This is a genomic window from Streptomyces niveiscabiei, assembly GCF_033794345.1.
Classification (GTDB): domain Bacteria; phylum Actinomycetota; class Actinomycetes; order Streptomycetales; family Streptomycetaceae; genus Streptomyces; species Streptomyces niveiscabiei.
Map to the genome: position 1 here is coordinate 1 of NZ_JARAYJ010000025.1, position 57,671 is coordinate 57,671.

General features: G+C 70.9%; 49 protein-coding genes (1 of these 49 running past the window's edge). 26 read left to right on the top strand and 23 right to left on the bottom strand.

Translation table 11 applies throughout. From position 1 onward, the window contains the following. The 3 genes from PV682_RS29000 to PV682_RS29010 form a co-directional block, all read left to right on the top strand. Positions 1 to 645, top strand: a 645-nt coding sequence (locus tag PV682_RS29000; protein WP_319734749.1) for an RNA-guided endonuclease TnpB family protein, incomplete at its 5' end; no start/stop codon positions are given. Positions 646 to 672: 27 nt separating this feature from the next. Further along, a complete protein-coding gene (locus PV682_RS29005) occupies positions 673 to 1,869 on the top strand; it encodes a flavin-containing monooxygenase (protein ID WP_319734750.1) in 1,197 nt (398 codons plus the stop codon). Between the two features lie 187 nt (positions 1,870 to 2,056). Next, positions 2,057 to 3,544, top strand: a complete 1,488-nt coding sequence (locus tag PV682_RS29010) for a flavin monoamine oxidase family protein (protein ID WP_319734751.1) — start codon at positions 2,057 to 2,059, stop codon at positions 3,542 to 3,544. Between the two features lies 1 nt (position 3,545). Here the strand turns inward: PV682_RS29010 and PV682_RS29015 are convergent, their stop codons facing one another. The 4 genes from PV682_RS29015 to PV682_RS29030 all read right to left on the bottom strand — a co-directional run bounded on the left by PV682_RS29015 (position 3,546) and on the right by PV682_RS29030 (position 6,381). After that, on the bottom strand, positions 3,546 to 4,214 hold the full coding sequence (locus tag PV682_RS29015) for a pyridoxine/pyridoxamine 5'-phosphate oxidase (protein ID WP_319734752.1): 669 nt from the start codon (positions 4,212 to 4,214) through the stop codon (positions 3,546 to 3,548). Positions 4,215 to 4,236: 22 nt separating this feature from the next. Beyond that, on the bottom strand, positions 4,237 to 5,238 hold the full coding sequence (locus PV682_RS29020; protein ID WP_319734753.1) for an expansin EXLX1 family cellulose-binding protein: 1,002 nt from the start codon (positions 5,236 to 5,238) through the stop codon (positions 4,237 to 4,239). 94 nt (positions 5,239 to 5,332) lie between these two features. Then, positions 5,333 to 5,527, bottom strand: a complete 195-nt coding sequence (locus PV682_RS29025) for a hypothetical protein (protein WP_319734754.1) — start codon at positions 5,525 to 5,527, stop codon at positions 5,333 to 5,335. Positions 5,528 to 5,535: 8 nt separating this feature from the next. Further along, a complete protein-coding gene (locus PV682_RS29030) occupies positions 5,536 to 6,381 on the bottom strand; it encodes a helix-turn-helix domain-containing protein (protein ID WP_319734755.1) in 846 nt (281 codons plus the stop codon). A 138-nt stretch (positions 6,382 to 6,519) separates the two neighbouring features. Between PV682_RS29030 and PV682_RS29035 the strand changes: the two genes are divergently transcribed. After that, on the top strand, positions 6,520 to 7,029 hold the full coding sequence (locus PV682_RS29035) for an ATP-binding protein (protein WP_319734756.1): 510 nt from the start codon (positions 6,520 to 6,522) through the stop codon (positions 7,027 to 7,029). A 6-nt stretch (positions 7,030 to 7,035) separates the two neighbouring features. On the opposite strand, the gene PV682_RS29040 is transcribed toward PV682_RS29035, so the two are convergent. Next, a complete protein-coding gene (locus PV682_RS29040; protein ID WP_319734757.1) occupies positions 7,036 to 8,196 on the bottom strand; it encodes a thiolase C-terminal domain-containing protein in 1,161 nt (386 codons plus the stop codon). 90 nt (positions 8,197 to 8,286) lie between these two features. On the opposite strand from PV682_RS29040, the gene PV682_RS29045 reads away from it, so the two are divergent. Both PV682_RS29045 and PV682_RS29050 read left to right on the top strand, forming a co-directional pair. Continuing rightward, positions 8,287 to 9,618, top strand: a complete 1,332-nt coding sequence (locus PV682_RS29045; protein WP_319734758.1) for an acyl-CoA dehydrogenase family protein — start codon at positions 8,287 to 8,289, stop codon at positions 9,616 to 9,618. After that, positions 9,615 to 10,106 (top strand): nitroreductase family deazaflavin-dependent oxidoreductase, encoded by a 492-nt coding sequence (locus tag PV682_RS29050; RefSeq protein ID WP_319734759.1) that lies wholly within the window; start codon positions 9,615 to 9,617, stop codon positions 10,104 to 10,106. Before PV682_RS29045 ends, PV682_RS29050 begins: the two co-directional genes overlap by 4 nt. Positions 10,107 to 10,146: 40 nt before the next feature. Here PV682_RS29050 and PV682_RS29055 read toward each other — a convergent pair whose 3' ends face one another. Continuing rightward, positions 10,147 to 10,782: a TetR family transcriptional regulator gene (locus tag PV682_RS29055; RefSeq protein WP_109362023.1), complete on the bottom strand. Its 636-nt coding sequence runs from the start codon at positions 10,780 to 10,782 to the stop codon at positions 10,147 to 10,149. Between the two features lie 133 nt (positions 10,783 to 10,915). Here PV682_RS29055 and PV682_RS29060 point away from each other — a divergent pair, with 133 nt between their 5' ends. The 3 genes from PV682_RS29060 (at position 10,916) to PV682_RS29070 (ending at position 14,980) form a co-directional block, all read left to right on the top strand. Beyond that, complete coding sequence (locus PV682_RS29060; RefSeq protein ID WP_319734760.1) at positions 10,916 to 11,719, top strand: VOC family protein; 804 nt, start codon at positions 10,916 to 10,918, stop codon at positions 11,717 to 11,719. A gap of 211 nt (positions 11,720 to 11,930) precedes the next feature. Then, the gene (locus PV682_RS29065; RefSeq protein ID WP_319734761.1) at positions 11,931 to 14,381 is read left to right on the top strand and encodes a serine/threonine-protein kinase; all 2,451 of its coding nucleotides are present in this window, start codon (positions 11,931 to 11,933) and stop codon (positions 14,379 to 14,381) included. A gap of 59 nt (positions 14,382 to 14,440) precedes the next feature. Next, positions 14,441 to 14,980 (top strand): hypothetical protein, encoded by a 540-nt coding sequence (locus tag PV682_RS29070; protein WP_319734762.1) that lies wholly within the window; start codon positions 14,441 to 14,443, stop codon positions 14,978 to 14,980. 44 nt (positions 14,981 to 15,024) lie between these two features. On the opposite strand, the gene PV682_RS29075 is transcribed toward PV682_RS29070, so the two are convergent. The 4 genes from PV682_RS29075 to PV682_RS29090 all read right to left on the bottom strand — a co-directional run bounded on the left by PV682_RS29075 (position 15,025) and on the right by PV682_RS29090 (position 18,477). Continuing rightward, positions 15,025 to 16,002: an alpha/beta fold hydrolase gene (locus tag PV682_RS29075; RefSeq protein ID WP_319734763.1), complete on the bottom strand. Its 978-nt coding sequence runs from the start codon at positions 16,000 to 16,002 to the stop codon at positions 15,025 to 15,027. Positions 16,003 to 16,077: 75 nt separating this feature from the next. Further along, on the bottom strand, positions 16,078 to 16,848 hold the full coding sequence (locus tag PV682_RS29080) for an enoyl-CoA hydratase/isomerase family protein (RefSeq protein ID WP_319734764.1): 771 nt from the start codon (positions 16,846 to 16,848) through the stop codon (positions 16,078 to 16,080). After that, complete coding sequence (locus PV682_RS29085) at positions 16,845 to 17,255, bottom strand: Zn-ribbon domain-containing OB-fold protein (protein ID WP_319734765.1); 411 nt, start codon at positions 17,253 to 17,255, stop codon at positions 16,845 to 16,847. The genes PV682_RS29080 and PV682_RS29085 overlap by 4 nt, the downstream gene beginning before the upstream one ends. A gap of 73 nt (positions 17,256 to 17,328) precedes the next feature. After that, positions 17,329 to 18,477 carry a lipid-transfer protein gene (locus PV682_RS29090; RefSeq protein ID WP_319734766.1) on the bottom strand — a complete coding sequence of 383 codons (1,149 nt, stop codon included), beginning with the start codon at positions 18,475 to 18,477 and terminating at the stop codon, positions 17,329 to 17,331. A gap of 124 nt (positions 18,478 to 18,601) precedes the next feature. Between PV682_RS29090 and PV682_RS29095 the strand changes: the two genes are divergently transcribed. The 5 genes from PV682_RS29095 to PV682_RS29115 all read left to right on the top strand — a co-directional run bounded on the left by PV682_RS29095 (position 18,602) and on the right by PV682_RS29115 (position 26,671). Continuing rightward, a complete protein-coding gene (locus PV682_RS29095; protein ID WP_319734846.1) occupies positions 18,602 to 20,326 on the top strand; it encodes a fatty acid--CoA ligase family protein in 1,725 nt (574 codons plus the stop codon). Between the two features lie 176 nt (positions 20,327 to 20,502). Next, positions 20,503 to 23,475: an AfsR/SARP family transcriptional regulator gene (locus PV682_RS29100; RefSeq protein WP_319734767.1), complete on the top strand. Its 2,973-nt coding sequence runs from the start codon at positions 20,503 to 20,505 to the stop codon at positions 23,473 to 23,475. A 297-nt stretch (positions 23,476 to 23,772) separates the two neighbouring features. Then, the gene (locus PV682_RS29105; protein ID WP_319734768.1) at positions 23,773 to 25,005 is read left to right on the top strand and encodes an amidohydrolase family protein; all 1,233 of its coding nucleotides are present in this window, start codon (positions 23,773 to 23,775) and stop codon (positions 25,003 to 25,005) included. Continuing rightward, positions 25,002 to 25,940, top strand: a complete 939-nt coding sequence (locus tag PV682_RS29110; protein WP_319734847.1) for an LLM class F420-dependent oxidoreductase — start codon at positions 25,002 to 25,004, stop codon at positions 25,938 to 25,940. Before PV682_RS29105 ends, PV682_RS29110 begins: the two co-directional genes overlap by 4 nt. Before the next feature lie 77 nt (positions 25,941 to 26,017). After that, complete coding sequence (locus tag PV682_RS29115) at positions 26,018 to 26,671, top strand: response regulator transcription factor (RefSeq protein ID WP_319734769.1); 654 nt, start codon at positions 26,018 to 26,020, stop codon at positions 26,669 to 26,671. A gap of 12 nt (positions 26,672 to 26,683) precedes the next feature. Here PV682_RS29115 and PV682_RS29120 read toward each other — a convergent pair whose 3' ends face one another. Continuing rightward, on the bottom strand, positions 26,684 to 27,469 hold the full coding sequence (locus PV682_RS29120; RefSeq protein ID WP_319734770.1) for a hypothetical protein: 786 nt from the start codon (positions 27,467 to 27,469) through the stop codon (positions 26,684 to 26,686). A gap of 38 nt (positions 27,470 to 27,507) precedes the next feature. Continuing rightward, a complete protein-coding gene (locus PV682_RS29125; RefSeq protein WP_319734771.1) occupies positions 27,508 to 28,245 on the bottom strand; it encodes a hypothetical protein in 738 nt (245 codons plus the stop codon). 193 nt (positions 28,246 to 28,438) lie between these two features. On the opposite strand from PV682_RS29125, the gene PV682_RS29130 reads away from it, so the two are divergent. The 5 genes from PV682_RS29130 to PV682_RS29150 all read left to right on the top strand — a co-directional run bounded on the left by PV682_RS29130 (position 28,439) and on the right by PV682_RS29150 (position 34,496). Beyond that, a complete protein-coding gene (locus tag PV682_RS29130) occupies positions 28,439 to 29,218 on the top strand; it encodes an SDR family NAD(P)-dependent oxidoreductase (protein ID WP_319734772.1) in 780 nt (259 codons plus the stop codon). 101 nt (positions 29,219 to 29,319) lie between these two features. Beyond that, positions 29,320 to 30,438 (top strand): LLM class flavin-dependent oxidoreductase, encoded by a 1,119-nt coding sequence (locus PV682_RS29135; RefSeq protein WP_319734773.1) that lies wholly within the window; start codon positions 29,320 to 29,322, stop codon positions 30,436 to 30,438. A gap of 6 nt (positions 30,439 to 30,444) precedes the next feature. Beyond that, entirely contained in the window at positions 30,445 to 32,175 is a 1,731-nt protein-coding gene (locus PV682_RS29140) for an N-acyl-D-amino-acid deacylase family protein (protein WP_319734774.1), read from the top strand. Then, complete coding sequence (locus PV682_RS29145; protein ID WP_319734775.1) at positions 32,172 to 33,623, top strand: aldehyde dehydrogenase family protein; 1,452 nt, start codon at positions 32,172 to 32,174, stop codon at positions 33,621 to 33,623. Before PV682_RS29140 ends, PV682_RS29145 begins: the two co-directional genes overlap by 4 nt. An 81-nt stretch (positions 33,624 to 33,704) precedes the next feature. Continuing rightward, a complete protein-coding gene (locus PV682_RS29150; RefSeq protein ID WP_319734776.1) occupies positions 33,705 to 34,496 on the top strand; it encodes an alpha/beta fold hydrolase in 792 nt (263 codons plus the stop codon). Positions 34,497 to 34,591: 95 nt separating this feature from the next. Here the strand turns inward: PV682_RS29150 and PV682_RS29155 are convergent, their stop codons facing one another. Both PV682_RS29155 and PV682_RS29160 read right to left on the bottom strand, forming a co-directional pair. Next, a complete protein-coding gene (locus PV682_RS29155) occupies positions 34,592 to 34,987 on the bottom strand; it encodes a nitroreductase/quinone reductase family protein (protein ID WP_319734777.1) in 396 nt (131 codons plus the stop codon). Between the two features lie 60 nt (positions 34,988 to 35,047). Next, positions 35,048 to 36,565 carry a CehA/McbA family metallohydrolase gene (locus tag PV682_RS29160; RefSeq protein WP_319734778.1) on the bottom strand — a complete coding sequence of 506 codons (1,518 nt, stop codon included), beginning with the start codon at positions 36,563 to 36,565 and terminating at the stop codon, positions 35,048 to 35,050. A 234-nt stretch (positions 36,566 to 36,799) separates the two neighbouring features. Between PV682_RS29160 and PV682_RS29165 the strand changes: the two genes are divergently transcribed. After that, positions 36,800 to 37,645, top strand: a complete 846-nt coding sequence (locus PV682_RS29165) for an LLM class F420-dependent oxidoreductase (RefSeq protein ID WP_319734779.1) — start codon at positions 36,800 to 36,802, stop codon at positions 37,643 to 37,645. Here the strand turns inward: PV682_RS29165 and PV682_RS29170 are convergent. Further along, entirely contained in the window at positions 37,628 to 38,332 is a 705-nt protein-coding gene (locus tag PV682_RS29170) for a hypothetical protein (protein ID WP_319734780.1), read from the bottom strand. The genes PV682_RS29165 and PV682_RS29170 overlap by 18 nt on opposite strands. Positions 38,333 to 38,548: 216 nt before the next feature. On the opposite strand from PV682_RS29170, the gene PV682_RS29175 reads away from it, so the two are divergent. Together PV682_RS29175 and PV682_RS29180 are read left to right on the top strand one after the other, a co-directional pair. Beyond that, entirely contained in the window at positions 38,549 to 41,134 is a 2,586-nt protein-coding gene (locus PV682_RS29175; RefSeq protein ID WP_319734781.1) for a bifunctional FO biosynthesis protein CofGH, read from the top strand. A 129-nt stretch (positions 41,135 to 41,263) separates the two neighbouring features. Further along, positions 41,264 to 41,842, top strand: coding sequence for a hypothetical protein (locus PV682_RS29180; protein ID WP_319734782.1), 579 nt, complete (start codon positions 41,264 to 41,266; stop codon positions 41,840 to 41,842). A gap of 63 nt (positions 41,843 to 41,905) precedes the next feature. Here the strand turns inward: PV682_RS29180 and PV682_RS29185 are convergent, their stop codons facing one another. From PV682_RS29185 to PV682_RS29195, 3 genes are all read right to left on the bottom strand, one after another. Next, the gene (locus PV682_RS29185) at positions 41,906 to 43,039 is read right to left on the bottom strand and encodes an ADP-ribosylglycohydrolase family protein (RefSeq protein ID WP_319734783.1); all 1,134 of its coding nucleotides are present in this window, start codon (positions 43,037 to 43,039) and stop codon (positions 41,906 to 41,908) included. Positions 43,040 to 43,212: 173 nt separating this feature from the next. Continuing rightward, the gene (locus tag PV682_RS29190) at positions 43,213 to 44,775 is read right to left on the bottom strand and encodes a sodium:solute symporter family protein (RefSeq protein ID WP_319734784.1); all 1,563 of its coding nucleotides are present in this window, start codon (positions 44,773 to 44,775) and stop codon (positions 43,213 to 43,215) included. A 208-nt stretch (positions 44,776 to 44,983) separates the two neighbouring features. Then, entirely contained in the window at positions 44,984 to 45,772 is a 789-nt protein-coding gene (locus tag PV682_RS29195; protein ID WP_319734785.1) for an SDR family oxidoreductase, read from the bottom strand. A 90-nt stretch (positions 45,773 to 45,862) separates the two neighbouring features. On the opposite strand from PV682_RS29195, the gene PV682_RS29200 reads away from it, so the two are divergent. Continuing rightward, positions 45,863 to 46,747: a hypothetical protein gene (locus PV682_RS29200; RefSeq protein ID WP_319734786.1), complete on the top strand. Its 885-nt coding sequence runs from the start codon at positions 45,863 to 45,865 to the stop codon at positions 46,745 to 46,747. 21 nt (positions 46,748 to 46,768) lie between these two features. Here the strand turns inward: PV682_RS29200 and PV682_RS29205 are convergent, their stop codons facing one another. Together PV682_RS29205 and PV682_RS29210 are read right to left on the bottom strand one after the other, a co-directional pair. Next, positions 46,769 to 48,691 (bottom strand): MFS transporter, encoded by a 1,923-nt coding sequence (locus PV682_RS29205; protein ID WP_319734787.1) that lies wholly within the window; start codon positions 48,689 to 48,691, stop codon positions 46,769 to 46,771. Positions 48,692 to 48,872: 181 nt separating this feature from the next. Continuing rightward, positions 48,873 to 51,338, bottom strand: a complete 2,466-nt coding sequence (locus tag PV682_RS29210; protein WP_319734848.1) for a D-alanyl-D-alanine carboxypeptidase — start codon at positions 51,336 to 51,338, stop codon at positions 48,873 to 48,875. A 1,439-nt stretch (positions 51,339 to 52,777) separates the two neighbouring features. Here PV682_RS29210 and PV682_RS29215 point away from each other — a divergent pair. From PV682_RS29215 to PV682_RS29225, 3 genes are all read left to right on the top strand, one after another. Further along, the gene (locus PV682_RS29215) at positions 52,778 to 53,536 is read left to right on the top strand and encodes a GOLPH3/VPS74 family protein (RefSeq protein WP_055722827.1); all 759 of its coding nucleotides are present in this window, start codon (positions 52,778 to 52,780) and stop codon (positions 53,534 to 53,536) included. Between the two features lie 342 nt (positions 53,537 to 53,878). Further along, positions 53,879 to 54,760 (top strand): helix-turn-helix domain-containing protein, encoded by an 882-nt coding sequence (locus tag PV682_RS29220; RefSeq protein WP_319734788.1) that lies wholly within the window; start codon positions 53,879 to 53,881, stop codon positions 54,758 to 54,760. Between the two features lie 170 nt (positions 54,761 to 54,930). Beyond that, positions 54,931 to 55,116, top strand: a complete 186-nt coding sequence (locus PV682_RS29225; RefSeq protein ID WP_055722829.1) for a DUF397 domain-containing protein — start codon at positions 54,931 to 54,933, stop codon at positions 55,114 to 55,116. 159 nt (positions 55,117 to 55,275) lie between these two features. Here the strand turns inward: PV682_RS29225 and PV682_RS29230 are convergent, their stop codons facing one another. The 3 genes from PV682_RS29230 to PV682_RS29240 form a co-directional block, all read right to left on the bottom strand. Further along, positions 55,276 to 56,151 (bottom strand): MerR family transcriptional regulator, encoded by an 876-nt coding sequence (locus PV682_RS29230; RefSeq protein ID WP_319734789.1) that lies wholly within the window; start codon positions 56,149 to 56,151, stop codon positions 55,276 to 55,278. A gap of 171 nt (positions 56,152 to 56,322) precedes the next feature. Then, positions 56,323 to 56,826: a glutathione peroxidase gene (locus PV682_RS29235; protein ID WP_319734790.1), complete on the bottom strand. Its 504-nt coding sequence runs from the start codon at positions 56,824 to 56,826 to the stop codon at positions 56,323 to 56,325. A 16-nt stretch (positions 56,827 to 56,842) separates the two neighbouring features. Continuing rightward, on the bottom strand, positions 56,843 to 57,671 hold the 3' portion of the coding sequence (locus PV682_RS29240; protein WP_319734791.1) for an ArsR/SmtB family transcription factor. It continues 137 nt past the right edge of the window; 829 of the gene's 966 nt are visible here — the last part of the coding sequence; the start codon falls outside the window, past its right edge; the stop codon is at positions 56,843 to 56,845.

The following is a 57,671-nucleotide window of genomic DNA, read 5'->3' on the forward strand; positions in this document are numbered from 1 at the left end:
GACGGGACGAAGATCGCCAGTCCGCGTTTCCTGCGCCGGGCCGAGAAGAAACTCCGGCGCCTCCAGCGGGAGCTGTCCCGCAAGGCCAAGGGGTCGAAGAACCGGGCCAAGGCCCGTGTCAAGGTCGCACGCCAGCACGCCACGGTGGCGGACCGGCGCCGGGACTTCCACCACAAGGCATCCACACAGATCATCCGCGACAACCAAGCGGTGTATGTGGAGGACCTCGCGGTGTCCAGCCTGGCCCGTACCCGGCTCGCGAAGTCCGTGCACGACGCGGGATGGTCCGCGTTCACCGGAATGCTGGAGTACAAGGCGGCCCGGCACGGCCGTGCCTTCGTCAAGGTGGGCCGCGCTTTCCCGTCCTCGCAGGTCTGCTCGGCCTGCGGGTTCCGGGACGGCCCCAAGCCGCTGCACGTCCGGGAGTGGACGTGCGGCGCGTGCGGAACTGTGCACGACCGTGACCACAACGCGGGCCGCAACGTCCTCTTCGAAGGACGCCGTATCGTCGCCGCCGGGCGGGCGGAGACGCCAAACGCCTGTGGAGCGCCGGTAAGACGGGCACACGTGCCCGCACAGCGCGGTGAAGCAGGAAGCCACCGGAACGGCCGACAAACGGCCCAGGCCGGATTCCCTGGACTTTAGGCCAGGGAGCACGTCAAGCTCGCGACTATGGCACAATCCAGCGAATCAACAGCGCCGATACAGTCCCGGCACACCGCCCCCACCCCGGCCGACCGCCCGGTTTACATCATCGGAGGCGGCCCCGGCGGTCTCGCCGCGGCGTACGCGCTGAAGCAGAGGGGCATCCGCGCGGTCGTGCTGGAGAAGGCCGACCGGGTGGGCGATTCCTGGCGCCGCCATTACGACCGTCTGCATCTGCACACGACCCGGCGCCTCTCGGCCCTGCCGGGGCTGCCGATGCCGCGCAAGTTCGGCCGCTGGGTGGCCCGCGCGGACGTCGTCCGGTATCTGGAGAAGTACGTCGAGCACCACGAGCTGGACATCGTCACGGGCGTCGAGGTCTCCGGCGTCGAGCGCGCCCCCGACGACACCGGCTGGCTCCTGAGAGCTACGGGGGGACGCGAGCTGACCGGCTCTGCGGTGATCGTCGCGACGGGCTACAACCACACCCCGTACCTCCCTGGTTGGACGGGGCGAGAGTCGTACACCGGCCCGTTGACGCACGCCGTCGAGTACCGCAACGGCGCCCGCTACAAGGGCAAGGACGTCCTCGTCGTCGGCGTCGGCAACACGGGCGCCGAGATCGCCGTGGACCTGGTGGAGAACGGCGCGGCCCGGGTGCTGCTCGCGGTCAGGACGGTCCCGCACATCGTGCGCCGCTCGACGGCCGGCTGGGCGGCGCAGTACACCGGCATCCTCGTACGCCGGCTGCCGGCCGCCGTGGTCGACCGACTCGCCCGCCCGATGGCCAAGTTGAGCATCCCCGACCTCTCGCAGCACGGCCTCCCCCGGCCCGGCACCGGCCTCTACAGCCGTGCCAAGGCGGGCGCGATCCCCGTCCAGGACGTCGGCCTGATCAGCGCGATCCGCAAGGGCAAGGTCGAAGTCGTGGGCGCCGTCGAGGGGTTCGAGGAGGACGAGGTCCTGCTCGCCGGAGGGCAGCGGGTGCGGGTCGACGCCGTCATCGCCGCGACCGGGTACTCCCGCGCGCTGGAAGGGCTCGTCGGCCACCTCGACGTCCTGGACGAGGCCGGGCGGCCGGTGGTGAACGGCGCACGGACGCCGAAGAACGCGGCGGGGCTGTACTTCACCGGGTTCGTCACGCCGATCAGCGGCACGTTCCGCGAGGTGGGGATGGACGCGGAGCGCATCGCCCGCCGGATCGCCCGGGACCTACGGGCGTAGAGAACCTCAACTCATCGCAGTAGTGCGGGTGTTGTACATGTGTCGGATGTGACGGGTGGGCGGGGCCGCAGAACTGTCGCGCGGCGCCGCGAGTCGCCAGAATGCGCGCTGGAACGTGAACAATTCTCAGCTTTCCCGTTCCGGCAAGTTGCGCAGAGTTCTGCCGACCACCCCCCGGAGGCCGCACGTGGCAAGCCAAAGACCCTTCTCCCGCCGGAAGTTGATCGGAGGCGCGGGCGCCCTCACCCTCGCCGCGACGGCTGCCGGTACGGCCTCCGCGCAGGCGGCGACCGCCACCCGTGACGTCGACGTCGCGATCGTCGGCGCCGGGCTCGCCGGGCTGACGGCGGCCCGCGACCTCGTGGCGGCCGGGAAGTCCGTCGTCGTCCTGGAGGCCCGCGACCGGGTGGGCGGCCGGGTGCTCAACCTGAAGCTCGCGAACGGCGGAGTCACCGAAGGCGGCGGGGAGTTCATCGGCCCGACGCAGACCCGCATGAAGGCGCTCGCCGACTCCCTCGGCGTCGACACCTTCGCGACCTACAACACCGGCAACAACCTCCTCTACAAGGACGGCAAGAAGACCCCGTACGCCACCGACGGCGCCCTCGGCTCGGTCCCGCCCGTCGACCTCGCCGGACTCGCCAACGCGGCCATCGTGCAAGCCTCGTTGAACGACATGGCCAAGCAGGTCCCCGTCGACGCGCCCTGGTCCGCGCCCAAGGCCGACGAATGGGACCGCCAGACCTTCGAGACCTGGCTGCGCGCCAACGCGGTCGTCCCGTCCGCCAAGTTCCTGCTGGACGTGGCCTGTACGTCGATCTTCTCGGCCGAACCCCGGGAACTCTCCCTGCTCTTCGTCCTGTACTACATCGCCGGCGCGGGCGACGCGGACCACCCCGGCACCCTGGAGCGCCTCACCGAAACCGCCAAGGGCGCCCAGGAGTTGAGGTTCGTCGGCGGCTCCCAGCAGGTCCCGATCAAGCTCGCCGCGACCCTCGGCGACCGCGTCGTCCTGAACGCGCCGGTCCGCTCGATCGCCAAGTCCGGTTCCCGGTACGTCGTTTCGGCGGACGGCACGACGGTCACCGCGTCCCGCGTGATCGTCGCCGTACCCCCGCCGCTCGCCGCGCGCATCTCGTACGACCCCCTGATGCCCGCCGCCCGCGACCAGTTGACGCAGCGCCTGCCGATGGCCTCCGTCGCCAAGGCGATCGCGATCTACGACACGCCGTTCTGGCGCGCCGACGGTCTCAACGGCCAAGTCGTCAGCGACAGCGGCGTGATCAGCTCGACGTTCGACAACTCCCCGCCGGACGCGTCCTTCGGCGCCCTCATGGGCTTCATCGAGGCCGACAAGGCACGGCAGTTGGACGCGGCGAGCGAGGCCGAGGTGCGGGCGGCGGTCCTCAAGGACTTCACCACCTACTTCGGCGCCAAGGCCGCCACCCCGACCTCCTTCGCCCTGCACCGCTGGAACAACGAGCAGTACACGCGCGGCGGCCCCGTCTCCATCGCCGCACCCGGCGTACTCACCCAGTACGGGCGGTCGTTGAGGGCGCCGGTCGGCGGCATCCACTGGGCCGGGACGGAGACGTCCGTCTACTGGATGGGGTTCATGGACGGGGCCGTACGGTCGGGGGAGCGGGTCGCGCGGGAGGTTCTGGCAGCGCTCTGAATCAGGGCCACAGCAGTGCCTTCTCCCAACTCCCCTCGCTGCGGCGGTACTCCAGCCGTACGTGCCTGCGCCGCTCGTCGCCCTGGAAGAACTCCACCGCGTCAGGGGCGAGTTGGTACAGAGTCCAGGTCGGTGAGGGGGCCTCGGGGTTCCGCACCGCCCGTTCCCACGCCTCCTCCGAGGCCGCCGCCAACTCGTCGAGCGACGGCAGGACTTGGCTCTGCCGTCCGGTGAGCGCGGCGGCCAGCGCCCCCGTCGAGCGGGCGTGCAGATCCGCCTGGGACTCCGTGTCCGGGGCCGCCGTCACCCGGCCCCGGACACGGACCTGACGGCCGAGCGAGGGCCAGTAGAAGGCGAGGGCCGCGTACGGCCGTTCGGCGAGGTGGCGGCCCTTTCGGCTGGTGGAGTGGGTGGCGAACGACCAGCCGTGCCGCTCGTCGGCGCCGTGCAGCATCACGATCCGCACGTCCGGGGTGCCGTCCGCGTCCGTCGTCGCCAGCGACATGGTGTGCGGCTCGCGCTCACCCGCCGCCACGGCCTCGGCGAACCAGTCCGTGAACAGGGGCAGCGGCGTGGCGGGCGCGGTGTCCGGGTCGAACGCCGGGAGGCGGGTGGCCTCGGGCGCCCAGACCCGGAGGGTGCGCAGGAGGTGGGGCAAGTCGCTGGTCATGGGCCGATTATGAACGCGGCCCTCAGCGTTGCCGGAACTGCGCGCCGGTCGGCTGGACGACGTTCGCCCGCACGGGGAGGCCGTCCACGACGAGCTGCTCGCCGTAGATGTCGGTGATCCGGATCGACCCGCCGCAGCCGGCGCCCTGCTCGGAGAGGAAGTAGTTGTACTCGGCGCGGGGCAGCCGGGTCCAGGCACCTCCGGCGCGAACTTCCAGGCGGGCGACGGGATTTCGGTGCCCCAGCACCTGGATCCCGCACCAGTACTGCGAGGACCCGGTCTTGTACCGCACGGACACGTTCCCGTCGACCGCCGGGCTCACCAGGCTCCACGAGATCGGGATCCGGCCCTTGACCAGAGGCGCCAGCTTTGCGAACGCCTGCTGACTCAGGTCGAGTTGACCGGGCGCGCAGGGTGCCGGGCACTCGTTGGTGATCCGTACGGTGATGCTGGCGCCGCCCGCGCTGACCCGCACGTACGCGCCGCACGCCTTGGACGTCTCGTAGTCGGCGGTGTTCATCGCGGCCGTCATCGTGTCGCCGGTCGGCCCGAAGGTGCACGCGCCGTCGCCGTTGCCGACGTCGTACGACGTGGCGACGCCCCGGTACGTCCGGCCGGGCTCGATACGGCCGGCGAGCGGGGCGTCGCCACTGCCCGCGCTGCCGCTGCCGCTGCCGCTCTGGGGCTGGGAGCGGGCGGGCGGGGCGGAGGTGGGCTTGGGGGTGGGGGTCTTGGCGGAGGGTGAGGGGGAGGGGGAACCTGAAGTACGGGGGGTAGGGGATACGGAGGTACTGGGGGACGGGCTACCTGAGGGGGACGGGGAGGACCCGCCGGACCGCTCCTCGACGACGGCCCCCGCCCCGGCCCGCGCGGCCCTGTCATCCGCGTGGGACTCGCTGCCGGGCCGGAGGGCGACGACCAGCGAGACGATCAGGGCGACGCCCGCTACGGCGATGAGGGGTATGAGTACGCCGGGGCGGAGTCGGGGCCGGGGTCGGCCGCGGCGGTGTGAAGCGGAGGTCACGGGTGAGTCCTTAGGTAGGGGTCCTCTGACTCACCAGTGGCCACTGACGCCGGAAAGGTTGCCGTGTCGGGTGGTAGTTGTGGGAGGGGAGGGTTTAGAGGAGGTGGTCGGCTTTCCCTGCCTTGATTTCGAGGATGAGGGCGCGGAGGGCTTCGCGGGTGTCGGTGAGGGGGGTGTCTTCTTGTCCGGCGACGGCGATGTAGGCGTTGCCGGAGGCGTCGGTGCCGAGTCTGAAGCAGTTGTTGCCCTCGCCGCAGAAGGGGTCTTCCCAGGTGATATCGGTGCGCATGGTGTTCCTCAGAGTTCACGGGCGACGTTGCGGATGAGGTCGCGTGAGGCCTCCGGGGTCAAGGCCGCGGCGTCCATCCAGTCCAGATGCGCACGATACTTCGTGAGTTGCGCCTCGGCGTCTGTGAATTCCGGCCCATGCGCGGAGTCCAGTTGCACAGTGTCGAGTTGAGGGACCGGACCGCTCGCGTAGAGCATGGCGTGCCCGGCGCCGGGGAAGTCGCCGGCGGTCACCGGGATGATGCGTACGTCGATGGTGTCGCGCTCGGACTGCTCGGCCAGGTGCGTCAGTTGATCCCGGGTCGCTTTGCCGTACCGCATGCGCAGGGCCGCTTCATGGACGTACGCGGTGTAGGGGAGAGGGGTGGGGCGGTCGAACACCTTCTGGCGGGCCATGCGTTGGGCGACGCGCAGTTCGACTTCCAGGGGGCTGACAGGGGGCAGTACGGCCCTGAAGATGCCCCGTGCGTATTCCTCTGTCTGGAGAAGGCCGGGCAGGTGCATGAACTGGACCGTTCGAAGCTGTGCCGCGTGCCATTCCAACTCGGCGATGTCCAGGAGTCCGGCGGGGAGGGTGCCTCGGTACTTCTCCCACCAGCCGCGTTCCTTGTTCTCGGCCATGGCGAGCAGTGCGTTGACGTAACTCTCGTCCGGGCACTCGTAGTTGCAGGCGAGGGTGCGGATGCGGTCACCGGGGAAGGCGCGGATCCCGGACTCCATGTTGGACAGGCGGGTCCGGTCGAAGCCGAGCAGTCCGGCGGCGTACTCCGTTGTGACCCCAGCTGCGAGCCGCATCTTCCGCAACTCCGCGCCCAGACGCTTCTGCCGTTGTGTCGGCGTGCTCCTCGTGCCCATGCCTCATCGTACCTAGCTCGTACTCCGGAGGTGTAATTGTTCCTCGAACCGGTGGACAACGTGGAAAAGGGGTCCCTACAGTCGGTCATGGCTCAGTCACTGAGCCCCTCAATCCCCACGCGCCCCAAGGGAGTTGCCGTGACCCTCGACCTGCCCGGAGACGGAATCTGTCGGTCCCCCCGCCTCAACCCCACCCACCTCCCCTTCACCCCCTGCCTTCCCACCGGCCTCCGCTACAGCTTCACCCTCCCCGCCGACCTCCAGACCCCCGCCGTCGCCCGCAACATCACCCGCGCGGTCCTCGACATCCACTCCCTCCCCCTCCTCACCGACGCCGCCGTCCAGACCGTCAGCGAACTCACCACCTGCGCCTGCCGTTTCACCCCCGGCAAGGACATCTACCTCTCCCTCCGCTACCGCCAGGACGCCCTCTACGTCACCCTCTTCGACGACCACCCCCAGCACACCAACACCCGCCTCAAGTCCGCCTGCGAAACCCACCGCTGCACCGCCCTCGACCTCCTCGACCGCGTCATCAACACCTGCGCCGGCGACTGGGGCATCGGCCCCAGCAGCACCTTCACGGGCGGCACGAAGATGTGGGCGGTCCTTCCGAAGGAGGGGGCGGAGGGGTACCTGAAGAGCTGACCCAGCTCACCTCCCCAGCACCACCGTCCCCGACGAGCAGAACCACCCGCCCGTCCCCGACGCCACCCCCAGCCGAGGCAAGTCCCCGTCCCGGGTGCGGACTTGCCTTTCCCCTGCCTCGCCGCGCAGTTGCCGGACCGCTTCGACGAGCAGGAACAGCCCCCGCATCCCGGGGTGTTGGGCCGACAGCCCACCCCCGTCCGTGTTGACCGGCAACTCCCCGCCCTCGACCAGGAGCCGGCCCTTCTCCACGAACGCCCCGCCCTCGCCCTTCGCGCAGAAGCCGAGGTCTTCGAGGGTCACCAGTGTCATGTAGGTGAACGCGTCGTAGATCTCGGCGAAGTCCATCTCCCCGGGGCCAACTTCCGCCCGCTCGAAGGCGATCCGTCCGCTCACCGCAGCCGGGGACACCGTGAAGTCGGCCCATTCCGACATGCTCGCGTGCGAGACGTACTCTCCGCTCCCCAGCACCCACACGGGTGCCGAGCGGCAGTCCTGGACGTACTCCTCGGCCGCCAGCAGCACAGCCGCGCCCCCGTCCGAACGGATGCAGCAGTGCAGCTTCGTGAACGGGTCCGCGATCAACTCGCCGTCCAGGACGTCCGCTTCGGTGATCGGCGTGCGGAACATCGCCTCGGGGTTCAGCGCCGCGTTCGCGCGAGCCTGTACCGCCACCGACGCCAACTGCTCGACGGTCGTGCCGAATTCGATCATGTGGCGGCGCGCGGCCATCGCGTACTTCGCGATCAGCGTGTGCCCGTACGGGACTTCGAACTGGGCCGGGCCCCGGCTGCCGAAGGACAGGGTGCCGGTGCGGCGGCCCGCCCGGATGTCCGCCCGCGCCGTCGAACCGTACGCCAGCAGGACGACGTTGGCGTGACCGGCGGCGATCGCGTCGGCCGCGTGGGACGCCATGACCTCCCACGTCGAGCCGCCCACGGACGTGGAGTCGACCCACGTCGGGCGCAGGCCCAGGTAGTCGGCGACCTCGACCGGCGCGAGCGTGCCCAGGCCCGCCGAGGCGAAGCCGTCGATCAGGGTCCGGTCCAGGCCGGCGTCCGCCAGCGCGCGGCGGGCCGCCTGGGCGTGCAGGGCGTACGGGGTCGTGTCGTCGAGGCGACCGCAGTCGGAGAGGGCCGCGCCCACCACAGCTACCTTGCGCGTCATGAGATCTGACGGTACATCAGATCAGCTCTCTTCTATATGTGTCGGCGCTTTGATATGACGGATCGTCAGTTGCTGAGCCCTGGGGGACACATGGACGCCGGCCTCACCGCCGAACAGCGCGAGATCCAGCGCACCCTGCGCGAACTCCTCGGGAAGCGGTGCGGCTCCGCCGAGCTGAGAGCCGCGGTGGAGACGCCCGCCGGGTACGACCCCGCCCTGTGGGGCGCGCTCGCCGGGCAACTCGGGCTTCCCGGGCTCGCGTTGCCGGAGGCGTACGGCGGGGCGGGCTGCGGCTCGCTCGAACTCGCGCTCGCGGGCGAGGAGTTGGGGCGTGCCCTCACGCCGTCGCCGCTGCTCGCCACCTCCGTCCTCGCCGCACCGCTGATCACGGCTCTCGGCAGTGCCGGGCAGCGGGCCGCTCTGCTGCCCCGCATCGCCGCCGGGGACCTCACCGCCACGCTCGCCGCACCCGTCGAGGCCCTTGCCCTGACCTGCGCGAACGACGGCGACTGGGCCGGTGGGGGGCGCTCCGGTGGCGTACAGGCGCGCGGCGGTCACCACGGCTGGCGGCTCTACGGCGAGGTCGTGCGCGTCCTCGACGGGCACAGCGCCGGGGTGCTGGTCGTCGCCGCGCACTGCGGGGGGTTCGCCCGGTCGCGGGTGCGGCTGTTCGTCGTACGCGGTGATGCCGTCGGGGTGACTCGGGTGCGGCATACCGCACTTGACGCCACCCGGCCACTCGGGCGCGTCCAACTGAGGGACAGCCCCGCAGAGTTGTTGGGAAACAGCGACATCGACGTACTGCCCGCCCTCGCCTCGACCGGCGCCGCCTTCGCCGCCCACCTCGCCTGCGAAGCCGTCGGCGCCGCCGGGCGCGTACTGGAGATGACCGTCGAACACGTCAAGCAGCGCGAGCAGTTCGGGCGGGTGATCGGGTCGTTCCAGGCCGTTCAGCATCGGCTCGCGGATGTGTATGTGCAGGTGCAGGCCGCCCGTTCGGCCGCTTACTACGCCGCCTGGGCCGGTGGCGGACAGGCCGTCGGGGGGATCGCGCTCGCGCAGGCGCTGGACACGCTGCGGCTCGCCGCCGGTGAGGGGATCCAACTGCACGGCGGGATCGGGTTCACGTGGGAGCACGACGCGCAGCTGTACTTCAAACGGGCGGTGGGGGACGCGCTGTTGTTCGGGCCGCCGCACCGGCTCCGCGCGTACGCGGCCGACAGCGCCGGGGTGTTCGGGCACGGTGACGGGCCGGGCGGCGAGTGGAACCCTCGGGGGAGTTCCCGGCGGCACGCCTCGCGTCCCGAACCGCGCCCCGACGACTCGCCGCACGCCTCGGGTCCCGAACCGCGCCCCGACGACTCGCCGCACGCCCCGCACCCCGACCACCGCGACGCCCGGCAACAGGAGGTCACCGCGTGATCACCATCGGCGTCCGGCTCGTCCAACGCGTCTCCTCCACACGGGGGTTCAGCAAAGTCGCTCCGCGCGTCATCCCCGCGCTCGACCGCGCCGTACACCGCCTCAGCCGCGGCAAGGTGCTGCTGAGCGCGCAGCTGCTGCCCGGGGTGATCCTCACCTCGACCGGTGCCCGCAGCGGACTCCAACGGCGGACGCCGCTCGCCTGTATGCCTGAGGGCGACGGGAGTTGGCTGCTCATCGGCTCCAACTTCGGCCGCCCGGGGCATCCTTCGTGGACCGCGAACCTCATCGCCCACCCGGAGGCGCGGATCAGCTGGAAGGGGCGTGAAATCCCGGTCACGGCACGGCTGTTGACCGGGGAGGAGAGGGCCTCGGCGTGGCAGGCCGCGCTCGCCTTCTGGCCGCCGTACGCGACGTACCAGGCCCGGATCGAGCGCGAGATCAGACTGTTCCGTCTCATGGCAACGGGCGATGGCCCACCCAGGTGAACCACCGCCCGCTGAGACAGGACGAGTCAGGTCTGCACGCCTACTTCGTCGGCTTCTTGCCGGTGATGCCGAGGTGCACCAACAGCGCCAGGTTCGGCTTGAGTTCGGCCTGCTTCACGCCCCAGGTGGTGAACCCCTTCTGGTGCGAGGCGACGGCGGCGAGCATGGCGACGAGCGAACCGGCCACGGCAGCCGGGTTCACGTCCTTGTCGACCTTGCCCTTGGCCTGGAGCTCGGCGACCGCGTCCGCGAGGGAGTTGTTCACCGAGTTGAGGATCTTCATCCGGAGCTTGTAGAACCGCTTGTCGCCCTCGGCCGCGCCGAGGTCCACGACCCGCAGGATCGCCTCGTTCTTCCGCCAGAACTCCAGGAATCCGGCCACGAGTTCCTGCGCGGTCTGCCAGCCGGCCTTGCCGACCCACGAGCGGCCTTCGAGGAGTTCGGTCAACCCCGCGCCCTCGGCGGCCATTTGCTCCGCGATCTCCAGGACGGCGCCTTCGACGTCCGGGAAGTACTGGTAGAAGGTCGCGGGCGAAGTGCCCGCCTTCCGGGCGACATCGATGACCTTGACGTCCCGGTAAGGAGAGGAGCTGAGCATCTCGCTGAGGCAGTCCAGCAGCTTCTGCCGCGTGGCCTGCCCACGCCGACCGGCTACGCGGCCGTCGACGGTACGCACTTGTCCTGTCATGCCGTCAGCTTACCGAGGGGTGATCGGAGCGCGATTCGGCCGATCCAAATGGGGTGCATTCCACTCCCCGGGGCGCATCCGCTGGTCTGCGCGGTGCGGGTCCCGCCGTTACTTTGGGCGCATGGCCGAAAACAGGGCATCGGGGTACGGAGAGGGCGCCGCCGCGGGCGCGGGCGCCTATGGAGAGGGCGTCCCCTGCTGGGTCGACGCCCAGCTTCCCGACCTCGACGCGGGAAAGCGTTTCTACGGTGAGCTCTTCGGGTGGACCTTCGACGCGCCCGACGACCCCGGAATGGACCACGGCGGCTCGCTGTGGGCCAGAAAAGACGGGAAACCGGTTGCTGCCCTGGCTCCCAAGGGTGACGGTCGTATGCCGACCGTCTGGACGGTGTATTTCGCGACCCCCGACATCCGCCGTACCGCCGGACGCATCATCGCCGTCGGCGGCCAGGTCGTCATGGCCCCCTTCCCGGTCGGCCGACTGGGTACCGCGGCCCTGGTCACCGACCCCGAGGGCGCCGTCTTCGGGCTCTGGCAGGGGGAGCGCCACCCTGGTTTCGGGGTACGTCATACCCCTAGTACTTTCGTCTGGGCCGAGCTGTACGCCCGCGACATCGACGCCGTGAACTCGTTCTACGGCGGTCTCTTCCACGAGGCCCTCTTCGGCGAGGGTGCCCGGCCCGACTTCGGCCGGGCCCCCGTCTCCGACGTCTTCCCCGCCGAGATGCCCCCGCACTTCGTCGTCCACTTCGGCGTCGAGGACTGCGCCGTCGCCGTACGGACCGTCGTACGCCTCGGCGGGCGGGTCCAGGCCGGACCGTTCCCGACGTCCTACGGGATCGCCGCCGTCGTATCGGACAATCAAGGGGCGTCGTTCGCGTTGTTGCAGCGGGAGAACCGCCGTTTCGGCGTCGAACCGGCGTGAATCGGCATCGGTTCGAAGGCGATCCGGCGTTGATTTGGAAGAAATGTTCCGGTAGATGAAGTAGCGCCCTATTTTTCACCGGGTTCGCAACCAGCCGCCCGGCCAGGAACAATCGGGGGTGCGTGCCGCCATGGCGGTGCGGTGGTGAGACGCTGCACGGGGTCGCGTGAAGACGTGGCTTGCGCGGCCCGTACGGGGAGGTGGCAGGCAAGTGGTGGATCAGCTGACGCAGCACGATCCGCGGCGGATCGGGCCGTTCGAGGTGCTGGGACGGCTGGGAGCCGGCGGCATGGGGCTGGTCTATCTGGCGCGCTCCGCGTCGGGCCGGCGCGTGGCGATCAAGACGGTGCGTACGGAACTCGCCGAGGACCAGCTCTTCCGCGTGCGGTTCACGCGCGAGGTCGAGGCGGCGCGTGCTGTAAGCGGTTTCTACACGGCGGCCGTCGTGGACGCCGATCCGCGCGCGGCCGTGCCGTGGCTGGCGACCGCGTACGTCCCGGCGCCCTCCCTCGAAGAGATAGTGAACGACTGCGGGCCGCTGCCCGCCCAGGCGGTGCGGTGGCTGGCGGCGGGCGTCGCTGAAGCGCTCCAGTCCATCCACGGCGCGGGTCTCGTGCACCGCGACCTCAAGCCGTCGAACGTCCTCGTCGTCGAGGACGGCCCCCGGGTGATCGACTTCGGGATCGCCTCCGGGGTCTCCAACACCCGCCTGACCATGACGAACGTCGCGGTCGGCACCCCCGCGTACATGTCGCCCGAGCAGGCGAAGGACTCGCGCAGCGTGACCGGCGCGAGCGACGTCTTCTCGCTCGGGTCGATGCTCGTCTTCGCGGCCACCGGGCATCCGCCGTTCCACGGCGCGAATCCGGTAGAAACCGTTTTCATGCTGTTGCGGGAAGGGCCCGACCTGGAGGGACTGCCGGACGAACTGCGGCCGCTCATCGAGTCGTGCATGCAGATGGAGGCCACCGCCCGGCCCAACCCGGCCGACCTCCAGGCGCAGCTCGCGCCGCACCTCTTCGGCTCCGGGTCCGACGACAGCGGTACGGCCTCGGCGTGGCTGCCGGAGAAGGCCGTCACCATGATCGAGACCCGCCGGGGCGGGCGTCCGCCGAAACCTGCGGGGGCCTCCGGGCGGAGCGGGGGCGGGGTGAACCTGGGAGGTAGGCCCGTACTACCGCCGCCTCCGCCCGCGCACGACCCGGTCGTACCGGGTGGGGGCGTAGTACCCGTAGCACCCGTAGTACCTCCGAGGCCCGCCGGGCCCGCGCCGTTCCCCGCGCCGATGGGGGCGCCCGACGCCAGCCCGGTACGGCTCGCGGGCGCGCCGGTCCCGATCGGTCCCGGGCCGCGGATCTCCGACATCCGGGCTACCTCGGCGGTACGGGCCCCCGTACCCGACCCAGGTCTGACCGGGTCATGGACGCGGGTGCGGCCCGGTGCCAACGGCGCCGACCCTGTCGTACCCGTAGTACCCGGGGGTGGGGCGACCGGTGTGCCCGCCCTGCCGAGTACGCCCCCGGAGGCGCCGCCCGGCTGGCGGCCGTGGCGCTTCCGGATGTCGAACGACGTCTGGGGGACGCCCTCGGTCGACGGCGACCTCGTCTACGTCACCTCCTTCGAGGTGCACGCGCTGGACGTCGCGACCGGGCGGCGCCGGTTCAAGACGCGGGACGTCGCCTGGTCGATGGCGGTCGCCGACGGCCGTGTCCACGCCTCCGACGGGCCCACCCTCTTCGCGCTGGACGCCCGCGAGGGCGGCGACCTGTGGCGGCTGCCCACCGACGCCTGGGTGTACTCCCTCAAGGCCGAGCGCGGCACGATCGTCACCGGTACGCGCGGCGGCGGCGCGCAGGGCTGGGAGGCGTCCAACGGGCAGAAGCTGTGGGAGATCGGCGGCTGCCAGACCGACTTCGAGTCCCCCGAGGCGGGGCCCGTGCTGCACGAGGGCACGGTGTACGTCTGGCAGGACGCGAGGCTGCGCGCGCTGGAGGCCCGTACGGGTGAGGAGCGCTGGTCCTACCCCATCGGTGACGCCGCCTCCTGCGGGGGCGTACCCGTACGCGTAACTCCCTCGGGGGACGGCAACGTGTACGTCTCCGCGGGTACGCGGGTGCTGTCGGTCGACATCGCCACCGGGATGGTCCGCTGGCACTTCGAGGCGCCGGCCGCGTTCCTGTCGCCGCCCACGTTCGTGCCGGGGCCCGCCGTCGCGGGGGGCGGGGTCTACCTCGCGGACTACCTGGGTACGGTCTACGCCCTCGACGCCGCCGACGGGCGCGACCGGTGGCGCATCGCCACCGAGGCCAGGTCCTCCATCGACCCCGTGCTCGTCGCCGCTGGGCATGTCCATGTGGGCAGCGGGAAGGGGCTCTACACGCTCGACGCGGTCACCGGGACGCCCAAGTGGCGGTTCCAGGCCGGTGGGGACATCGTGGGGGCGCCCGCCGTCGCCGAGGGGCGGATCCACTTCGGGTCCACCGACTGCCTGCTGTACACGCTCAAGGCCGACGACGGGCGGTTGCGGTGGAAGCTGGCGACCGGGGGTGAGATCACTGGCTCTCCGGTGGTACGGGACGGGGTCGTGTACGCGTGCAGCAAGGACCGGTGCGTGTACGCGCTGGACGCGGAGAAGGGGACGGGGACGGCCCGTCCGGCGTGAGGACCATGTCGCCGAGGGGCGGTGACATGGCCGTGACAGGCGTTGCCTAGGGTGGGTCCATGCGACCACGGGGGTACATCTTCAGGCTTACGGCTGTCTCGGCGCTGGTCGTGTTCGCGCTCACGGGGTTCTCCAGTGGGCGCGGGCACGGTAGCCACGGCGGGGGCGGTGGGGGAGGCGGGTGCAGCAGTTCCCGGCAGGATCACGACAGTTCGTCGTCGACGTCGGGGGGCTCGTCGGGCGGGTCGCACTACCGGGACTACGACGACGACTCCAGCTCCTCCAGCGGGGGTTCGTCCGGCTCGTCCACGCACACGCCGGTCACCGTCGTCCAGGACGCCCGCGTCAGCCTCGTCTCGTGCGCGACGCGCAAGGCGCCGTACACGACCGTGAAGGTCACCAACCCCAACAAGTCGCTGGACACCTTCGAGATCACGGTCAGGTTCCTGGACGCGCGGGGCGCGGTGCTCGCCGCGCCCGTGACGAAGGAGCTCGTCGGCGGGAAGAAGACGGAAGAGATCCGGATTCCCGTCGGGGACGACGGCCTCGCCGCGCGGGTGGACCGCTGCGAGGTCGAGCCCGCCGCCCCGACCGCCTGAACTCTCCCTGCTCCCAACGGATTCAGGCCCGGCTCCTGATGGGCCTACGCCCGCTCGTCCCGGAGTCCGGTCAGGAACTCCACCAGCAGCTCGTTCACCTCGGCCGGCCGCTCCTGCTGGGTCCAGTGGCCGCAGCCCGGCAGCACGACCGGCGGGCGGCGCAGGCCCGGGACCAACTCCGGGAGACGGGCGACGAGTTCGGGGGTGCCCGGGAAGTAGGCGACGGGGTCGCGGTCGCCGTACACGAAGAGCGCGGGCGTGGTGATGGACGCGCCCGCGAAGGGGGCCGTCAGCTCCCAGTTGCGGTCCAGGTTGCGGTACCAGTTGAGGCCGCCGGTGAAGCCCTTGACGTAGCCCTCGGCCAGCTCGTCGAGGTCCGACTCCGTGAACCAGTCCGGGAGTTGCCCCGGGGCGGGCAGCTGGTCCAGCCAGGGGGTGCCGGGCTCGATCAGGGCCTGGTGGATGCCGGGCTCGCCCGGGGCGTCGCCGGAGAGCGCGTACACGAAACGCCGTAGCGCGGCCTTCGGGTCCCGGCCGAACTCCTCGTCGGCGACGCCGACTTGGTTGAAGTACGTCCAGTAGAAGCGGCCGTCGTACGCCGCCTTCACCACCTCCAGCGGCGGGTTGGCGCCGCGCGGCGCCGGAGCCACGCTGAGCCCCGCGACCCCGCGCACCACGTCCGGCCGCAGCAGCGCCGTGTGCCAGGCGACCGGCGCACCCCAGTCGTGGCCGACGACGAACGCGGTCTCCTCGCCGAGCGCGTGGATCAGGCCGACGACGTCGCCGACGAGGTGCAGGATGCTGTACGCGGCCACGTCGTCCGGGCGGTCCGAGGCGCCGTAGCCGCGCTGGTCCGGGGCGACGACGCGGAAACCGGCCGCGACGAGCGGGGCGAACTGGTGGCGCCAGGAGTGCCAGGACTCGGGAAAGCCGTGCAGCAGGACCACCAGCGGGCCTTCGGCGCCGGCCTCGGCGATGTGCAGGGTGATGCCGTTCACTTCTATGGTGCGGTGCTGGATCATGCGGCTATTTTATGAGGGCGTTCCGCACGGGAATACGGCACTCTTCGGTTTCCGGATCAAATTCCGGGTAATTGCTCAGCGGGTTCGGAAATTCCGTGTTCTTTCTGTGAAAAGTTGTGCCTGGCGGTCGTCCGGCAGATTTCCCAGCGAAATCAGATGCGGGGCCTGCGCGAATCCCTGTGCCTGGGCCGCCTCCCGCGCCGACCACAGCGCGCGGACCGTCCCCTGCACCCCCTCGGCCGGATATCCGGCGATGACCTGCGCGCACTCGACCGCGACCGCCAACGACCCACCTCTCTCGGTGAGTTCGGAGACCAGACCGACCTCGTACGCGCGCCTGGCGGAGATCCGTTCCGCCGTCCCCATCAGCATCATCCGCGCCACCTCCCCGTACGGCATGCGCTGCGCCATCAACACCGACTCGTACGCGCTGACCATTCCGTACGTCGTGTGCGGATCGAAGAACTCGGCGCCTTCCCCCGCCACGACGAACTCGCTCTCGCCCAGCAGATAGAAAGCGCCGCCGCACGCCATTCCCTCGACGGCGGCGATCACCGGTTTCCACAGGTCGTTCGACTTGGGGCCGATGCGCAGGAGCGGATCGTCCTGCATATAGGGGGAGTTGGGCTGCGGGACGACGGCGTCGCGGTCGAGGCCGGTGGAGAAGGCGCGGGTGCCGGAGCCGGTGAGGACGATCGCCCGGACGGCGTCGTCGAACCGCAACCGGCGCCAGATCTCGGCGAGTTGGCGGGCCGTCGGGACGTCGATCGCGTTGAGCCTCTCCGGGCGGTCGAGCGTGACGACCGCGACGCCGGTCTCCTTGTCGGTGTCGAGGCGGGGCGTCATATCAGCACCCACTGCGGGAGTCCGCCGTCCGGGAACACGACCTGGACGCGGGCGCCGATCCGAATCCGGTCCGGATCAAGGGAGTTGAGGGGGGCGCCCGGGTGGGTGACGACGTTGCCGACGAGGCGGATGCGGGGGGCGTCGTCGAGTTCGATCAGGGCGACGTTGTAGGGGGCCTGGGCGGCGTAGTCGGGGAGGAGGGGCGGGTGGGGGATCACGTACGACCAGATGCGGCCCCGACCCGAGGTGAGCCGCCAAACCGACTCGAACGACTGGCAGTTCGGGCAGCAGGGGCGGGGCGGGAAGCGGGGCTCGGCGCACCGGGCGCAGACCTGGACGCGGAGTTCGCTTCGGGCCGCGTACTCCCAGAACGGGGCGCCGTCGGTGTCGTGCAGCGGGGTCAGCATGGTCGGGCTCCTCAAGTCCTGGGCGGGTGGGCGTGGTTGGTGCTCGCGCGCTCTCACGCCCTCGGTCGGCTCGTCATGTCCTCAGCAGCAGCGCGGAGGTGGGAACCCCCTCGCCCGCCGTGACCAGGCAGGTCGAGGCGCCGGGGACCTGCGCGGTGCTGGTGCCCCTGAGCTGTTTCACGCCCTCGTTGATGAGGTTGAAGCCGTGCACGTACGCCTCCGAGAGGCCGCCGCCGCCCGTGTTGACCGGGAGCCGCCCGCCGAGTTCCAGCGCGCCGCCCTCGGTGAACGCGCCGCCCTCGCCGCGCCCGCAGAATCCGTAGCCCTCCAGGGAGAGGGGGACGAGCGGAGTGAACGCGTCGTAGATCTGGGCGACTTGGACGTCCGCCGGGGTGAAGTCGGCGTGTTTCCACAGGTGTCGGGCCGTCGCCCAGGAGGGGCCGGTGAGTGGGTCGTCGTTCCAGTAGTTGACCATGCCGTGGTGCTGGGCGGGCAGGCCCTGCGCGGCTGAGTGGATGTAGACCGGGGTGCGGTGGCAGTCGCGGGCACGTTCCGCCGAGACGACGACACAGGCCAACGCCCCGTCTGTCTCAAGGCAGTTGTCGAACAGGCAGAGGGGCTCGCTGATCCAGCGCGAGGTCATGTACATCTCGCGGGTCAGCGGGCGGTCGTACATGATCGCGGCCGGGTTCTGGTTCGCGCGGTTGCGGCAGGCCAGGGCGACGTTGAAGAGGTGGTCGCGGGTCGTGCCGTACTCGTGCATGTGGCGGCGGGCCAGCATCGCGATCTCGTCGGCGGGGCGGAGCAGGCCGAAGGGGCGCGTCCACTGGGCAGGGGTGGGGAGTTGGACCGTCGTGTTCGTCCAGGGGCGGGGGCCGCTGCCGCGTTTGCGGGAGCGCCAGGCGACGCCGACGCTCGCCTGTCCGGCGGCTATCGCGGTGGCCAGGTGGGCGACGGTCGCGCACGAACCCCCGCCGCCGTAGGGGGACTTGGCGAAGAAGGTGAGGTCGCCGAAGCCGACCGCCTTCGCGAGTTCGACCTCGTCCGTCTCCTCCATCGTGTACGAGGCGACCGCGTCGACCTCGGCGGGGGTGATCCCCGCGTCGGCCAGGGCGGCGAGGACGGCCCGGCAGGCGAGGGTTCTCTCGTCCTCCGGGAGGTGTTTGGCGAACGGTGTCTGTCCTATGCCGACGATGGCTGTCGCGTCCTTGAGTCCGGCCATGTCCCCCTCCGATCAGACCTACTGACAGTGCGTCAGGTTATCGCTAATCTGACGGGTCGTCAGCTACCGTCTTCCGACTCATCGGGGGCCGTTCATGGAGTGGCAGGGCGTGGAGGGGCAGGGCATGGAAGGGCGGGGCGTTGCGGGGCGGGGCGTTGCGGGGCGGGGCGCGAAGTGGGGCAGCGTTCCCGAGCTGGTGCGCTGGGCGGCCGGGACGTACGGGGAGACCGAGGCGGTGGTGGACGGGCGGGCGCGGGTCACCTACCGGGAGTTGGGGGCCCGGGTGGAGCGTGCGGCGGCTGCGTGCGGCGCGGCCGGGGTGCGGGCGGGGGACCGGGTGGGGATCTGGGCGCCGAACTCGCTGGAGTGGATCGTCGCGGCGCTCGGGGCGGTGTCGGCGGGCGGGGTGCTGGTGCCGTTGAACACCCGGTTCAAGGGGGGTGAGGCGGCGGACGTGCTGCGCAGGAGCGGGGCGCGGCTGCTGTTCGTGACGGGGACGTTCCTGGGGACGTCGTACGTGGCGTCGCTGCGGAGGGCCGCGGGGGACGGGGCGGGGGAGGGGCCGTTGCCCGGGTTGCCGGAGCTGGCCGAGGCCGTAGTACTGGCGGAGGACGCGCCGGCGGGGTTCCGGACGTGGAAGGAGTTCCTGGCCGGCGGGGACGAGGTGGGGGCAAGGGCCGCCGTAGGTATTACGGCGGCCGGGGGTATCACGGGAAGCCGTGCGGGCGCCGCGAGTACTACGGGTACTACGGGTACTACGGGTACTACGGGTACTACGGGTACTGCGGGTATTACGGGGTCCTCGCCCTCCGACATCATCTACACCTCGGGTACTACGGGTAGCCCCAAGGGCGCCGTCATCACGCACGAGCAGACCCTGCGCGGCTACGACACCTGGAGCGAGCTCGCGGGGCTGCGCGAGGGGGACCGGTATCTCATCGTGAACCCCTTCTTCCACACGTTCGGCTACAAGGCCGGGGTGATCGCCTGCCTGACGCGGGGCGCGACGATGATCCCGCAGCCGGTGTTCGACGTGACGACCGCGCTGGCGAACATCGCGGCGGAGCGCGTCACCGTCCTGCCCGGCCCGCCCACGCTCCACCAGTCGCTCCTGGACCACCCCGCGCGGGAGTCGTACGACCTGTCCTCGCTGCGGCTGGTGGTGACGGGCGCGGCCGTCGTCCCCCTCCGGCTCGTCGAGCGGCTGCGGGACGAGCTGGGCGTGGCGACCGTGCTGACCGCGTACGGGCTGTCCGAGGCGAGCGGCATCGTCACGATGTGCCGCAGGGGCGACGAGCCCGAGGTGATCGCGACGACGTCGGGGCGGGCGATCCCCGGGACCGAGGTCCGGGTGGTGGACGCGGCGGGGCGGGCGCTGCCGCCCGGGGAGCCGGGGGAGGTGCTGGTACGGGGGTTCAACGTCATGCTCGGGTACTACGGGGACGACAAGGCGACCCGGGAGGCGCTCACGCCGGACGGCTGGCTGCGCACCGGAGACGTGGGGGTACTGGACGGGGCCGGGAATCTGCGGATCACCGACCGGATCAAGGACATGTTCATCGTCGGCGGCTTCAACGCCTATCCGGCCGAGATAGAGCAACTCCTGGGACTGCATCCGGCCGTCGCGGACGTCGCCGTCGTCGGCATACCGGACGCCCGGCTCGGAGAGGTCGGCAAGGCGTACGTCGTCCGGCGGACCGGCTCCGTGACGACCGGGGACGACCTGATCGCCTGGGCGCGGCGGGAGATGGCGAACTACAAGGTGCCCCGAGTCGTGGAATTCGTGGGCGAGTTGCCCCGGAATGCGAGCGGGAAAGTGGTTAAGGGGCAGCTGCGGAACGGGCGTTGAGATAGCCGAAAACGATCGCCCCGGGTTGCGCCACACCCTCCGTGGAAGTGGAGAGTGGGTGAGGGACCTGTGTACTCCCGTGCGCCGTCGTGTACTCGGTGTTTCCCGTTGCTGACGGGTCCCGTGCCAGCAAGGCAAACTGGGCAGGTCAACAGGGAGCGCCCAGGGAGACCTCGATGGACGACCGAGTACCGCGCGTGCCGAGACAGGAACGCCACGACCCCGTCGGGGACGAGGATGTGGCGGGACTGAGGTTCGGTGTGCTCGGACCGGTACGGGCCTGGCGGGACGACGTCCCGCTGCCCACCGGGTCACCCCAACAGCGCGCGGTGCTCGCGACGTTGCTGCTGCGCGAGGGCCGCACGGTGACCGCCGCCGAGCTGATCGACGCGGTGTGGGGCGAGGACCCGCCCTCCCAGGCGCTGGCCGCGCTGCGGACGTACGTGTCGCGGCTGCGGAAGGTGCTGACCTCGCGGATGCTGGTCAGCGACGCCGGGGGCTACGCGCTGCGGGACCCCGGCGGCACGGTCGCGTTCGACCTCACGGCGGCGCGGACCCTGTCCGAGGAGGCGGAGAAAGCCTGGGCCGCGGGCGACGTACGCGCCGCGCGGGACCGCCTCGACCACGCGCTCGGCCTGTGGGAGGGCGAGACGCTCGCGGGCGTACCCGGGCCCTACGCGGAGTCCCAGCGCGTCCGGTTGGAGGAACTGCGCCTCCAACTCATCGAGAACCGGCTCGACCTGGACCTCGAACTCGGCCGACATGCCGAAGCCGTCTCGGAGTTGACCTCCCTCACCGCCGAACACCCCCTCAGGGAACGCCTGCGCGAGCTGCTCATGCTCGCCCTGTACCGAAGTGGCCGCCAGGCGGAGGCACTTGCCGTGTACGCCGACACCCGCCGCCTGCTCACGGAGGAACTCGGCGTCGACCCCCGCCCCGGCCTGCGTGAGCTCCAGGAACGCATCCTGCGCGCCGACCCCGCGCTCGCCGAGCCCGAGGCACCGGCCGCCGAAACCCCCGTCGTCCGTATTCTGCCCGCTCAACTCCCCGCATCGGTACCAGATTTCACCGGGCGGGAGACTCTCGCCCGGGAACTGGTCGAGGCGCTCGTCGCGGAGAGCGGCGACGAGAACCGGGTGATGGCGCTCTCCGCGGTCGCCGGGATCGGTGGCGTCGGCAAGACGACGCTCGCCGTGCACGTCGCCCACCAGGCCCGATCCGCCTTCCCCGACGGGCAGTTGTACGTCGACCTCCAGGGCGCGAGCCCCCGTCCCGTCGAACCCCAGGCCGCCCTCGGCGCGTTCCTGCGCGCCCTCGGCACCGCCGACCCCGCGATCCCCGACTCGCTCCAGGAGCGCTCGGCGCTGTTCCGCTCGCTGCTCGACGGCCGCCGCGTCCTGGTCCTCCTCGACAACGCCCGGGACGCCGCCCAGGTACGGCCGTTGCTGCCCGGTACGCCCGGCTGCGCGGCCCTCGTCACCTCCCGCACCCGGATGGTGGACGTCGCGGGCGCGCACCTCGTCGACCTCGACGTGATGGCGCCGCACGAGGCGCTCGCGCTCTTCACCCGCATCGTCGGCGCCGAACGCGTCGCGTCCGAACGGGAGTCGGCGCTCGACGTCGTCGCCGCGTGCGGCTTCCTGCCGCTCGCGATCCGCATCGCCGCATCGCGCCTCGCCGCCCGGCGCACCTGGACGGTGTCGGTCCTCGCGGCCAAACTCGCGGACGAGAGACGGAGGTTGGACGAGCTCCAGGCCGGGGACCTTGCCGTGAAGGCAACATTCGAGCTGGGCTACGGGCAGTTGGAGCCCGCACAGGCCCGCGCCTTCCGCCTCCTCGGCCTCGCCGACGGACCGGACATCTCCCTGGCCGCCGCAGCCGCCGTCCTGAACCTGGCGCAGGACGACACCGAGGACCTGCTGGAGTCCCTCGTCGACACGTCGTTGCTGGAGTCGGCGGCGCCCGGCCGCTACCGCTTCCACGACCTGGTCCGGCTCTACGCGCGCGCATGCGCGGAACGTGACGAACTCCCCTCCGCCGAACGGGAGTCGGCGCTCACCCGGCTCCTCGACTTCTACCTCGCGACGGCCGCCGGGGTGTACGCGATCGAGCGGCCCGGCGACCGGCTCGTGGAGCAGCTGGAGGAAACCGCCTACCCCGGGCTGCACTTCGAGGACCGGCACGACGCGCAGGACTGGCTGTACGCCGAGGCGGGCGCGCTGCTGTCCTGCGTACGGCAGTCCATCGGGGACGGCCGACTGCGCCGCGCCGTCGACCTGTTGTGGGTCGCCAAGGACCTCGCCGAGTCCGGGGCCAACGCGCGCGAGTACGAGGTGGCCGCCAACGAGGCGCTCCAGCAGGCCCGTTCGGCCGGTGACCCGCACGCGCTCGGACGGGCGCTGATCACCCTCACGGACGTCCACCTCGTCGCCGGGCGCTTCGACCGGGCCGACGCGGCGGCCGTCGAGGCGCTGCGGGTCACCGAGGACGCCGACGACCCCGTACCGCGCTGCTGGGCGCCCAACACCCGGGGAATCATCGCCCTTTACCAGGGGCGGCACGAGGAGGGCGAGCGGCATCTGACGGTCGCGTTCGACAACTTCCGTGCCAACGGGAACAGGGCCGGTGAGGCGAGCGTCCTGTGCAACCTCTCCCGTATCCACCTCGCGACCGGGCGGGTGGAGAGCGCGGTGACGCTCGCGCACCGGGGCATCGGCATCTACGACCGGACCGGCAACGCCCTGCGCGGCGCCAACGGGCGGTACGCGCTGGGGCTCGCGCTCACCGAGAGCGGGCTGCTCACCACGGCCGCGGAGATCCTGCGGGACGCGCTCCACGTCTTCCGCGACAGCCGGCAGCGGCTGTGGGAGGGCATGACGCTGTTCCGGCTCGCCGAGGTCGACCTCGCCGCGTGCCGACCCGCGCAGGCCGCCGCCAACGCCGACCTCGCGCTCACCGCGCTGCGCGGGATCGGCGGGGAGTGGCGCCGGGGGCTGGTCCTCACGGTCCTAGGGCGGGCGCTGAGCGGGTTGGGGCAGGCGGGGCGGGCGCACGTGTGCTGGACCGAAGCGCTCGGGATCTACGAGGAGTTGAGGGCGCCGGAGGCGGAAGAGGTACGGGGGTTGTTGAAGCTGTCGGTGGCGGCGTAGGGGGTACCCGAGAGGTAGTACCTGAGATGTGGAAGCCGACGTTCATGGATCGTTTATCGGCCTCTGACATGCTCTTACCAACGAACGGCCGGACCGGGGGGAACGGCCGAGGTCGTTGAGCCCGTCCGGCGACTCACGGGGGAGTAGCCGGACGGGTGTTCCGCTCCACGGGGGAGTCGGAGGGGGGATCCGGGGGACGGCCGCGGTGGCACGGAGGGGGAGCCGCCGCGGCCGAGGCAACGCCCTTTGCCGCCCCGGGAGCTGACGCCCCGTCAGATCGGCGCTACCGTGGCCGGCATGGAGAACACGACAGAGTTCCCGCTGATCATCTCCGTCGACGACCACACCGTCGAACCCGCGCGTGTCTGGCAGGACCGCCTCCCGAAGAAGTTCCTCGACACCGGCCCCCGCGTCGTCCGGGCGCCCCTGAAGGAAATGACCTTCCTGGGCGGGCGGTTCAAGCCCGTGATGGGCGAGAAGGGCGACGAAGGACCGCTCGGCGACTGGTGGCTCTTCGAGGACCTCCAGCGCCCGCTGACCCGCCTCGACACGGCCGTCGGGTTCAGCCGCGACGAGATCCGGCTGGAGGTCATCACCTACGAACAGATGCGGCCGGGCTCGTACGACGTCCCCGCCCGGCTCGACGACATGGACGTCAACCACGTCCAGTCGGCGGTCTGCTTCCCCACGTTCCCGCGCTTCTGCGGGCAGACCTTCACCGAGGCGAGCGACCGCGAACTCGGCCTGCTGTGCGTGCGGGCGTACAACGACTGGATGGTGGAGGAGTGGTGCGGCCCGCAGGCGCGCGGCCGGCTGATCCCGCTCACCCTGATCCCGTTGTGGGACGCCGAGTTGGCCGCCGCCGAGGTCCGCCGCAACGCCGCGCGCGGGGTGCGCGCCGTCGCGTTCTCCGAGATCCCGCCCCACCTCGGCCTGCCGTCCGTGCACTCCGACGCCTGGGACCCCTTCCTCGCCGCCTGCGACGAGACGGGCACCGTCATCGCCATGCACATCGGCTCCAGCAGCCGGATGCCGTCCACCTCCAAGGACGCGCCCCCGGCGGTCGGTTCGACCATCACCTTCGCCAACTGCTGCTTCTCCATGGTCGATTGGCTGATGAGCGGCAAGTTCGAACGCTTCCCGAACCTCAAGGTCATGTACGCCGAGGGCCAGATCGGCTGGATCCCCTACATCCTGGAACGCGCCGACGTCGTCTGGGAGGAGAACCGGGGCTGGGGCGGCGTCGCCGACAAGGTCCACCGCCCGCCGTCCGAACTCTTCGCCGAGCACGTCTACGGCTGCTTCTTCGACGACGCGTTCGGCCTGCGCAACCTCGACGCGATCGGCGTCGGCAACGTCCTCTACGAGACCGACTACCCCCACTCCGACTCCACTTGGCCGAAGTCCAGGGAGGTCGGCGAGTCCCAGATGGGCCACCTCGACGCCGACGTGGTGGACCGCATCGTCCGCCGCAACGCCATCGAACTGCTCGGCCTGACCGCGGGCGGCCTGTGGCCGGGCCCGAGATGACCGGCCGCCTCGCCTACGGCATCCAGCTCCCCGTCCAGTCGCAGAGCCGCATCTACGTCGAACCCTGGGAACTCGACGCGGGCCCACGGGAGTTGGTGGAGGTCGCCCGCGCCGCCGACGAGGCGGGGTTCGCGTACGTCGCCTGCTGCGACCACGTCGCCATCCCGCGCCGCCTCGCGGACGCGATGGGCACGGTCTGGTACGACCCCGTCGCGACCCTCGCCCACCTCGCCGCCGTCACGACCCGCGTCCGGCTCCTCAGCCATGTCGCGATCGCCGGTCTGCGGCACCCCCTGCTCACCGCCAAGCAGTACGCCACCCTCGACCACCTTTCCGGCGGCCGGCTGATCCTCGGGGTCGGCGCGGGCCACGTCCAGGAGGAGTTCGAGGCGCTCGGCGTCGACTTCGCCCGGCGCGGCGCCGTACTCGACGAGACCCTCGACGCTCTGCGGACAGCGCTCGGGCCGGACGAATTCACCGGCCACCACGGCACGTTGTACGACTACGACGACCTCGGCCAGCGTCCCCGCCCGGCCCAGCCGCGCGTGCCGGTCTGGGTCGGCGGGTCCTCGCCCGCCGCGATCCGCCGGGCCGCCCTCAAGGGCGACGGCTGGCTGCCGCAGGGCGACCCGCGCGACCGGTTGCCCGCACAGATCGAGGCGATCCGCCAACTGCGCGGCGACATGGGCGAGTTCACCGTCGGAGCCATCGCCGAGCCGCTGTACGTCGGGACGCCGGACTGGGACGTCGGCCGCCGTACGCTCACCGGGAGCCCCGCGGAACTGGCCGACTCCCTGAACGTGTACGGGCAGTTGGGGGTGGACCAGATCCAAGTCAGGTTCAGAAGCCGCTCTGTTGGCGAACTCGCTGATCAGATAAGGAAGTTCGGTGCCGAAGTGGCCCCTCTGCTGGGGTCTGTGAGGCACCTCTCTTGAATCTTTGAACATGCCCCCGCCGCCCAGCGTATGTACGAACGTACGGACGTCGCTGTTCCGGCGGAAGGACCCCCACAGTGAGCTCCTCCGAAAGACTCTCCGTGGCTCTGGCCTGCGCGGAGGGCACCAGTTGGCCGCACTCCGACTGGCCCGCGCCGGACGACTCGTACGTGGGCCGCGTCTGGCAGGTCGCCCCGCCCTATCCGACGCTGGCGGACACCCCGCTGGACGTCGTCCTGCTGAGCTGCGTCGAACCCGCCCACGCGCTCCCGGAGTTGACCGGGGCCCTCGCCGGGCGCGGGGTGCCGGTGATCGTCGTCAGCGGGCGGCGGGACGTCGAGACGGTAGTCGCGGTCTTCCGGGGCGGCGCCGGCTACCTCGTCGACGGCGACTACTGCACCTGCATGCTCTCCTCGGCCGTGATGGCGGCCACCGTCGGCCACACCTACCTGTCCCCGGCGGCCTGCGCCGCGCTGCGCGAAGGGGCCCGCGAGGCGCCCGCCGGAGGGGACGCGGTGGAGCGCCTGCGGGCCCTTCTCTCGCCGCGCGAACGGCAGATCATGGAACTGCTCTCGACCGGGCTCGGCGCCCAGGAGATCGGGCTGCGGCTGCGGCTCAGCGAGAAGACCGTGCGCAACAACCTCAGCAACATCTACGCGAAGCTCGACGCCCGCGGGAGCACGGACGCGGTCCTGCGCTGGCTGGGGGCCACGCCCGTGCTTCGCACCTGAAAACGATCGACTTCAGGACTGGCTGATCTCGGCCACCGGGATTTCCACGTCCGTCACATTGGTGCCGCCCTCGTCGAGTCCCGGCTCCACCCGAATGCTGTTCTCGGAGTTCAGGATGCCGTTCGCCTGAGGCGTTCCGCATTTCACGTTCCGCAGCCACAGACGGCCGTCCGGAGTCCCGTTCTTCAGGATCTGCGGATAGAAGACGTGCACGGACGTGGCGCCTTCACTCGGGGAGAAGAAGACCTTCTGTCCGTCCTGGGCGTCCTTGTACGTGGCGCGCAGGAACCCGCTCACGTCCGTGCGCTTCGCTGACCACATGAAGAAGGCGATGCTGTCGGGCTGGACGGTGTCGCTGCGCTCGAAACTCAGGCCCGTCGTCTTCTCGTCCCGGGTGATGTTGATCTCCGAGGTGCTGAACTGGACACCGACCTCGAAGACGGAACTCGCGAGTTTCGTGCCGCCCTCCACGGTGAAGCCGTCCTCCAGTTCGATACTGCGGGTCACCGAGGTACTGACCGCGAATTCCTTCGAGGCCGCCGTCGTGTTCCCGCAGTTGTTCGTCACGGGAGAGACCCGCTGATTCGGGCCGAGGCTGTTCGCCTTGAACTGCACGTCGATGAATTCGCAGTTCTCCAGCTTGTCGGAATCCGCCGCGCAGTCGGCCGACACCTCGTTCGGCGTGGCCGCGCCGGCGGAGTTCATCAGCGGGATCGCGACGGCGAGCGCGGCCACCGGGGCGAGGGCCAGGGTGATGCGCTTCTTGCGGCTGCGGTGCTTTCTGGTGCGGGTGCCCATGACAGTCTCCAGGGTGTGAAATGGCTGGTGGGAAGGGGTCAGCAGTCTTCGAGGACGGCCTTGGACACGCCGTCGACGACGCCCGGCGCACCGGCCGCGCCCGGCAGCATGTGCGGGCCCTCGACGACGTCCGGGGCGACGAAGTTCTTCTCGGGAGTGGCGTTCGTGACGGTCGTCGCCGAGCGCGCGTCGATCCGTACGCGCCATTCGCCGGTCATGCGTTGCATTTTCGGCGTGAATTCCATGTGCAGCACCTTGCCGACCGGCACCTCGCGCTCTTCCGTGTCACTGGCGGTCGCCGAATCCACGGTCATGTCCAGGGTGCCCTTGTGCTTCACCCACGAGCCGCTGATGGCACCGAAAAGACCACCGCCGCCGCCCTGCTGGGTCACGGTGTACTTTCCTTCTCCCTGGGCCACCGTCGCCGACCAGCCGATCTTCACCTTGGACGGTTCCGTGGCACCCGGCTCGCAGTTCGGGAAGTCGATCGACGCCTTCTCGGTGGGGCCGTCGAAGGTCTCGAAGTTCGTCTCGACGAAATCACAGTTGTCCGCCGCGAAACCGTCGGCGAAGCCCCCGTTGAAGTCACTGACCGAGCGCTGCTTCCCGTTGAGCACCGCCGAGCGCTCGCACATCGACATGATCTGCTCGGGCGTCTTCTGCTCGTCGGCCGCGTTCGCCGAAGGGAGGAGGGTGATGATGGCGCCCCCGGTCGCCAGCGCGGCGCCTATCGCGACGTATCGGACCTTCTTGTTCCGGAGCTTTCTCTTGGCCATCCCTTGTTCCTCCCTTGAAGACTTCTTTGTCTGCCGCGGTCTGGATTATTGGGGGCTCGGGGCGGGCGCCAACAGGGTCAAATATCCCGGCTCACAGTCTTGTGACATTGCTCACGCAACGCCTGGGCAGGTATCTGACGACTCATCAGGTACGGCGCTACGATGCTGGCTCCACCGATGCCGAGGGGGTCCCATGGACAGCACGGGCAAGCTGGACGGCCGGGTCGTGATCGTCACGGGCGCCGCCCGAGGGCAGGGTGAGCAGGAGGCGCGGCTCTTCGCGGCCGAGGGCGCGCGGGTCGTCGTGGCCGACGTCCTCGACGAACAGGGCGAGGCGCTCGCCGCCGAACTCGACTGCCTGTACGCGCACTTGGACGTCCGCGAGGAGGACTCCTGGCGTGCGGCGGTCGACGCCGCCAAGGAGGCGTACGGCCACCTCGACGGGCTCGTCAACAACGCCGGCATCCTGCGCTTCAACGCCCTCACGGACACGCCGCTCGACGAGTTCATGCAGGTCGTGCGGGTCAATCAGGTCGGCTGCTTCCTGGGCGTCAAGACGGTCGCCCCCGAGCTCGCGGACGGCGGCACGATCGTCAACACTGCCTCGTACACGGCGATCACGGGCATGGCGGCGGTCGGCGCGTACGCCGCGAGCAAGCACGCGATCCTCGGCCTGACCCGTGTGGCCGCCCTGGAGCTGGCGCCCCGTGGCATACGCGTCAACGCGATCTGCCCCGGCGCGATCGACACGGCCATGTCCAACCCCTCGCTCCTGGACCCGAGTTCGGACCCCGAGGAGACGTCGAAGGCGCTCGACGCCCTGTACCGCAAGCTCGTTCCGCTGGGGCGCATCGGACGCCCCGAGGAGGTCGCCCGCCTCGCCCTGTTCCTGACGTCGGCGGACTCGTCGTACATCACGGGACAGCCGTTCGTGATCGACGGAGGGTGGCTGGCGGGAGTCTCGGTCATCTGACGACTCGTCAGCTATTGACGCTTACGGGGGGCGGTGCCAGAGTCGGCGGCAGTTCGTTGGCTGACGGTCCGTCAGAAACAGTCTTGGGGCGGTGAACCTCCTTGGAATTCGGGCTCTTTGTACAGGGATACGTCGGCAAGCGGGGCGAGGTCGACCCGCTCGCGGAGCACAAGGCGCTGCTGGAGGAGACCGAGTACGTCATCGAGGCGGACCGGTCGGGGTTCAAGTACGCCTGGGCGTCGGAGCACCACTTCCTCGACGAGTACTCGCACCTGTCGGCCAACGAGGTGTTCCTCGGCTACCTCGCGCACGCCACCGAGCGCATCCACCTCGGCTCGGGCATCTTCAACCCCCTCGCGCCGGTCAACCACCCGGTGAAAGTCGCCGAGAAGGTCGCCATGCTCGACCATCTCACCGGCAACCGCTTCGAGTTCGGCAGCGGACGCGGCGCCGGCTCCCACGAGATCCTCGGATTCATGCCGGGCGTCACCGACATGAACCACACGAAGGAGCTGTGGGAGGAGACCATCGCGGAGTTCCCGAAGATGTGGCTCCAGGACGAGTACGTCGGATTCCAGGGCAAACACTGGCAGTTGCCGCCGAGGAAGGTGCTGCCGAAGCCGTACGGCAAGTCCCACCCGGCGATGTGGTACGCGGCCGGCTCGCCCCCGTCGTACGCCATGGCGGCCCGGAAGGGCCTCGGCGTCCTCGGGTTCAGCATCCAGAAGGTCTCCGACATGGAGTGGGTGCTGGAGCAGTACAAGACGGCCATCGTCGACGCCGAACCGGTCGGGGACTTCGTCAACGACAACGTGATGGTGACGACCACGGCGATCTGCGCGCCCACCCACGACGAGGCGATCCAGGTCGCGGTCAGCGGCGGGCTGCACTACCTGCCCTCGCTCGTCTTCCGCTACCACGACACCTTCCCGCGCCCCGAGGGCTTCCCGGTCTGGCCCGAGACGCTCCCCGAGTACACCCCCGAGTTCGTCGAACTCCTCATCGAGGAAGAGCTGTTGATCTGCGGCGACCCCGACGAGGTGCTGCGGCAGTGCAAGCGCTGGGAGCAGGCCGGCGCCGACCAGCTGAGCTTCGGACTGCCGGTGGGCGTGCCCAAGGAGCAGACGCTCCAGACCATCCGGCTGATCGGTGAGCACGTCATCCCGAAGATAGACACGGACCCCGTGCACCGGACGACACGGTTCCGCCAGGGAGCGTGAGAGCTGATGCTCGATCATGTCATCAAAGGAGCCACGGTCGTTGACGGCTCCGGCGGCCCCGCGCGCGTCGCGGACGTCGCGATCCGGGACGGCCGTATCGCCGCCGTCGGCGAAGTCACCGAGGAATCCAGGACAGTTGAGGACGCGAGCGGCCTCGTCCTGTGCCCCGGCTTCGTCGACCCGCACACCCACTACGACGCCCAGCTCTTCTGGGACCCCTACGCCACCCCCTCCCTCAACCACGGCGTCACCACCGTCGCCGCCGGGAACTGCGGCTTCACCCTCGCCCCCCTCAACCCCGCGCGACCCCAAGACGCCGACTACACACGGCGGATGATGTCCAAGGTCGAGGGCATGTCCCTGCTCGCCCTGGAGGAGGGGGCGCCCTGGAGCTGGCACTCCTTCGGCGAGTACCTCGACGCCCTGGAGGGGCGGATAGCCGTCAACGCCGGTTTCATGGTGGGGCATTGCGCCCTGCGACGGCACGTGATGGGCGCCGACGCGGTGGGCGGACAGCCGGCCAAGGAGCAACTCGAGGAGATCGTACGGCTGTTGCACGACGCGATGGACGCCGGAGCCTGGGGCTTCTCGACCACCCAGTCCACCACCCACTCCGACGGGGACGGCCAACCGGTCGCCTCCCGGCACGCGCTGCCGGCCGAACTCATCGCCCTGTCCAAGGCGGTCGGCGAACACGAGGGCACCCAGATCGAAGCCATCGTCGCCGGCTGCCTCGACCAGTTCAGCGACGCCGAGATCGACCTCCTCGTCGACATGTCCGCCGCCGCCGGACGCCCCCTCAACTGGAACGTCCTCACCGTCGACGCCGCGGTGCCCGAACGCGTACCCCGGCAACTGCACGCAAGTGAGCGCGCCCGCAAGGCCGGTGGCCGCGTCGTGGCGCTGACCATGCCGATCCTCACGCCGATGAACATGTCCCTCGGCACGTTCTGCGCGCTCAACCTCATCCCCGGCTGGGGCCCGGTCCTCGGACTGCCCGTCCCCGAACGCATCGAGAAACTCGCCGATCCCGACGTACGCGCCGAGATGCTGCGCCGCGCCCAGTCCAAGGAGGCGGGCGTCTTCCGCAGGCTCGCCGACTTCGGGCGGTACGTCATCGGCGACACCTACAGCCCCGAGAACGAGGGCCTCACCGGGCGCGTCGTCCGCGACATCGCCGCCGAACGCGGCCAGGACCCCTTCGAGACCCTCGTCGAGATCTGCTCCAACGACCGGCTGCGCACGGTCCTTTGGCCGATGCCGCGCGACAACGACCCCGCCTCCTGGGCGCTGCGGGCCGAGACCTGGCGGCACGAGGACGTCCTCCTCGGCGGCTCCGACGCGGGCGCGCACCTCGACCGCATGTGCGGGGCGCCGTACACGACACGCTTCCTCGGTGACTGCCTGCGCGGGCGCAGACTGGTCGGGCTGGAGCAGGCGGTGAAGATGCTCACCGACGACCCCGCGCAACTCTTCGGACTGCGCCAACGCGGGCGTGTGGAGCGGGGGTTCCACGCGGACCTCGTCCTCTTCGACCCCGACCGCATCGACGCCGGCAAGGCAATCCTCGTCCACGACCTGCCGGGCGACAGCCCACGGCTCGACTCCAAAGCCCTCGGCATAACAGCCGTGTGGGTCAACGGGGTCGAGGCCATCCGCGACGACGTCGTGACCGGCGCCGTACCCGGCAAGGTGCTGCGCTCCGGGACCGACACCCGGACGGTGAGCACCAAGTGACCGACGGACAGCGGCTGTTCGTCGGCGGCGAGTGGGTGGAACCGGACGGCGGACACTACGAGGTGATCGACCCCGCCACCGAGGACGTCGTCGGCCTCGCCCCCGAGGCATCCGCCGCGCAGGCGAACGACGCGTGTGCGGCGGCGAGTTCGGCGTTCGAGAGCTGGTCGCGCACGCGCCCCGAGGAACGGGCCGCCGTCCTCGCCCGCGCCGCCGACCTGATCCTCGCCCGGCGCGCCGAACTCACCGACCTGGCGCGCGCCGAGACCGGGGCGACCACCGCGACCGTCCGCTCCATGCAACTCGGCGTCGCCGCTGCCCGGTTCAGGCGGTACGCCCGTGTCGAACCCGCCGAGTGGCCCATCGCCCCGCAGATCAACGAGGCCGGGCCGATGGGGAAGGCCGCCGTCATGGGGGCGTTGGCCGTGCGGCAGCCCGTCGGGGTCGTCACCTGCATCACCTCCTACAACAACCCCTGGGCCAACCCGGCCGGGAAGATCGCGCCCGCGCTGGCCATGGGCAACACGGTCGTCGTGAAACCGGCGCCCCAGGATCCGCTGTCGGTGTACCGGATGGCGGAGGTCCTGGAAGCTGCCGGGGTACCACCCGGTGTCGTGAATGTCGTATCGGGAGAGGCAGTTGAGGTCGGTGAGGCGACCGTCTCGTCCCGCGACGTCGACATGGTCAGCTTCACCGGGTCCACTGCCGTCGGGGTGCGGATCGCCGAGGCGTGCGGGCGGGGCATGAAGCGACAGCTCATGGAACTCGGCGGCAAGGGCGCGGCGTTGGTGTTCGACGACGCGGATCTGGGGTCCGCCGTCGCCGGGATCGGGACGACGTTCTCCTTCTACAGCGGGCAGATCTGTACGGCGCCCACCCGGGTGCTGGCCCAACGGGGCGTGTACGGCAGGCTGGTTGAGCAACTCGTAGCCTACGCAGGGCGGTTGACGCTGGGGGATCCCCGCGAGGCCGGGACCGTCATGGGGCCGGTGATCAGCGCGGCGCACCGTGAGCGGGTGCGGGCGCATGTCGAGTCGGCGGTCCGGGAAGGAGCAACGCCCTTGGTGGGCAAGGTCGTCGACCTTCCCGAGCGAGGTTTCTATCTCGGGCCGACCGTCCTCGCCGACTGCACCAACGGTATGCGGGCCGTCCGCGAGGAGATCTTCGGGCCCGTCGTCGCCGTCCTCCCCTTCGACGACGAGGAGGAGGCGATCACCCTCGCCAACGACTCCGAGTACGGGCTCATCGACTACGTCTGGTCCGGTGACGTCGCCCGTGCCTTCCGCGTCGCGCGGCGGCTGCGGGCCGGGGGTGTGGGGGTCAACACCGTCGGGCGGAACATGGAGGCGCCGTTCGGGGGGTTCAAGAAGAGCGGGGTGGGGCGGGACGTGGGGTCGTACGCGTTGCACGCGTACAGCGAGGTGCAGGCGATCGTGTGGCCGGGGTGAGGGGGCGCGGCTTGTTTCTGAGAGCGGTTACTGTCCGTTTCTCGTCGGGCGCGACACCTCCGTATGGGGCAGTATCGGGGCATGAGTGAGGTAGCGGGCGTCATGATCGCGGTCGACGGCGGCGAGGTCTGGGCCGACGAGCAGGGCGGCGGCGACGGACCGCCCCTGGTCCTGCTCCACCCCGGCGTCGGGTCCTCCGAGATCTGGGAGCCCGTGCTCGCCCCGCTGGCCGCGCGGCACCGGGTGATCCGGTACGACGTACGAGGGTACGGGCGGTCCCCGGCGCCGACCTCCTCGTACCGGCAGGACCTCGATCTCGCGGTCGTACTCGACCACTTCGGCGTGGAACGTGCCGTGCTGATCGGCAACAGCATGGGCGGGGCCACCGCCATCGCGTACACGCTGGACCACCCCGAGCAGATCGCCGCGCTGGGCCTGCTCGTCCCCGGGGTACCCGGGTACCCCGAGCCCGATCCGCCCGAACTCGCCGCGCAGGTCGAGCCGTTGGCGCTGGCCGGGGACCTCGAAGGGCTGGCCGACCTGGGGATGTCGTGGTGGGGCGGGGCGGGCACGCCGCCCGACAGCGAGGCGCGGCGGCTGCTGCGCGGGGTGTTGAGCGGGTGGTTCACCTCGTACGTGCATGAGGAGCAACTCCCGTCCTGCTACGAGCGGTTGGGGGAGGTGTCCCTGCCGTGCTCGCTGCTGCTGGGGGAGTTGGACCAGCCGGTCGTCGTCAAGCGCAACGAGGTCATCGCCTCGCGGATTCCCGGGTGCCGGCTCGTACGGGAGGCCCGGTGCGATCACTTTCCGACGCTGCGGGTGCCGGGGGCGGTCGTGGAACTGGTGGAGGACCTGTACCGGAGGGTGGGCTGAAGGGGACGGGTAGCACGGGGGCAGGCGGAGGCGGGGGAGGGCGGCGAGTACTACGGGTAGTACGGGTACTACCCGGTCCACGGGTATGACACGGGTCAGTCCGTGTCCAGGTCCACCCGTACCGTCAGCAGGTCGGTACCCAGTACCCGTACCGCCGTGCTGTTCAGCCTCGGCAGGCCGCGCAGGCGGGTCACCGGGTCGTCGTCCCGCAGGATGTGCGCCGTACCGGTGTGCCAGCGGCCCCTGATGCGGACCCGGACCCTCGGGTTCGCCTTGATGTTCCGGATGTACTGCGAGCGGTCGCCGAACTCCGAGACCAGCCAGAAGGCGTCCCCGGTCCGGCGGCCACCGAGCGGGGTGCGGCGGGGGAGCCCCGAGGTACGGCCGGTGGTCTCCAGGACGGGCTGGAGCGGGAGCCTGCGCATGAGGGGGTTGAGGCGGCGCTGGACGGCGGTGGTGATCCGGAAGCGGCGGTCGGCGAGGGTGGTCATGGTCGATTGTCCCCCTGAGGTCCTCGCACCGCATCGTGCGGCGCCCTCAGCCCGTCCCCGTCAGCCCCGTCCGCGCCCCAGGAACACCGGGTTGGTCAGTGCCGCCAGCGGCCCCGGCAGGACGGGCGCGGTCGCCGGGTGGCGGACCTCGGCGCGTACGTACGCCGCGTACGACGGCGTCGTCCGCCACTCGAAGACCCCCGAACCCGAGTCGCCCACGGGGGCCCCGGTGAACAGGACGCCCTCGTCGGTGACCAGGCGGACCGTGCAGCCCCTCACCCCTGAGACCTCCACGTGTACGACCACAGGGGTATCCGGGGCGACCGCGAGCCGCTCCCCGATACCGGCGTGCTCGCCGCGCGGGCCGGTGACGGTGAGGACGACCGTGACGTCCTTGGACTCCGCGACGTACGACCGCCCGGCGCGGATGCCGTCCTGGATCGCCTCGCGGGTCAGGTCGTCCGCGAGGACCACGGTCTGGGGCAGGCCCACCACGTCCGGGTCGCGGTGCGCGTCGCTGTTGCCCATCGCCGGGAGCCAGTCGCGGCCCTCCCGTACGGCGGCGACCAGCGTCGCGTCCCAGGAGGCGAGCGCGATCTCGTCGTCCGGGGTGTAGGGGCCGTTCCACACCTCCACCGCGTCCGCCTCGCCGAACCCGAACTTCCAGGCGCAGCCGATGCAGGTGGCGTGCGGGTGCGCGGGGACGACGAGGCCGCCCGCGCGGTGGATCTGGCGGGCGAACCGTGCGAAGCGGTGGTCGCGGGCCCGGTAGCGCCAGTCGACGAACGTGCCGGGGTCGGTGCCGAGCGCGACGACGTGGCCGTTGCGGGTGGTGACCTCCTCGCCGAGCAGGATCAGCAGGTCGTCGCCGGCCTGGTCGGCCCAATGGGCGTGCCCCGCATGGGTGTTGTGCTCGGAGGTGTTGATGAAGTCCAGCCCGGCGGCGCGGGCGAGCGCCGCGATCTCGGCGGGGGTGCGGCGGCCGTCGGAGTACCAGGAGTGCAGGTGGCAGTCGCCCCGGTACCAGGCGCGGCCCCGGCCCCGCGCGCGCTCCGGCGGGTAGACGGGAGTGGGGGTATGACCCGGTGACCCGTACGTGAGGGTGACGGTGATCTCGTACGTCAGCCCCTGGGGGGACACGGTGTACGGCCCCAGCGCCACGTACCAGGTCCCCGCGCGGATCGGTCCCGGGACGTATCCGGGGGTCGCGTCGTCCGCCCGGACGAAGAACTCCGTACGGGCCCCGCCGGACCAGCCCCGGAAGCCCCGGCCGCCGAGCTCCGTCCCGCGCTCGTCGAACAGGCCGATGTCCAGGGCGTTCCCGGGGGTGCCGGCGGGCACGGCGGGGCGGTCGTAGCTGTACGCCACCCTCAACTCGCCGACCCCCGCCGGGACTTCCACCGGCACATACACGAAGTCCGGCGCCCCGGCGGGCAACGTCCCCCGCAGGGTCCTCGCCGCCCGCCCCTCCTCCCGTCCCTCGGCGGAGGCAAAACCCATGCCCCCGACAGTCATCACCGCACCCGCACCCGTCACGAACAGGGCACGTCTGCCGATCTCGTGAGCGTCGTCGCACATGGCGCCAGTGTGGGGGAGGCGGGTGAACTCGGGGAGGCGTGAGGGGAATCGGGATGTGAGGTCGTCCGAATGGGGGTGGTTTTCGGTCGGTTGAGGCTCGCGAGGGCTGCGGGCTGGAGACTCGGTCGCGCAATTCCGACCGGTCGGTATGGACAGTTCGGGTTGTTCCGGGTACAGATGAGGGCGGCACTCGCGTCTGTAGTCGTACCGCTGTACATCCGGAAAGGCCGTCGTATGCGTATCTCGGTCACGATTTTTCTCACCGATGAGACCATCACTCCCACGCGTCTCGCGCGGGAGTTGGAGGCGCGGGGGTTCGCCGGGCTGTATCTGCCGGAGCACACGCATATTCCGGTCGAGAGAGTTACGCCGTACCCCGCGGGTGGGGGGCTGCCCAGGGAGTACGGGCGGACGCTGGACCCGTTCGTCGGGCTCGGGCAGGCCGCGGCGGTGACCGAGCGGCTGGGGCTGGGGACCGGGATCACGCTGGTCGCTCAGCATGATCCGATCGACCTCGCCAAGCAGATCGCCACCGTCGACCATCTGTCCGGGGGACGGCTCACGGTGGGGCTCGGGTACGGGTGGAACGTCGAGGAGGCCGCCGACCACGGGGTCGAGTGGCGGACCCGGCGGGAGCTGGTGCGCGACCGGATGGCGTTGATGCGGGCCTTGTGGTCCGACGAACCCACCGGCTACGAGGGGGAGTTCGGGAGCGTACGGCCGTCCATCGCGTACCCCAAGCCGGTGCGGAAGCCGCGCGGGCCGGTCGTCGGGCCGCGCACCCTCATCGGCGGCGGCGCCGGACCCAAGCTGTTCTCCCACATCTGCGAGTACGCCGACGGCTGGCTCCCGATCGGCGGACGCGGGCTCGGCGAGTCGCTGCCGGTGCTGCGCGCGGCGTGGGCGGAGGCGGGGCGGGAACCGTCCGAGCTGGAGGTCGTGCCGTACGCCGTGGTGCCTACCCGGGGAAAACTTGAGTACTACGCGGAGCTGGGGATCGAGGAGGCGGTCGTGCAGTTGCCTCCGGCGGGGGAGGCGGAGGTGCTGCGGGTGCTGGACGAGCTAGCTCCGTACGTGTGACGGGGACGGGGTGAGGTCCGGCGGCCGTACGTCGTCGCCGGCGGGTCCGGTGTCCCCCGTATGCCACCCGGGGTCCACGGCACAGGGCATGGAGGCGCCGCCCTCGAAGTACTCGCGCTCGGCGGACCAGCTGAAGAACGCCCGTTCCTCACCGTCCGAGCGCATCGCCCGTAGCTCCCAGGTATCCCCGGCCCTGCCCTCCTCGTAGGACGTGACGTCCCACCCGCTGTCCTCCAGATGGGTGCGCAGCCGACGCAGTCCGGGAACCGCCTGCCCGGCGGTGACGTGGTCCAGCGCCCAGCTGTGGGTCATGGTGTAGGCCCCGTCGACGATCTCGTCCGTGAGCCCGCCCCGGTAGCAGAAGCCGGAGTCCAGGATGTTCTCGGGGGAGACCCCGATGTCCTCGACGCCGTAGGGGATCGTGCGCGTGAACCCCAGCACGCCGTACGCCTCCCGGGAGTTCGCGACCGCCCGGTCCGCCATCTCCTGGGGCGCGACCCGGGGGAAGTCCGACGCGTCCTTGGTCACCACGGCGAGCCAGACGAGCAGGGCGAGGCCGAGGAAGAGGGGTACGGCGACGAGCGCGGCGCAGCCGAGCCCCGCGGCCTGCCCCACCCGCGCGGCGGTGCTTCGGGCAGGTGCGGCGGCGGGCTCGGTCCCGGCGGCGGGCGTGATCTCCACGGACATGCCAGGACGGTAGGCGGCAGCCGATACCCCGGGCATCGGTACGACCACGCACACCCCCTGGGTACTAGTACTCACGAGGGACAGGACCTGAGAGGTACGCCCACCCCGCGCCCCACCCCGCGCTCCACCCCCACCGAGCGCCCCCACCCCCGTACTCGCCCCCACCCCCACCGAGCGCCCCCGCACCTCAGATGACCTCGAACGTATGCTCAAAGGATGACGACTTCCGCGACCTCGGGAACCGGCCCCACCGAGAACTCCATGCGTCGCGCCCTCAAACGCGCCCGGGACGGCGTCGCGCTCGACGTGTCCGAGACGGCTGTGCTGCTACAGGCGCGCGGCGAGGCTCTCGACGACCTCACGGCGACCGCCGCGCGCGTGCGTGACGCGGGCCTGGCGGCGGCCGGCCGGCCCGGTGTCATCACGTACTCCAAGAGCGTCTTCATCCCCCTGACCCGCCTGTGCCGCGACAAGTGCCACTACTGCACCTTCGTCACGGTGCCGGGCAAGCTCCGCCGGGACGGCCACGGCATGTTCATGTCCCCCGACGAGGTACTCGACGTAGCTCGCAAGGGTGCCTCCCTGGGGTGCAAGGAAGCCCTCATCACTTTGGGGGACAAACCGGAGGACCGCTGGCCCGAGGCGCGCGAGTGGCTCGACGCGCACGGGTACGATGACACCATCGCCTACGTGAGAGCCATCTCCATCCGCATCCTGGAGGAGACCGGACTGCTCCCCCACCTCAACCCCGGGGTGATGTCCTGGACCGACCTCCAGCGCCTCAAGCCGGTCGCGCCGAGCATGGGCATGATGCTGGAGACGACGGCGACCCGCCTGTGGTCCGAGCCCGGCGGCCCCCACTACGGCTCCCCGGACAAGGAACCGGCCGTCAGGCTAAGGGTGTTGGAGGACGCGGGCCGCTCCTCCGTGCCCTTCACCTCGGGTCTGCTGATCGGCATCGGCGAGACGTACGAGGAGCGCGCCGAGTCGCTCTTCGCGCTGCGCAAGGTCTCCCGCGCGCACCACGGCATCCAGGAACTGATCATCCAGAACTTCCGCGCCAAGCCGGACACGGCGATGCGCGGTATGCCGGACGCCGAACTCGACGAACTGGTCGCCGCGGTGGCCGTATCGCGTCTGATCCTCGGCCCCGCCGCGAACATCCAGGCCCCGCCGAACCTGGTCGACGGCGAGTACGAGCGCCTGATCGGCGCCGGCATCGACGACTGGGGCGGCGTCTCCCCGCTCACCATCGACCACGTCAACCCCGAGCGACCCTGGCCGCAGATCGAGGAGTTGACCCGCCGCTCCGAGGCGGCCGGCTTCGAACTCCGTGAACGCCTGTGCGTCTACCCGGAGTTCGTGACACGCGGCGAACCCTGGCTCGACCCCCGCCTCCTCCCGCACGTCCGCGCGCTCGCCGACCCCACGACCGGCCTCGCGATCCCGGACGCCGTCGTCGAGGGCCGCCCCTGGCAGGAGCCCGAGGAGGTCTTCGAGGCCACCGGCCGCACCGACCTGCACCGCACGATCGACACCGAGGGCCGTACGTCCGACCGCCGCGACGACTTCGACGAGGTGTACGGCGACTGGACCGAACTCCGCGAGGCCGCCGCCCCCGGCATGGTCCCCGAGCGCATCGACACCGACGTACGCCAGGCCCTGGCGACGGCCGCCGACGACCCGACGAAGCTGACCGACGCGGAGGCGCTCGCGCTCTTCCACGCGGACGGCCCCGCGCTGGACGCGCTGACCCGCATCGCCGACGACGTACGGAAGTCGGCGGTCGGCGACGACGTCACGTACATCGTCACGCGGAACATCAACTTCACCAACGTCTGCTACACCGGCTGCCGTTTCTGCGCGTTCGCGCAGCGCCGTACGGACGCCGACGCCTACACCCTCTCCCTGGACCAGGTCGCCGACCGCGCCCAACAGGCCTGGGATCTGGGGGCGGTTGAGGTCTGCATGCAGGGCGGCATCCACCCCGACCTGCCGGGCACCGCGTACTTCGACATCGCCAAGGCGGTCAAGGAGCGCGTCCCCGGGATGCACGTCCACGCCTTCTCGCCGATGGAGGTCGTCAACGGCGCGACGCGCACGGGGCTTTCGATCCGTGAGTGGCTGACTCAGGCCAGGGAAGCGGGACTTGACACGCTCCCCGGCACGGCCGCCGAGATCCTCGACGACGAGGTCCGCTGGATCCTCACCAAGGGCAAGCTGCCGGCCGCGACCTGGATCGAAGTCGTCACCACCGCCCACGAGTTGGGCATCCGCACGACGTCCACGATGATGTACGGCCACGTCGACCAGCCGCGCCACTGGCTCGGCCACCTCCGCACGCTCGCCGGCATCCAGCAACGCACCGGCGGATTCACGGAGTTCGTGACGCTGCCGTTCATCCACACCAACGCACCCGTGTACCTGGCGGGCATCTCGCGGCCCGGTCCGACGATCCGGGACAACCGTGCGGTGACCGCGATGGCGCGGCTCCTGCTGCACCCGTGGATCCCCAACATCCAGACCAGCTGGGTGAAGCTGGGCACCGAGGGCGCCGCCGAGATGCTGCGCTCCGGCGCCAACGACCTCGGCGGCACGCTGATGGAGGAGACCATCTCGCGGATGGCCGGCTCGTCGTACGGCTCGTACAAGTCGATCCGGGACCTCATCGCCGTCGCGGAGGCGGCGGGGCGTCCGGCGAAGCCGCGTACGACGCTGTACGGCGAGGTCCCGGCCGAGCGGCAGCGGGCGGCTCAGGCGTCCGACGGGCACCTCCCGGAGCTGCTGCCGGTCCTCGACTGACCCTGGTGGAGCGCCGGTTGCGATCTTGGAACGGTACCTGAGGGGGACCGGTACGGGCCCGGCGGCCAGGCGCTCCACAGTAGGATGATCCGACCCCCGAGGTGCGGGGGTCGGAGACTGAGGAGTTGCGTGCCCGTGCCTGCCCTGCGGCTTCCCTCGTGGGTCTGGGTCACCGGTCTGACGGCCGGGGCGATCGTCGGCGTGGGCTTCCTGGCGCTCGAAGCGGACAACGGCGTGCACCCTCATCCGACGGCCGCGGCCAGTCCGAAGCCGTCCGCCACCCCTCGGCAGTCGGTGGCTCCCGAGGCGTCCACGCCTAATACTCCGGGACTACCCGCGAAGTCGGGCACGGGCCGCCGTATCGTCTACTCGCTCTCCGCGGACCGGGTCTGGCTGGTCGACGCGGACGACCAGTCCCGCCGCACCTTCGACGTCTGGCCCGGGACGGTCGACCCCGCGCCGGGGACGTACACGATCTCCGTGCGCACGCCCGCGACCACCGGCTCCGACGGGGTCGCCGTCGAGCACGTCGTCTACTTCACGGTGAAGTCCGGCATCAACATCGCCTTCTCCAACGCCGTCGACGGCTCCTCCCCGCCGCCCGCCCCGGCCGGCACGCAGACCGGCGGCATCCGCCTCCACAAGGAGGACGGCGCGGCGCTGTGGGCGTTCGGGGCGACGGAGACCAGGGTCAGGGTCGTCGAGTAGTACCCGGGTAGTACCTGAGGGGTACGGCCGCCGCTCCGGCGATTCCCGACCCCGCCCCACCCCCTACCCCAGCTCTACCCCGCTGCTTCTCGGGTACCGGGCCAGCCACCCCGGCGCCGCCCCGGCGGGGTTGTGCAGCGCCGGCCCCTGCGTCATCTCCATCGAGAAGTCGTCGGCGAGCTCCAGCAGCGTCGGCCGCCCCTCCAGCTCCGCGAGCCACGCCGGGGGCAGGGCCGTCTCGCCGTGCAGCGCGCCGAGCAGGGACCCCGTGACGGAGGCGGTCGCGGCGGAGGGGGCGCCGTGGTTGACGGCGAGGCGCAGGCCGTGCCGTACGTCCTCGGCGACGAGCGCGCAGTACACGGCGGCGGACAGCAGCTCGGGCGCGCTGCCGCCCCCGGCGAGTTCCTCGACCCGCGCGGACGTCGGCAGGCCCTGCCTGACCGCGCCGAGCCCCCGTTGCAGCGCCTCCGACACCGGCTCGTGGCCGGGCCGCGCCGACAGGTGGGACAGCGCCCGCTGCACCGCGCTGTCGAGACTGTCGCCCCTGGCGAGCGCGTGCACGACGACCGCGTACGCGCCCGACGCGAGGTAGGCCGCCGGGTGGCCGTGGGTCTGCGCCGCGCACTCCACCGCGAGCTGCGCGACCAGCTGCGGCTCCCAGCCGACCAGCAGCCCGAACGGTGCCGACCGGCCGAGCGCCTCGGGGCCGTCCGCCGCCGGGTTCTTCGGCGACTCCAGGGTGCCCATCCGCTCGTCCCCGAGGCCGAGGAGCAGCGGGCGTGTCGGGTCGCGGCGGGCGTACAGCCACTCCTCGCGGGCCAGCCAGCCGTCGTCCTTGCGGCGTAGGTCGGGACCCCAGTCGCGCTGCGTGGCCGCCCAGCGCAGATACGCGCGGTGCAGGTCGGTAGGGGGGTGCCAGGCGCCGGTGTCGCGGCGGACCTGGGCGCGGATCAGGCCGTCGACCGTGAACAGGGTGAGCTGGGTGAGGTGGGTGATCGCGCCGCGCCTGCCGTACGCGGGGAGCAGGTCGACGACGCCCTCCACCCCGTACGTCTGGAGTATGACGTCCCCCGAGGTCCGGTCCACCGGGGCGCCCAGCGCGTCACCGAGGGCGCCGCCGAGCAGTGTGCCGCGTACCCGGCTGCGGAAGTCCTGCTGTTCCGCACGGCCCCAGACGGGCCCGGCTGCCGTACTCACACCAAGCCTCCCCGGCCCCTTGTCCGCCGTCCGTACGACACGGTTCGCCACTGTAATCGAACGGGGACGGGGAGTTCAGGGGCTGCTCGGTATGCCCCCTGTGCCCGAAGCGCAAAGGTTTTCGGCCGTCCTCTCACTGTTTCCGCGCACGGGGGCAGGGGGCGGTACGGGGGTCAGGTGCGCGGCGCGGGGACCGGGTCCTGGTGTTCGGGGCCGTCGGCCTTGAGAGCCACGCCGTCGTCGTCCGAGTTGATCTTGTCGATGATCGCGAGCCGCTCGGGGGTGTCCTCGGGCCGGATGAACCCGATCGCGATGTACAGGACGAGGGAGACCGCGAGGGGTACGGACACCTGATACTGGAGGGGTACGCCGCCGTCGACGTTCCAGTTGATCGGGTAGTTGACGAGCCAGAACGCCAGCAGGCCCATCGACCAGCTGATCAGCGCCGCCGTCGGCCCGGAGCGGCGGAACGGCCGCAGCAGGCCCAGCATCATCGGGATGGCCATCGGGCCCATGAGACCGGCGACCCACTTGATGACGACGGTGATGATGTCCTTGAACGCGGGGGAGTTGACCTGTGTCGCCGCCGCCATGGACAGGCCGAGGAAGACGACGGTCGTGATGCGCGCGACCCGAAGTCCCTGCCCCTGGTCCCAGGTTCGGGCCCGCTTCCAGATGACCGGCGCGCAGTCCCGGGTGAAGACGGCCGCGATGGCGTTGGCGTCGGAGGAGCACATCGCCATCGTGTGGGAGAAGAAGCCGACGATCACGAGCCCCAACAGGCCGTGCGGCAGGAGCTGTTCGGTCATCAGGCCGTAGGAGTCGGAGCCGTCCGGCTTCTTCGACTCGACCAGCAGCGGCGACATCCACATCGGGAAGAACAGGACGACCGGCCAGACCAGCCACAGCAGCGCCGACAGCCGCGCGGAGCGCTCGGCCTCCTTCGCGTTCGGCGTCGCCATGTACCGCTGGGCCTGGTTGAGCATGCCGCCGTTGTACTCGAACAGCTTGATGAACAGGAACGCGAGCAGGAACACGGTGCCGTACGGGCCGACGAGCGGCTTGCCGTGGCCCTGGAGCGCGGGCTCGTCCCAGGCGCCGAGGAACCCGATGTTCCTGTCGTTCAGTTCGACGACCACGGCGATGAACATCGCGACGCCCGCGAGGAGTTGGATGACGAACTGGCCCAACTCCGTGAGCGCGTCGGCCCACAGGCCGCCGATCGTGCAGTACACGGCCGTGATGGTGCCGGTGATGAGGATGCCCTGGTTCAGCGAGATGCCGGTGAAGACGGACAGCAGGGTCGCGATCGCCGCCCACTTGGCGCCGACGTCCACGATCTTCAGCAGCATCCCCGACCAAGCGAGTGCTTGCTGGGTCTTCAGGTCGTACCGGTTCTTCAGGTACTCCAGCGGGGAGGCCACGTGGAGCCGTGAACGCAGCCGGTTGATGCGCGGCGCGAACAGCTTCGAGCCGATCGCGATGCCGAGCGCGATGGGGAACGACCAGGTGACGAAGGAGGTCACCCCGTAGGTGTAGGCGATGCCGGCGTACCCGGTGAACATCACCGCGCTGTAGCCCGACATGTGGTGGGAGATACCGGAAAGCCACCACGGCATCTTGCCGCCGGCGGTGAAGAAGTCGCTGACGTCGTCGACCCGTTTGTGCGACCAGACGCCGATGGCGACCATCACGCCGAAGTAGCCGATGAGCACGGCCCAGTCGAGACCGTTCATGTGCCCCCTTCCAGGGTTCGCCGTCAACGTGGGGTTCGCAGCAGACAGGCAGGGCAGGCATGTGAACTCTGGGTGTGATGGTGTGCTCACGGCAAGCGCGAGGAGGGTCAAGGAGAAGTAAAATCGTTCGGTGAGATGACCCCAATTCCTGTACGTGAACGCCGAATTGAGTGGTACGGCACCGGTGAACCGGCTGGTCCGGCCCCGCTCAGCGCATCAATTCCCCCGCGTTCACCAGCAACGACTGCCCCGTGATCGCCCGCGCCCGAGGCGACGCCAGGAACACCGCCGCGTCCGCCACGTCCCCGTCCGTCGCCAGCTCCGGCAGCGCCATCCGCCCCGCGAGCCGCTCCAGCACCTCACGCTCGGGCACCCCCTCCGACTGCGCCGTGAACCGCACGTACGCCTCCACCGGCGGCCCCCACATCCACCCCGGCAGCACGGTGTTCACCCGTACCCGGTACGGCCCCAACTCCCTTGCCAGCGAGTACATCACGCTCGTCAGCGCCCCCTTGGACGCCGCGTACGCCGCCTGCTTCACCTGCGAGGGCGCCGCCACCGCCGACTGCGTCCCGATGAACACGACCGCGCCCCCGCCGCCCTCCTTCAGCGCGGGCAGACAGGCCCGCGTCATCCGCAGGGTCCCCAGCAGATTCACGTCCATGACGGACCGCCAGGTCTCGAAGTCGGCGTCCTGGACGCCCCCGAAGTAGGAGTCCCAGGCGGCGACTTGGACGACGGCGTCGATCCCGCCGAACCGCGACACCGCCAACTCGGCGAGAGCGCCGCACTGTTGCTCGTCGGTGATGTCGGTGGACCGGAACGCGGTGCGCGCCCCGCCGGGGTCGATGTCCCGTGCGGACTTGGCGAGTCGATCCTCAGTCCGCGCCCCCAGCACCGCGTTCCCCCCTTCCCGTACGACGGCCGCCGCGACCTGGTGACCCAGGCCCGCGCCGACTCCGGACACGACGACGGTCTTGCCGGTGAGCAGAGACACGGACCCTCCCTGTTGGCCGCTTCCTGACGCTGGCGCATTGTCTGACGGACCGTCAGAGTATGGGCGAGCGCGCAGGAAAGGGGAACGCACATGAACGAGACCGGCACCGGCCGGGCCACGTCGAGCGAGGCCGCCTCCGGTGAGGCCGAATCCAGCGCCCGTTACGCCGAGTTGGCCGCCACCGGCCCCTACGGCGTCCACCCCGGCCACGCCCTGATCACCATGGTCGAACCGCACCCCGGCCACGAGTACGCCTACAACCGCTGGTACGAGGACGACCACTTCTACGCCGGCGCGATGGCGATGCCCTGGATGTACGCGGGCCGCCGCTGGGTCGCCACCCGCGACCTCCAGCTCCTGCGCTACCCGGAGAAGTCGGCGGTCGCCCAGCCCGTCACCCAGGGGTGCTACCTCTCCACCTACTGGATCACCGACGGCCGCTACGCCGACCACATGCGCTGGACCGTCTCCATCAACCGCCGCCTCAACCACGACGCCCGCGTCTACCAGGACCGCACCCACGTCCTCACGGCGTTCCAGGACCACGAGACGACGGTCTACCGCGACGGCGCGGCCGGCCCCCGCGACTTCCACGCCCTGGACCACCCCTACCAGGGGCTGATCCTGGAGGTGATCGACGCGGAGGCCCCCGAGCGGCGCACCGACCTCCTCCAGTGGCTCCGTACCCTCCACCTCCCGCGCGCCCTGAAGGCGTCCCCGGCGGCGATGGTGACGGTCTTCCGGCCCACCCCCCTGCCCGTCGACCGCATGTCGTACGTGAAGCAGGTCGAGGGCACCGACACCCGCCTGACCCTCCTGTGGTTCCTCGAACGGGACCCCCGGGAGGTCTGGCAGGACCACTTCACCGGCCTCGACGCCCCGGTGGAGGAGTCGGGCCTCGGCAGGGTGGAGCTGGTGGCCCCCTTCATCCCGACGATTCCGGGGACCGACCGCTACGTATCGGAGCTGCGCTAGCTCTCGGGTACTAGTGCGGGACTACTTGAGCTCGTCCGGGCACGGCGTCCCCCGGGGCAGCTGGTAGGGCGCCGCCAGCCGGTAGATGCCCGCCGTGGGGGCGACCAGCATCGTCCACTTGTCGCCCTCCGTGTCCTCCTCCGTCTCGTACAGGCAGCCGTGGAGGTTCTCGTAGACCTTCGGCTCGCCCTCCTCGCGGTGCTTGGACGCCTCGGTCTCCTGGGGGGCCTTGAGGCTCTTGCCCTGCGCGTCGACGACGCTCAGCCAGGGGGAGTAGGGGATCTTGACCAGGACCCGCCCGGCCCGCTTCACGTCGATCGTCATCTCGCCCTGCTCGGCGCGCTGGACCACCGCGTCGGGCTCGGCGAGCGGCGCCGGGTCGTTGACCCGGAAGAGCTGCCAGTTGGCGTCGCCCCAGATCTGCTTCAGGTAGGGCAGACCCCGCTGGACCAGTTCGCGCTCCCGCTCGGCGCCGTCCCCGTCCGGGGCGTCCTTGGGTACGACGACGAAGTGCACGGCCCACCGCTTGAGCCATTCGTGGTAGTTCGCCGAGTTGAGGGTGTCGTCGTAGAAGAGCGGGTTGCGCTTCATGTCGGCCTGCCGGTTCCACCCGCGCGCGAGGTTCACGTACGGCGCGAGCGCGGACGCCTCCCGGTGCGAGCGCGCGGGTACCACCTCCACCCGCCCCTTCCCCGCGCCGACCTGCTGGAGCTCGTTCACCAGCGGCGCCAGCTCGCGCGCCCAGGAGGCCGCCGGGGTCGTACGGACGACGTCGTCGACCGACTTGAAGCCGACCCACACCACGAACCCGACCGTCGCGATCACCAGCGCGTACCACTTGCGGCTGCGCGGCACCGCGAACGGCAGCGCGCACGCGACCACGACGCCGCCGAACAGCATCGCGAGCCGGGTGATGTTGGAGCCGATCTGCGAGCTGACGATCCACACGCCGAGCACGAACAGCCCGTACACCGCCGCCGTGATCCGGACCGTCTTCCAGCTCTTCGGCACGCCGAAGAAGACGATCACCGAGTAGATGAACGGCAGCGACGCCGAGCCGATCGACATCGGCTGCGTCCCCGAGAACGGGAACAGCCACGCGGAGACGCCGACGACGAGGGCCGGCGCGATGCCCAGCGCCCACGCCCCAGGGCGTCGCTTCTGCAAAAACAGGGCGACCGCCACGAGGCCGACGAAGAGGCCGGCGACCGGGGACGACATCGTCGCCAGCGCGGCCAGCGGCGCCGCGACCAGGGCCTTCGCCCAGCGCTTGTGGCGCCACTTGTGCGGCCAGCAGAAGACGGCGGCCACCGCGCCCAGCGCGAACATGTTGCCCAGGCCGAAGGTGACCCGCCCGCTCGCCGCGTTGCACAGGAACGCGACGACCCCTATCAGTGCAGGCCAGACCGGGTTCTTCACCGGCCGCGAGCGCAGCAGGATCAGCGTCAGCAGGCCCGCCGAGAGCGTTCCGGCGATCATCATCGTCGTCCGCACGCCGAGGACCGACATCAGGTACGGCGAGATGATGCTGTACGACACCGGGTGCATCCCGCCGTACCAGGCGAGGTTGTACGCGGAGTCGGGGTGGCGGCCGACGAACTCCGCCCACGCGTCCTGCGCGGCCAGGTCGCCGCCGCTGTTCGCGAACGTGAAGAACCAGAGTAGGTGCAGGCCGCCCGAGAGGACGGTCATGGAGAGCACCAGGTGGTGCGTCAGCCAGGCGCGCAGCCGGGTGAGGCGGGGGCCGAAGCGGGCGTCGAGGCGGGCCCCGAGCGAGGGCCTCACCCCGGGCTCCCCGGAGCTCCCGGATTCCCCGGAGCTCCCGGCCGCCGCGGCGGGGTCGAGCCGGTCATGCGAGCCGGAGTGCGGCGCGGGCAGCCGTATTCGCGGGCCGGGGTCCGGGCCCGGACCGGTGTCGTCGCGTGTCGGCTCCGCAGTGGCCACCTGTAGGCACTCCCCGTGTCCCGTCTTCTTCTTCTCGTCCCCTACCGGCTTCCCGTAAGACCGCAGGGTTACGACCACAGGGTGAGCGGCCGTCGAGTTGTGTCCGTTTCGTGACGCTAGCACGCAGCCCGCCGGCCAGGACCGGGTGGTACTGGACGACGGGCCGCGGGAGGGTGCCGGGTCAGCCGAGGCGGGTCAGCTTCGCGCCGAAACCGGGTTCCGCCAACTCACTCCTGAGGGCTACGGGTACCTTCACGGCGCTCGCGGAGCCGCCGTCGCCGACCGTCAGGGTAGCGACCTGGGTACCCGCCTTCGCGGTGTGCGGGAGATCACCGGCGACGAAGGAGAGCTTCACCTTCAGTCCGGGCCAGCCGACCGCGGTGACGTCCCGCGTGACTACCACGGGGGTACGGCCGCCGAGGCCGTCGTCCACGTACCCGACGACGTCGCCCTTCTTCAGGATCGTCGCCGACGTCAGGACGCCCTGGGCCGCGCGGATCAGCTTGTCGCCGGAGTCCAGGGCCGCGCTGAGGATCGTGTTCTCCGGGCCGCCGGCGGGCTGCCGGACGACCGCGCCGATGATCGTCCGGGTCTCCCCGCCGACCTCCTTCTTCGCGGCGAACATCAGGTTGCCCAGCGCCGAGGTCGTCGTACCCGTCTTGATGCCCACGACCTTGTTCTTGCCGACCAGGCCGTTCCAGTTCGAGTGGTACTCACCCTTGTAGTCCGTGTACGACATCATCGCCGCGACCTCGCGGAAGACGGGCTGCTCCATCGCCGCCTTGCCGAGCTTCACCTGGTCGATCGCCGTCGAGACGGTCGTGTCGTTCAGGCCCGAGGGGTCCGTGTACGTCGTGTTCGTCATCCCCAGGTCCTTGGCGGCGGCGTTCATCTTCTCGACGAAGGCCGTCTCCGAACCGACGTCCCAACGGGCCAGCAGGCGGGCGACGTTGTTCGCCGACGCGATCAAGATGCTTTCCAGCGCCTCGCGTTGGGTGATCGCGTCGCCCTTCGTGACGTTCACGGTCGATTCCTGGCCCGCGTTCGACTGGTCCTGTGCGGCCTGGTCGATCGGGATCTTCGGGCCGTCCTCGCCGCTCTTCAGCGGGTGGTCCTTGAGGATGAGATACGCGGTCATCACCTTCGCGACGCTCGCGATCGGGACCGGCTTCTCCTGGCCCGACGAGCCGAACGTGCCCACGCCCTGGACGTCCAGCGCGGCCTGGCCCTGCGCGGGCCACGGGATGTCGACCTTGCCGCCCTCGAAGGTGTGGACGCTCTGCGCCGTCAGGTCGAGCGCCGGCTTCGGGAGCGGGCGGACCATCTGCACGACCGCGAACACGACCGCCAGCAGGATCACCAGCGGCGTCCAGATCTTCACCCGCCGCACGAGCGCGCGCAGCGGGGTGGGCGGCGGCGGGGGCGTGTTCGTCAGCTCCGCCAGCAGGTCCAACGGCGGCTTCGGCGGGAGGGGTTGCTGGGTGGTCCGCTCCGGGCCGACCTGGGGTACGGCGGTGGTAGCGGTCGCCTCTACCCCTGCGGAGCTACGCGGCTTACGGCCGGCCGGGTCGTCCAGCGGCTTCAGCGCGACGAACCTGCTGGTCCGCTCGGCCTCGGCGTCGGCGGCGCCGGGCTGCTTCCGCCCGTCCGCGATCCCGGCGCCTTCGCTCTTTGCGGTGGCACCGGCTTTTCCGGCGGGGCCGGTCTCCTCGGAGGCGTCGCTCTTCCCGGCGGTGCCCCTGGGGTCGCCCGACTTCCCGGCGGGGTCGGCCCGGCCCGCGTCGTCCGGCTTCGAAGCGGCGTCCGTGTCCTCGGCGGTGCCGGTCTTCCCGGCCGCGTCCGTGCCGGCGGTCGCGTTCGCGGTGCCGGGCTTCTCCCCGGTGTCCGGCTTCTCCCCGGTGTCCGGCTTCTTGGCGGCGGACGTCGTCCAGGCGGCGCCGGCGGCTTTGCCCGTGGCTCCCGTGGGGGCCGGCTTCTCGGCGTCGCCCGGCTTTCCGGAGTCCGGCGTGCCGGGCTTCTCCACGTCGCCCAGCTTCAGCATCGTCGTCGGCTGGTCGACGTTCGGCTTCGGGCGTACGGCCTTGAAGATCGCGGTCGGTTGGTCGATGGGGTCGGCGTCGTCGGAACGGTCCTCGGTGGAGGCCGAGTTGGTGTCTGCTCCGTCGGGATCGGCCTTGTCGGCAGGGGAGTTGTCGCCGCGGGAGGACTTCTCGCCGGGCTCGGTCCCCTTCGCGCTGCCCGAATCGGCGTCGCCCTTCGGGGACTTGGGCTCGGCGTCGCCGGAATCGGCCTTGCCGGTGGGCGAGTTGTCGTCGGAGCCCGTGCTGGCGGTGGGGGAGCTGTCGCCGGGGGCCGTGTCGGCGGTGGGGGAGCTCTCGGCGGAGGGGGTTTCCTCGCCGGGCTCGGTGTCCTCGGCGGTGCCGGAACTGGCGTTCCCCGTCGGTGACTTGGACTCGGTGCCCGCCGAACCAGCCTCGTCCGCCGGCGAGTCGACTATCTCGCCGTCGGCTTTCGAATCCGTCGCGCCATCGGCGTACGAATCCGTCGCGCCCTCGGGCGAGTTGTCCTGTTCGTCGGCCGAACCGGCGGTTCCCTGAAGGGAGTCGGCGACTTCGGCGTCGACGTCGTCGTACGCGTCCGCCGTCACGGCACCCGCAGCCGTACGACGCTCCCCGGCGTCCCCGGACCCCCCGGAATCCGCCTCACCCGCCCCCACACCCGAGCCGCGAGCCGAACCGTCCCGCCCCGAGCCCCCCTCGGCGCCCCCAGGAGCCCCCTGAGCGCCCTTCACGCCCCCGGACTCCCCGGACCCGCCCCCAGCCTCTCCGGAGCCCGCAGAACGCCCTACAGCCCCGCCGTCGCCCCCGCGGACGCTGGCCTGATCGGAGTCATCACCGGAAGCATCGGCGCCACCACCCTCGGTGCCCGCCTCCTCGACGGCACCGACACCCTCGGTACGCCCCCGAACCTCCTCGGCGCCCCCGGCCTCCCGCCCTCGATCGCTCACCGCACCCTCTTCGCCACCCTGGGTTTCCACAGCACCCCGGACCTGCTCAGCGCTCCCGGCAACCCCATTCCCCTCGCGCGCCCCGGCACCCCCGGACACCCCGGCGCCTCCGCCCACGGCCTCCGCATCCCCGGCACCCTGCGCGCCCTCGGCATCTCCGGAGTCCACGCCCGCGCCGATCCCCTCAACGACCTCGGAACCCTCGGCCTGCCGTGCCTCCCCGGACACCCCGGCGCCCCCGGCGCCTGCGCCCGCTTCCTCAGCACCTTCGGAATCCCCAGCCACCTCGGCCACCTCGGCCACCTCGGTCGTCCCGAACCTCTCGGCCTCCTCAGCACCCCCGGCCTCGCCGGAGCCCTCGCCCACCTCGGCGTCCCCGGAACCCTCGGCCCGGCCGACACTCTCGGCCGCGCGGGCGTTCCCGGAACCCCCAGCGCCTTCGCCCGCTTCGATCCCCCCGGACCCCTTGGCCCGCTCGGTGTCCCCGGTGTCGCCGGTCTCCCCGGCCGTGTCGGCCCCCTCGGTGTCCCCGGCGTCTCCGGTCCCCCCGGCCGTGTCGGCCCGCTCGCCCGCGTCGGACCCCCCGGCCCCGCCGGACCCCCCGCCCGCCTCGGCGCCGGACGCCGCGTCGGACCCCCCGGCGCCCCCGACCCCCCCGTCCGTCGGCAACATCAGCACCCGCGTAGCCAGATCCACACCCCCCTCGCCCCCGGCCGCGCCCCCCGCCGGAACGCGGGGATCGGGAACCGGCGTGCCGGAACCCTGCGTCGGTCGTGACGACTCGTGCTGCTTCGACCTGTCGGGGGACTCGCCCGCCACCGATGCCTCCTCATATGCCGTACGGGATGACGTACGGCACGAAACGAACCGTGTACTGCGTACCTGGCCACCAACACCCCGTACCCGGACGGCGCCTCGGCACTGTCCGAACCATGTATCAGTGTCCTGTGTGGAGCGCTTGGCCCCTGCGGTAGACGAGAACGACATACCTGCCGGTTCCCTTACAAACAGGTCACGCACCCTCGACAGATGAATGTGAGAGGGGTCACCCTGTCTGTCATCCACGCGGGGAGGCATGGATGGGCAGGAGCCGCAGAACTCTTCCGGAAGAGCTTCTGTTGCTGGCATTGGACCCGACGACGGGTACCACTGCACAGCCGCAGTCGCTCGACCTCGGTCTGGCCGGAGCACAGCTAGTGGAGCTGGCGCTGGCCGGACGGATAGCCCCTGACGGGGATCGTATCGCCGTGGTGGCACCACGGCCGACAGGTGATCCGACACTGGACCACGCACTGGAGCTGCTGCGCCGTCGCGGCGCTCCGGTCCGCGCGGTCCACTGGATCGGCGGACCCCGCCTGGGGCTCCGTCAGACGTACCTCTCGCATCTGGAGCGGTGCGGCATGGTGCATGCCGTGGCCGGCCAGATGTGCGGGGTGCTGCCGACGACTCGCTATCAGGCGACGGACAACGCGATCAGCCGGGAGATCAGGTCCCGGCTGGACTCCGCGATCCGCACCGGCGTACCGCCGGACCCGCGGACCGCGGCACTCGCCGCGCTCGCGCACGCGGTCGGCCTCGGCAAGCACCTGTACCCGGGCAACGAGGGCCGTTCCTCGCGCTCCCGGCTACGGGACCTGATCAGGCACGATCCGATGGGCGGCCTCGTGGCGCACGCCGTGATGGACGTCCAGAACGGCGTGGCGGTCCAGCCGCGCCGGCCCGCCCCGGCACCGGCCGGCCGCCAGGCCGCGCCACCCGCCAGGGCGAACGCGGAAGCGGCCCACGGAGTTCCGGCGCAGCCACGCCGGACCACCATGGCGCGCGTCGTGGCCCACTGAGCCGCAGTACCACGACGCAGACGCGTACGGCCGCCCGCCGGCCGTGACTTCCGCGCCCCACCGACCCGTTCGGGAGCCGCGCGCACCGCGCGGGGTGGTGTGTCCGTTTCGCCGGTCAAGGCGAAACGGTACGCCGCCCCGCGCGGACGCATGTCCGAAAACAGGTGCCCCGGCGCGGAGTTGAAGCGGTATTGAACACGTGCAATCCACCAGTATCCCCGAACTTGCGGGCCTGGCTGGCATATCCGTGGTTTCCCAGCGGTAATAAGCCTGTTGGTGGCAGTCTGCTCAGCAGCAGATACGCAAAGTATCAACAGGCATCCAGCCGGAGGTGCACATCTCATGCCGTCCAACACCAATCCCACCGTGCGTCGTCGGCGTCTCGGTCTGGAACTGCGCAGGCTCCGCGAGTCGAAGAACATGACGGCCGAGCAGGTGGCCAAACGCCTGCTGGTCTCGCAGTCGAAGATCAGCCGACTGGAGAACGGCCGGCGCAGCATCAGCCCCCGGGACGTCCGCGACCTGTGCGGGGTCTACGAGATCGAGGACGAGCGCGTCGTCGAGTCCCTCATGCAGATGGCGCGCGAATCCCGCCAGCAGGGCTGGTGGTACGCGTTCAAGGACGTCCCGTACAGCGTGTACATCGGCCTGGAGGACGACGCGTCCAGCCTGCGCACGTACTCGCCCCAGGTCATCCCCGGGCTCCTCCAGACGCCCGAGTACGCGGCGGCCGTCATCAAGGGCGCGCTGCCCGAGAGTTCGGCGGAGGACATCGAGAAGCGCGTGGAGGTCAGGCTGCGCCGGCAGGGGCGGCTCGGCGAGCAGATCCACCCCGTCACCGGGGAGGTCAAGGAGCCGGTACGGCTGTGGGTCGTCATCGACGAGGCCGTCCTGCGCCGGACCGTCGGGAGTCGCCGGGTGATGCGCGAACAGCTGGAGCACCTGCTGGAGTTGGGCAAACTGCCGCACGTCACCATCCAGCTGCTGCCCTTCGACGCCGGCGCGCACCCCGGGCTCAACGGGGGTTACTCGATCCTGGAGTTCGCCGAACTCGCCGACTCCAGCGTGGTCTACATCGAGGGCGTCACCAGCGACCTGTACCTGGAGAAGCACCACGACGTGCAGACCTACGCCCTGATGTACGAGCACCTGCGGGCTCAGGCCATGAACGTCGAGGTGTCCGGCCGGACCATCGAGTCCATCGCCAAGGAGTACGCGCGCTGAGGTGAAAGGCCGCACTGTACAGGGCTGTTGCGGTCCGGCGCGAGGTTTTCCTGGAATATGCCACCAGGTCGGGTGAATGACTACCACCCGGGGTGGGGTCTCCCAGTAGCGTCGAATTGCGCCAGCGATCAACGGTGTTGGCGCGAAGAGAACCAGCACCTGGAGCAGAGATGGCAATTCGTCAGAGCGCCACGCACGTGTGGACGAAGTCCTCGTACTCGGTCGGGAACGGCGAGTGCGTGGAGGTCAGGTCGCCCGCCGCCGCGCTGGCCGTCCGCGACTCGAAGCGCCCCGAGGGCGCCGTCCTGGCGTTCCCCGCCACGGCCTGGACCGTCTTCGTGGAGTCGGTCAAGTAGCGCAGCCCGTCAGCCGGTTGAGCAGCCAAGTCACCGAGTCGCCGAGTCCGCCGAGAGGTTGAGTCGGCCGAGCAACTGAACAAGCACCACCGAGAGCCCTCTCGACGAGTATCGCCGTCCTTGCCGAGGGGGCTCGGCTTGTGCCCGCGCCCGGTGGGACTAGTCCGTGGCCGTCACCCGCCGCACCGGGAACGCCACATCACATACCGGGTCCTCCGCCCCCGCCGCGTCCCAGTCCGCGAAGTACACCTCCCGGCACGGGCCGTCGTACGCCCACCCCTCCCGCCGCATCCACGCCTCCACGGCGTCGTACGCCTCGAGTATCTGGGGGTGAGCGACCTGCGCCTTGGTGACCCGCGTGACGGCCAGCCGCCGCGCCGGCTCCAGACGGGTACGGGTATTACGGGTACGGGGTTGTCCCGCGACCCAGGCCCGCGCCGCCCCGGCGTCCCCCACGGGTACGCATGCCTCGGCGGGACCGTCGCTCTCCGTCGACGACTCCGCGTGGTAGGCGACGAAGGGGTGCCCGGCGATGCCGCCGCAGCCGGCCGCCGCCTCCTCCAGGCGGCCCAGCGCCGCCGGGATCCACACGGGCAGCTCGTCCGCGAGGACGTGCCGGGTCTCGGTGATCAGCAACTGCTCGGGGACTTCCACGAGTTCGACCGTGAACGCGTCGTACAGGTCAGCCATGTCCTGGCCCTTTCCGGTCAGACGACGACGGAGGTAGCCGGCGAGCGCGCGGCGTTCGGCGTGGCGGGTCTCGGCCTCGGACCAGTACGCGTCCAGGAGCCCGGCGCCCTGCCCGCCGTCCGCCTCGACGATCCCGGCGATCCGCGCGAGCGGCATGTCCAGGCGGCGCAGCAGGGCGACCAGGCGGGCGCGTTCGATCTGGTCCGCGCGGTAGTAGCGGTAGCCGCTCGCGGGGTCGATGTGCGCCGGGGGCAGCAGGCCCAGCCGGTCGTACAGCCGCAGCGCCTTCGCGGACAGGCGGGAGCGTGCCGCGAAGGCGCCGATGCCGATGAGTCCCTCGTCCATCCCGCCATCCTCCGTCACCGGACGGGGTCGTCCGGTGGGAGGAGGCTCGGGTCTGACCTTGGGGGAAGGTCAAGGAGGGGTGGGGGTACGGGGGTATGTCATACCGGGGTACGTCGTACCTGGGGTACCGGGGTATGTCATACCGGGGTACCGGAGAGGGACGCGGTCCGTTCAGCCCGCGAGCTGTGCCTCGACCGCCGTGACGACGTCCGTCGACTCCGGCTCGGTCTGCGGGGAGAAGCGGGCGACGACGGAGCCGTCCCGGCCGATGAGGAACTTCTCGAAGTTCCAGCGGATGTCGCCGGTGTGGCCCTCCGCATCGGCGAACCCGACGAGCCGCTCGTACAGCGCGTGCCGGCCCTCCCCGTTGACCTCGACCTTCTCGGTCATCGGGAACGTCACGCCGTACGTCGCGGAACAGAACTCCGCGATCTCCTCGGAGCTGCCGGGCTCCTGGCCCATGAACTGGTTGCAGGGGACGCCGAGCACGGTGAAGCCCCGCGCCGCGTACTGCTCCTGGAGCTTCTCAAGGCCCGAGTACTGCGGGGTGAGCCCGCACTTGGAGGCGACGTTGACGACGAGGACGACCTGACCGGCGTACTGGGAGAGGTCGGCGGAGCCGCCCTTGAGGGAGTCGATCTCTACCTGGAGGGGGGAGGTGGCGTTGTTGGTCATGCTTCGGATGCTACGTCTACGACCCAGGTACCCCCGCCACGACCGCGTCCCCGACCTCCGTCCGTACATACAGCACCGACCTGCCCACCCGCCGCCGCTCCACCAGCCCCGCGTCCCACAGCACCCGCAGATGCCGGCCGACCGACCCCAGCCCCTGCCCGGTGACGGCGACGAGCTGCGTCGTGCTCATGGGCTGCCCCAGCAGCACCAGGACCCGCGCCCGCCCGGTCCCCAGCAACGCGTCCAGCGCCCCGGCCCTTCCCGCCCCGCGCTCCTGCGTGAGCACGCCCACGCAGGGGTAGACGACCGCGTACCGCAAGGACTCCTCCCACGCGACCCACCCCGTCTGCGGCGTCACGGGGACGAGGACCAGTTCGGCGCCGGAGATCTCGCGGGGCGGATACTCGTGCCGGTTCACCTGGAACGTGCTCTCGCCGAGCCAGCGGGTCCCCGGCCGCAGGGAGTCGAGCACGGCCGCCCAGCCGCCCCGGCTCACCTGGTCCAGCCGTACGGCGATGTCCGCTTCGAGGACGTGCCGCCTGCGCTCCCAGTAGGGGTGGACGGCCTCCTCCCACACCCACTCCATGAGGTCGGCGGCGCGGTCGGGCAGGTCGTCCCGCACGAGTACCTCGGGCAGCTCCCCGGCGAGGGCCATCCGCAGGTGGGCGTGGGACTCGGCGACCCCGGCGGACCGTACCCGTAGTACCTCGGTGGCGAAGTCCTCTCCACCCCGGGGTGTAGGCGTCAGGAAGTCGGCGATCCAGTCCCGGCCGAGCCCCGCCTTCACTAGCAGCGCGGTGACGGGGTCGGCTGCGAGGCGGGCGCGGTACGCGGGCAGGTGCGCG

Coding starts and splice junctions, on each gene's coding strand:
- PV682_RS29230 (WP_319734789.1), bottom strand. CDS start 56,151: ATGGACGAGGGACTCATCGGCATCGGCGCCTTCGCGGCACGCTCCCGC.
- PV682_RS29155 (WP_319734777.1), bottom strand. CDS start 34,987: ATGACCACCCTCGCCGACCGCCGCTTCCGGATCACCACCGCCGTCCAG.
- PV682_RS29105 (WP_319734768.1), top strand. CDS start 23,773: ATGGAGAACACGACAGAGTTCCCGCTGATCATCTCCGTCGACGACCAC.
- PV682_RS29025 (WP_319734754.1), bottom strand. CDS start 5,527: ATGCGCACCGATATCACCTGGGAAGACCCCTTCTGCGGCGAGGGCAAC.
- PV682_RS29070 (WP_319734762.1), top strand. CDS start 14,441: ATGCGACCACGGGGGTACATCTTCAGGCTTACGGCTGTCTCGGCGCTG.
- PV682_RS29160 (WP_319734778.1), bottom strand. CDS start 36,565: ATGTGCGACGACGCTCACGAGATCGGCAGACGTGCCCTGTTCGTGACG.
- PV682_RS29015 (WP_319734752.1), bottom strand. CDS start 4,214: ATGACCAGCGACTTGCCCCACCTCCTGCGCACCCTCCGGGTCTGGGCG.
- PV682_RS29220 (WP_319734788.1), top strand. CDS start 53,879: ATGCCGTCCAACACCAATCCCACCGTGCGTCGTCGGCGTCTCGGTCTG.
- PV682_RS29060 (WP_319734760.1), top strand. CDS start 10,916: ATGGCCGAAAACAGGGCATCGGGGTACGGAGAGGGCGCCGCCGCGGGC.
- PV682_RS29090 (WP_319734766.1), bottom strand. CDS start 18,477: ATGGCCGGACTCAAGGACGCGACAGCCATCGTCGGCATAGGACAGACA.
- PV682_RS29170 (WP_319734780.1), bottom strand. CDS start 38,332: ATGTCCGTGGAGATCACGCCCGCCGCCGGGACCGAGCCCGCCGCCGCA.
- PV682_RS29130 (WP_319734772.1), top strand. CDS start 28,439: ATGGACAGCACGGGCAAGCTGGACGGCCGGGTCGTGATCGTCACGGGC.
- PV682_RS29125 (WP_319734771.1), bottom strand. CDS start 28,245: ATGGCCAAGAGAAAGCTCCGGAACAAGAAGGTCCGATACGTCGCGATA.
- PV682_RS29175 (WP_319734781.1), top strand. CDS start 38,549: ATGACGACTTCCGCGACCTCGGGAACCGGCCCCACCGAGAACTCCATG.
- PV682_RS29225 (WP_055722829.1), top strand. CDS start 54,931: ATGGCAATTCGTCAGAGCGCCACGCACGTGTGGACGAAGTCCTCGTAC.
- PV682_RS29100 (WP_319734767.1), top strand. CDS start 20,503: ATGGACGACCGAGTACCGCGCGTGCCGAGACAGGAACGCCACGACCCC.
- PV682_RS29120 (WP_319734770.1), bottom strand. CDS start 27,469: ATGGGCACCCGCACCAGAAAGCACCGCAGCCGCAAGAAGCGCATCACC.
- PV682_RS29190 (WP_319734784.1), bottom strand. CDS start 44,775: ATGAACGGTCTCGACTGGGCCGTGCTCATCGGCTACTTCGGCGTGATG.
- PV682_RS29235 (WP_319734790.1), bottom strand. CDS start 56,826: ATGACCAACAACGCCACCTCCCCCCTCCAGGTAGAGATCGACTCCCTC.
- PV682_RS29140 (WP_319734774.1), top strand. CDS start 30,445: ATGCTCGATCATGTCATCAAAGGAGCCACGGTCGTTGACGGCTCCGGC.
- PV682_RS29085 (WP_319734765.1), bottom strand. CDS start 17,255: ATGCTGACCCCGCTGCACGACACCGACGGCGCCCCGTTCTGGGAGTAC.
- PV682_RS29030 (WP_319734755.1), bottom strand. CDS start 6,381: ATGGGCACGAGGAGCACGCCGACACAACGGCAGAAGCGTCTGGGCGCG.
- PV682_RS29040 (WP_319734757.1), bottom strand. CDS start 8,196: ATGACGCGCAAGGTAGCTGTGGTGGGCGCGGCCCTCTCCGACTGCGGT.
- PV682_RS29005 (WP_319734750.1), top strand. CDS start 673: ATGGCACAATCCAGCGAATCAACAGCGCCGATACAGTCCCGGCACACC.
- PV682_RS29110 (WP_319734847.1), top strand. CDS start 25,002: ATGACCGGCCGCCTCGCCTACGGCATCCAGCTCCCCGTCCAGTCGCAG.
- PV682_RS29080 (WP_319734764.1), bottom strand. CDS start 16,848: ATGACGCCCCGCCTCGACACCGACAAGGAGACCGGCGTCGCGGTCGTC.
- PV682_RS29200 (WP_319734786.1), top strand. CDS start 45,863: ATGAACGAGACCGGCACCGGCCGGGCCACGTCGAGCGAGGCCGCCTCC.
- PV682_RS29150 (WP_319734776.1), top strand. CDS start 33,705: ATGAGTGAGGTAGCGGGCGTCATGATCGCGGTCGACGGCGGCGAGGTC.
- PV682_RS29095 (WP_319734846.1), top strand. CDS start 18,602: ATGGAAGGGCGGGGCGTTGCGGGGCGGGGCGTTGCGGGGCGGGGCGCG.
- PV682_RS29045 (WP_319734758.1), top strand. CDS start 8,287: ATGGACGCCGGCCTCACCGCCGAACAGCGCGAGATCCAGCGCACCCTG.
- PV682_RS29075 (WP_319734763.1), bottom strand. CDS start 16,002: ATGATCCAGCACCGCACCATAGAAGTGAACGGCATCACCCTGCACATC.
- PV682_RS29165 (WP_319734779.1), top strand. CDS start 36,800: ATGCGTATCTCGGTCACGATTTTTCTCACCGATGAGACCATCACTCCC.
- PV682_RS29215 (WP_055722827.1), top strand. CDS start 52,778: ATGGGCAGGAGCCGCAGAACTCTTCCGGAAGAGCTTCTGTTGCTGGCA.